Below are 57,671 nucleotides of genomic sequence, written 5' to 3'. Positions count from 1 at the left end.
GACTGCCTTTATCGGTATTGCCGCGGCATAGACCGCGCGGATGAGACCGCGCTGCGCAGTGCTTATTGGCCCGATGCGCATGACAATCACGGCGCCTATTGTGGCTCAGCCGAGGGATTCATTGAGTTTGCGCTTGGTGTCTTCAAGACCGGACCGCGCTTAATCCACCAGATCACGAACGTCTTGATCGAATTCATCGACCAGACGGAGGCCGTGGTCGAAAGCTATTTCACCGCGCTGCAACGCGGACCAGACAACGACGGAGAAGCACGCCAGGTGCTCCTCTGCGGCCGTTACTGCGATCTGTTTCAGAAGAGGGAAGGGGCGTGGCGCATTGCCGAACGGACCGTTGTTTACGATTGGTTCGAAGAGCAGACGCCACCAGCGGTCCCGGAGGCAGAACTGTTCGGCTTGCGGCAACCGATCGGAGCAGCGCATCCCAATGACCCGGTTTACACGCTCAAGAAGCGCCGCCGCTCGTCATAAAAAAGAAAATGCAATGCATGTCGCCAGAATGCTTTCCAAGGCTCCCAACTGGAGAGCCGCATCGCGAGAGCGGTCCCCGAACGCAACACGTCTACCCGGTGTGGAAACTCGCGCGTGATCGTCTTCATCGATGACGGAAACCTCGTCATCAGGGTCGAAACACTTTGGCGGTTGCCTGCGGCCGCCGACGATAAGCAGCTCTGCGCAAGGTGGTCGACTACGTCGCCGCGGATCGATACCGCGCCCACCCGCAATCGGCACAAGACGAAGGCTTGATTGGCCACTTTGTGTAAACAAGGAACCGCCATGGAATTCGCGACATTCATCTTGGCGGCCCAGCGAGGCTATCATCAATCGTGCGACAGCGTCATCGGTAACTCCATAGAACAGGCAATCGCTTCGGAGCAGGCCGGCTTCAACACCGCTTGGTTCGCCGAGCACCACTTCAACAATTACAGCCTGGTTCCCTCGCCCTTGATGATGGTGGCACACTGTGCTGGCCTTACAAGCACCATGCGCCTTGGCACCGGCGTCTGTGTGCTGCCGCTATATCAACCGCAGCGCCTGCTCTCCGAGATCGGCTTTGCCGATATCGTTTCGAACGGCCGCCTGGAACTCGGCGTCGGCTCGGGATACCAGCAGTTCGAGTTCGAGCGCTTCGGCGTCGATGTCGATGAGGCGCCGGCGGTGTTTGCGGAATACCTGGATATCCTTCTCAAGGGCCTCAACCAGAAGGTCTTCGAGCATAATGGCCAGTATGAGAAGATACCTCTAACGGCGATTTCGCTGCGCACCATCCAAAGGCCAGCCCCACCGATCTGGATCGCCTGCGGGTCCGCGCGGAGCATGTGCCGGGCCTATCGTGAGGGCCACAATCTTTTCGTCACGGCGTTCCACAACGGCTTGGAAAACGTGAGAACGCTGCGTGAGACCATCGAGAAGGCGGCGGCCTCGCGGGGTAAGGATGTCACGGCCGCCAAGATAGGGCTTCTGCGCTGCTGCTATGCCAGCGACGATCAGGCGGAGATCGACAGCTATCTCGACAACGCCCGCTTCCAGCGCCGGCTATCTGAAGCACTTCATCAGCGCCGCCAGCAGAGCCGGGACGGCTATCTGCTGCAGGAAACACCGACGCAGCAGGATCTGTCGTTCGAGACCATGCGCCAGAACCTGCCGATCGGCAGCGTAAGTCGCGTCATCGATCGCCTGCTGGAAGAGATAAGTATCCTGAAGCCGGACCAGATCGCAATTCAGACCCAATTGGGAGATTTCGACCAAAAGACGATGCTACGCCAGATTGATCTCTGGGGAGACAAGATCATTCCAGCGATCAACAAGTCGCTTGGTTAGGTCAAGGCTTGAAGTTCGGCGCGGCCACTGGGGGTGTTGAAATCTCGCGTGCCGATGTTCGACAATCGTCCAGGCGGCATGGATATATAATCAAGTCGCCTGGCGATTACCGGGATCGAAGACCAACGCCGTCCGTCACCTTGCCTGCACGGACCGCCGATCTTCCGCTCCCTGGGTCATCTCGCTTGAGATCGTTGATCGGCAGCCTGACGGGACGGCCGCCACGGCGTAGACGAATAGCCTCTCCCGCGACCCCTCTTGTGTCCGAAGTTGGACGAGGATGTCGGAAGCCCGACCAAGGGTCGAGAGGGGACCAGGCCCGCCGGTATGGAGAACTGGTGCGGCGCAGGTGGTACGCCAATTCGGCACGCGCCTTGCTTCATTAATTCTGTACGGTGCACGACAGTGGCAGATCGCCGATCGGCGGGCAGAGCGGTTCGTCACTGAAAGTACTTGGTGCGGCAGCGATGACAGGCTTGTCGGCTGGATAGCGTCGGTGGAGGTGAGACCGCATGGTGGAGAGGCAGTCTAGTGCGCAGACGCGCGAGAGCTTGCGCCGAATGATCGCATCCAGTGAACTCGCCTTCGCAATGGAGGCTCATGACGGCCTTTCGGCGGCGATTGCCGAGCGTGCTGGCTTCAAGGCGCTCTGGGCGTCCGGCCTCTCGATTTCGTCCAGCCTCGGATATCGAGATGCTAACGAAGCTTCCTGGTCCCAAGTCGTCGATGTCGTTGAGCGAATCACCGACACGGTGGACATTCCAGTCCTCGTCGATGGGGACAGCGGGTTCGGGAACTTCAACAATGCCCGTTTGGTCGCCCGCAAGCTGCGCCAACATGGTGCGAGCGGCATATGTCTCGAGGACACGGCGTTCCCGAAAATGAACTCGTTCGTCGGCAATCGGCACCCGTTGGCCGATATTCCCGAGTTCTGCGGCCGGCTTAAGGCAGTGAAGGACCAAGTGCCGGATGCGGAGTTCGTTCTGGTCGCCCGGATCGAGGCGCTCATCGCCGGCCATGGAGAGGATGAGGCGCTGGCGCGGGCACAAGCATACGCTGAGGCGGGCGCGGATGCCATTCTAATTCATTCCCGCAAGTCCAACGCTGAGCAGATTTTCGCCTTCACGCGCGCTTGGCAGAACCGCCTTCCGGTCGTGATCGTGCCCACGAAATATTACCGCACGCCGGTCTCCGCGTATCGGGCGGCCGGAATCTCCACGGTCATCTGGGCGAACCACAACATGCGCGCGGCGATATCGGCCATGCGCCAGGTCTGCGACCGCATCCTCCGCGAAGAAAGTACCGCCGGTATCGAGGACGAGGTGGCGACGCTCGACGAACTCTTCGATCTGCTCAATTACCAGGAACTCTCAGCGGCGGAAGAGAAATATCTGCCGCAGACGGCGACCGGCGTCCGGTAGCAGGCCCAGCCCGTCTTTTTGAAAGGCAAAACGAAAACGGGAGCGCACATGCTTGCGCATCGGACAAACCTGTTCAGTTCATCGGGTACCGCCGCGGCGCGCGCTGCCGCAAAAGCGGCGGCCGATGCTCGCAAGGAGATCATCGATCTGACCGCCGGCGAGATCTGGAGCGAGCTTGCTCCCACGATTCGCGACGGCGCGATCGACGCCATCAATAAGGGCGTCAATCGCTACACCGATACCGTTGGTATGGTGGAACTGCGCGAGGCACTGGCGTCGAAGATCTCCCTCGATACCGGACAGATCTGGAAGGCCGAGGAAGTTGCCGTGACGTCCGGAGCGAAGCAGGCCTTGTTCAATGCCGCAATGGTGCTGCTAAACCCGGGCGACGAGGTCATCATCCCGGCGCCTTACTGGACAACGTTTCCCGCCCAGGTGCTAATCGCCGGCGGCACACCGGTCTTCGTCGACACCAAATCCAACGGTTACGTTCCGCGCCCCGAGCACATGAAGAAGGCGGTCACCGAACGGACGCGGGCGATTGTCGTCAACACGCCCAGCAATCCGGCCGGTGCGGTCTACGATGTTGAGACCCTGATGGCCATCGCTCAATTGGCGGTCAGCCGCAACCTGTGGATCATTTTCGACGAGTGCTATGGCGACTTCATGTATGGGCATCATACCCATCACCCGATCGTCTCGGTCGCTCCCGACATTCGAGCACGCGCGTTGATCGTCAACTCCTTCAGCAAATCGCTGGCATTGACCGGTTGGCGCATCGGCTATCTGGCGGGTCCAAAAAAGGTGATCAATGCCGTCAAGGCCCTGCAATCGCACACCACTTCGAATCCAAACGTAATTGCCCAGCACGCGGTGCTCGCCCATTTGCAAAGGGGTGGGTCGGACTATGAAAGCAAGCTGCGTTCACGCCTGACAAGCGCCAGGCGGGTCGGTCTCGACGTGCTTTCTTCGTTGACGCGTGTACCGGTCGCCAAGGCGCAGGGGGGCTTTTATTTCTACCTTGACCTTTCCCATCTGCTGCGACCGGGATCGGAAAACGGCGCCTCAACGACAGCCGACGATATCGTGACGGCTCTGCTTGCCGAAACTGGCGTCGCAGCTGTATCGGGCACCGCGTTCGGCGACCCCGTCGGGTTGCGCCTCTCCTATGGAATCCCACCTGAAAAACTCGCGACCGGCCTGGCCCGCCTCGTCGCATTCCTCAACGACTGGAAATGACACCGCAACACAACGAAAGAGGTGACTGAGATGCCTCCCGCTGCTCCCAGGAAAGCCGTCATTCTCGCTGCTGGCTTCGGCTCCCGCCTGCGTCCGCTGACCGATCTGCGTCCCAAGCCCCTCGTCGAAGTCAACGGCACGCCGATACTTCAAAATGCTCTGTGGAACCTTCAGGCGGTGGGAGTTGAAGAGGTGACGATTGTCGTCGGCTATCGCAAGGATGCCATTCGCCATGCCTATGGCAAACGCTTCGGCAGACTTGAAATCAACTATGTCGAGTCCTCGGTCTTCGACAAGACAGGGAGCGCCTACTCGCTCTGGCTGGCACGCGACACGCTTCTTTCCGGCGACTGTTATCTCCTCGAAGGTGACGTCTTCTTCGAAGAAGATGCACTGCGCCACCTGATCATGGGGAAGGCGGCCAATGCCGCAGCGGTCGCGCCGTTCGAACCATCCATGGAAGGGTCCGCAGCCGTCCTTTCCAGCGACGGCTTCATATCCGAAGTCCGGTTGAAGCAGACGGCAGCAAATCTGGTATCAGGCACCCCAGCGCTCTTCAAGATGATGAACCTCATCCGGTTCTCTGGCGCCGACCTCCAAACGGTGATCGTCCCGGTCCTCCACGACCTGATCGGCTCGGGCGAAATCAAAGCCTATACGGAGGAGTTGCTCGCGCACCTCATCAAGCAGCGCGGACTGCAACTCGCCGCGGCGCGATGTGACGATTTGCGATGGTACGAGATCGACAGTGAACAGGACCTGCGGGTGGCGGAAAGGATTTTCGCCTTCGAGCGACCTCACAGACATTGTGCGGGCGCGCCGGCCGCCGTTGCGGGGGTAGGAGGATGATCCGCTATCTGTTCGACGCTGCAAATGCCATTACGGCCCTTGGGCTGATCTTGGCCACCACGGCGATCTACTTTGCTTTGATCGGGCGCTTCGAGATTGGCATCTGTTTCGGCTTGTGGGCTCTTTTGGCGGACGATGCCGACGGCATGGTCGCGAAGAGTTCCCCGAACCGGTCCGCTTTGATGGCACAGCTGGGTGGCGCGTTGGACGGGCTGCTTGATTTGGTATACGCAGCCGTCTTTCCAGCGGTTCTGATTTTGTCCTTCAACGCGTTCTCGGTTCCAGCATTGTTGGCTGCCAACTGCCTCATCCTGTCAGGGGCTCTGCGCCTCAGCTATTTTTCGACGTTCGGACTGGACGCTGACGGATTCGGCAGAGGATTGCCGTTGAACAATAACGTCTTCGTGTTGGCGTTGCTCTTCGTCGCCGACCATCACTTGCCGGTGCAAGGCTTGGGCAACCTATTGATCGGTGCAGGGTTTGTGCTGTCGCTCCTGCATCTTTCAAAGTTCAAATTTCCGGGTACCGGCAGTGCGTTGCGCTTGTGCAACCTTACACTCGCCGCAGCCGGATCTGTCGCCTTGCTCACCAAGTGAATCAGTTTGTAGCTATAAGGAAGAGAATACATGGAAAACTCTTTCGAGATCGAAACTCGCACCGTTTTTGATCGCTACCAGCGCCAGCAGGAGAATGACGACCACATATTCGACAGGTTGGTCTCTCTAATCGAGGAGGAATATTTCGGCCTGCCTGCCGGTAGCTTCCGCGGCCTTGATGTCCTGGATGCGGGCTGCGGCTCCAACGCGAATGCGTCCTATGCGTTTCTCGACAAGGGGGCACGAAACGTTGTTTCGCTTGAATTGAGCAATGATTGGATGGATTGCGCGCGCAAACGGCTCAGTCGATTTGGACCGCGCTCGGAACTGGTCGCTGGCAGTGTGCTCGATCTGCCATTTGACGACTTCAGTTTTGATTTTGTCCATTGCGCAGGGGTTTTGCCGCACACCAGCAATCCGAAAAAAGGCTTTGAAGAGCTTGCCCGTGTAACCCGCCCCGGCGGCCGCTTCTTTTTGACGATTATGGGTACCGCCAACGGCGTCATTTACCGATGCATCAATCATTTGCGAGAACTCTACCAAAGCGAGGAACAATTCCGCAGTTGCGTTGACAATCTAGATGCATCCACCGCACGCGAAGCTATCAACTGGCTGTTGAGAATAAAGGATGGCGAAGAGAAGGAATATATACCCGGCGAAAACGAATTCTTTCGAAGTCTTTTTGACGATGATTTGTTCGTGACGATCCGGGATCGTTTCCAAGCGCCGACCTATCACGAGTTCGCATTCACAGAGGTGCAAATCCGAGGCTGGTACGGCCAGTGCGGCTTCGAGAAGATCCGCAGGATCTCAAGATATACAAAAAATTTCCATAATCTTCGGCGCTTTCTCGCTCCGATGTACCGTCATTATGACCACCCGCTGGCCCGCTTCTGGTTCGGCGATGGCTGCATCCAGATGATCGGCGAAAAGCCGAGCACGTAGTCGGCGTTATTCGTGCCAAGAGAGCGACCCCAATGTGCGGAATCTTTGGGATAGTCCTCAAAAACGAGAGAACACCCGTTTGTGCTGAGGCCGTCGAGCGTTGCGCTGACGCTCTCGCTCATCGCGGACCTGATGCAAGTGGCCTATACATTGATCAATCGGTAGCATTCGCGCATCGACGGCTATCGATTGTCGACGCTCATGCTCGAGCCAATCAGCCCTATCGCGATGACAATACCGGAGTGGTGGTAACGTACAACGGCGAGATATTCAACTATCGGGAAATTAAAGCTGAATTGAGGGATATGGGATTTTCCTTTTCGACGATGTCCGACACCGAGGTGCTGATTCTTAGCTATATTGCTTGGGGAAAGTCATTCTTAAATCGCCTTGACGGGATATTTGCCTTCGCGATTTTCGATCCGCGGAACTCGCTTGTTCTCATCGCCCGAGATCGTTTGGGGGTAAAACCCCTCTACTACACGATCTGCGATGTTGGGCTTCTGTTTGCGTCACAGCCGAACGCTCTCATTCGCTGGCCGGGCGTAATGCGCGGACCCGACATGATCGGCGCGCTCAGTTTTCTATCCTATCGCGCGGTTGTCGGTGCCAGGACGCTGTTTGCCGGGATTTCCAAGTTAGAGCCCGGCCATCTCCTCGAAATAACAAACGGGCGACACACGTTGGAGCGTTGGTGGAATCTGTCAGAGCGCATTTCGCGATGTAAGCCGGACTACTCCGACATACGCAGACTACTCGGAAGTGCCGTTCAGCGTCAGCTGGTGGCTGATGTACCGGTCGCCGCATTGTTGTCCGGTGGACTTGACTCGAGCATCCTGGCCTATGAGGCATCCGCTCGCTCACACATCCGTCCGATTTGCTATACCGGCAAGGTCGAGGCCCCCGATTATGACGAGACGGCCTATGCGATGGAGGTCGCCGCTGAATTCGGGCTCATTCACCGGGTTGTCCCAATCGGAGAACCTTCCGATATCAACGCTGTGTCAGAGCTGGTTCGCCTGCGTGGACATCCGCTTGGAATGCATAACGAAACCGCCATGTTTACGCTCGCAAAGGCGATTTCAAGGGAGCACAAAGTCGTACTCACGGGCGAGGGCGCCGACGAGGTTTTTGCTGGTTACAGCCGATTGTTCCGTACACCGTATGATTACAATCGAAGCAAAATCATCACCGCATTGCCACCTGCTCTTGCTCAAATCGCACGCCGACGCCTTGGACTCGGCGTCCATTGCAGTCAGCTGCAGTTCTTCCTGGAGCGCTACAGCTACTTCCCGGCTGATGAGATCCGTTCCCTTGCTATCGATGGCCAGATGCGAACAGAGCACGAGATGGAGCTCTTCGATCATTTCTCGACTCAATTTGCGGAGGCGGGCGGAGATTTCTTTAGCAAGATCTCATATCTTCTCGTCTCTACACATTTGCCCGCGTTGCTGGAAATGGTTGACAACACCACAATGGCAGCCGGGCTTGAAGCTCGCGTCCCTTATGCCGATCATCAGCTCGTCACCGCCGCAATGGCAATGCCCGGCTCCCAACGGTTGAGGTGGAGGTCTCCAATCGCTTCGGCCCAGGCACTTTGGCATCCGATTGCTTCTTTCAGCGAACGTCTCGACGTCTCAAAATACCCCTTGCGAAGGGAATACCGGGGCGTCTTGCCCAAATCTGTTCTATCTCGCAAAAAGATGGGGTTTCCGCTTCCGCTGGGTCAGTGGGTCGTTGGCGAGGGAGCAACGGAATATCGAAGGCTGCTGTTTGATAAGGACTCTCCACTGGGAGATTTGTTCGATCCTGCTGCTTTGCGGCGTTGGTTTGAGGCCGGACGACGAAATCCTTCAGACTCGTTTGGCCGGAAGTTCTGGCTGTTGGCCAACCTTGGGATATTCTTCAAAGAGGTATTCTCATGACGAATATCCGAGCTCGCAGGCGGGCGCTTGCGGGCATTTTACAGAAGCCCTTTTGCCGAAAACGGAGCGTCGGACAATCCCAAGATCTGAGCAATGGTTGGCGTGAACTCTTCAGCGGAGCCCCTAGCAATATTGCAAGGTTGCATTCCTGGAATGCTCAACAGGCATATCCGATCGTCCTCCGCGCTGCCCGGTCGGAAACCGTGGGTGGACAAGTATCGAGGTCTGCCCGTCGCGCCGGCTTCTTGCGTATCTCCAACGGTCTCCTCGAAGGAGTGTCCAGGCGGTGCAACATAGGTCGCTATGCAATCGCGTTCATTTACCGGAACATGGTCGCTCGACCACGGCTCCACTTGGAAGCGCGCCAACAGTCCGTCTGCGATTCTGCGGTCATGAGCTCCGTCAACCAGGACATGGAGCGTCGCTCCTTCACTTTCCCAAAGCAAATCAGGGATGATCGCATCCGGATAAATGGTTGTGTGGACGGCGCTGTGTCCATGGTCACTTGCGACGACGATCGCGTAATCGTCTTTCCGCCCGACTCGCCTCAGTCCTTCGATGAGAGCGCCAATCATCATGTCGGCAGCGGCGATAGCCCAATGTGCCGCCTCGCTTTCATATCCGAACTGATGCTGGATCGAATCCGTCATGTCGATCTCGGTCAAAATGAGATCAGGCGGGTTCTCCGAGCAAGCCAGCGCTCCTGCAGCCCCGATCATGAGATGATCCGCGGCCAGGCCCGCAACGAGAGGAGTGCTCGCAACGGTGTCGCTACTGGACGGGAAGCCGAAGAGATCGAGCACGCCGGCGGCTCGCAACCGCCCATTTGGATCTTTGATCATCCGCGAGCGGGCGATGCGGTTTTCGGGCAGGCTCTTAAATGACCGGCTTCCCTGGAGAAACCCTCGTTCCCACCAGGCCGGCACGAAGACATCGCAATCGGCTGGGTCGACCAACCCAGCGCCGATGGACGCGACGTCAAGCCCGCTATTTTTCGCAAGCTTTGCAATGGTCGGAACCCGCAGATCATACGCGTCGGCGCAGACAAACGAGCCATCTCGCACAATGTGGTTTCCGTAGATCCCGTTCGCTTGAGGCGCCGCGCCGGTTAGCATGCTTGCGCGCCCCGGCATCGACGTTCCCGGCACCGCTGAACGCAGGCGACTGATGGACAGACCGTCTCCTGCCAAACGAAGAAGCGTCGGCAACCGATGTTTGTGCTTTTCGAAATAGTCGGCGCTTACGCCGTCCATGAGGATCAGAATCGCTTTCGTAGGAGAGCGCGGCTTTATCGAGGCAGGCGTCTGAAAACGAGCGGTAGGCCGGGATGGACTGGTGTGGGTCATACTGCACCTAGAAGAGACCGATCGAAACCAAAGCCCCCTATAGGCTTCGGATGACGCTGATATGAACGCATCACGGGATACTTCCAGCGCCCGTGGATCGTTTTGATTTTGGGAATGGGCGCTTGTACGCGCGCTTTTTGCTTCCTTGCAAAAAAGGAGTCCGAGATGGCCGATACGACCCGTGCTATTTTTATCCTCGATTTCGGAGGGCCAAAAATACATCTGTGGAGTGGCAGCTACGATGCACCGTTGGTTCCGATCAACGGTCAGCCGCTCTTGGACCGTCTCGTCAACGCCTGTGTCGAAAACGGCATTGAAGATGTCACTCTGGTTGAAAACTTGAGCAGCGGCACATTCGATGGGTTCCGCCTGCAGGACAGCACAAATACGCTTTCGTGGCGCGACGCGCATGACGGCGATCTCATTGAAAAGTTGCGCCAACATGATGGCGATACTCTCCTGATATGGGGAACGCCGCTTTTCGACAGTGAGGTTCTTGACGGTATCGATACCAACAAAGGTTTGCGCGGCTCCGCTTGGCGGCCCGACGCGCCAACCGGGATTTATCGATTGACCGCGGATGTTCTACGCAATCTTTTACCTGAAAGCCACGGCGCGGCGTCTGACGTCCCACGTCAGACCTTGAGCACGTTAGCCATGGGTCTGTCCCGGCTGGAGATGGCGCTCCCTGCAGATGAGCTGAATGCTCGCTCGGAGCTGCTCGATATTTGCGACGGTGTCGACGCATCCATCGCGGAATTTCGGTGTGACAAGGAGAACGTGCTGCGGCGTCTGGAAATGAGCGTCGGAGGTTATTGGCGCAAGCCAATCGCCGAGCACATGCTTCTTTGCAATACCCGTTTCCCCCCGAAGACTTTTTATGATCGGCTGGCGACAAGGCTCGAAGACGTGTTGACATGTTATCCTTCTCAGCAGATCGATATCGCTTCAGTTGTTGGCACGATGACCTCGCAGCAGCCGGACTTTATTGCAGTCGGAAACGGGGTGACCGACCTCATCCAGGCGCTCTATTCAACGCTGAACCCAACAATCGCGATTCCCGTGCCGACGTTCGCCGGCTTTCAAACACCTCTCGATGACGAACAAAAGAACAACTTCGTCCTCACCCCGCCCTATTTCGATCTCGACGTTCGAGCTTTCCTGGAATTCGTACTGGCGACAGGCGCGGATACGGCAATCGTTGTAAATCCAAACAATCCGACCGGTCGACTTGTTGATCATGCTGACGTGGCATGGCTGGCGGAGGCCCTAGGATCTCGAGGGCGACGGCTGATCGTGGATGAATCGTTCATTGATTTTCCCGCTGATGGCCGACCAAACAGCGTTGAGAATCTGGTGCCGTCCTGTGCCAATTTGATCGTGGTGAAGAGCCTTGGAAAGGTCTTCGGACTTGGCGGAATCCGGCTCGCCTACCTCATGGCTGGCGATCCCACCCTCGTTGCCGCCGTGCGCCGGAAACTGCCGCTGTGGAACATTAACGGCATTGCGGAATACACACTGTTCCTGCTTCCCGAATTTGCAGAGGAATTGGAACACAGTCTAGAGATGTTGCGAGAAGATAGAGAGCTGTTCATCGAGGAGCTGCGGACGGTACCGGGCCTCGACGTCGTACCTTCGCAAACGAATTTCATCTTGTGCCGGCTGCCTGAAAATTCGATATCCGCAGCCGAGCTCAAGCGCCGCCTCGTTCTGTTCGAATCCGTCCTCGTAAGAGAATGCGGCTATCAAGCCATGAACGACGCAGATCGATATCTGCGGCTGACGGTTCGAAGTCGGACGGAAAACGAAAGGCTGGCAAAAGCTCTGCGGCGCACCTTAAGCCGCTCAACTGCCTCTGAGACGACGCCCTGACGTGACATTTGCGCAGCGAACTGAATAGTCCTTTTATCGAATGCCGCGAGAGAGAAGCATGTCGCTTAGCTACAATCGTCATAAAAGGCTCGTTGAAATCATCCAGGCGAATGGCGAAGTGCGCATCCGAGATTTGATGCAGCGGTTCAATATTTCAGAAGAAACTGCGCGGCGGGATATCAAACGGCTCGAGCAGGATGGCTTGGTCGCACGTGTCCATGGTGGCGCGGTCGCAACGCAACAGCCAAAGCTGCTGGCGATCTCATCGCGAGCTGTTTCCGAGCGCGCGGAAAAAAGCACCATCGCTGAGATCGCCCTGGGTCTTCTGAAGCCCGGTCAGAATCTCTTTTTCGGGGGCGGCAGCACCATTCTGTCATTGGCCAGCCGTATATCGGCCCTCCCCGAAATGCGCGTCGTCACCAACATGGTCGATACTGCCATCGCCGCGGCCGAAGGCTATCGGCATCGCGTCGTCATGCTGGGGGGCGATTTCAATGTCGATTTCCGGACCGTAACCGGATTCACCGCTTTGCGTACACTCCGCGAACAGCAGATCGACATCGCATTTATCGGCGTCAACGCGGTGCATCCGAATGGCGTCTTCGACCATGAACAGGTCGGACAAGAGCTTGCTGCGACGCTCTGCGAGCAAGCGCGGAAAATTGTCATTCTCGCCGATCACAGCAAATTCGGCTTGTCGGCGCGCTACCGCATCCTGCCCCATTCGGCGATTACCGCGATTATCACCGACCGGAGGCCCGCTTCGGACATGCTGGACAAGATCGAAGCCGCCGGTGTTGAAGTTCTATACCCGCAAAACCGTCACAACCCCCCACTGGTCTCTACTTGATCATCTGCTTTCAGCCAGCAGGGCTGCCCCAACCGTGAAACATTTTTTTCCGTTTGATTTCAAGAACCAACACAATCCGTCTCAAACCTGCAAAAAACCGTCACATAACCGCGCTATGTCTCTGCCCGTCTCGGGAGCGGATTTCATTCGCTCCGATTGTCATCCCGACTGAAGAGAGGGGATTTTGATATGCAAACGACACGTCGCAGATTTCTCGGCATGACCGCCATGGCGGCCGGCGCGATAGCATTGCCGAACACGATCATGGCGGCACCCGGCCGGCGGCCGAAACTCAATATCGCCGTTCAGGACCTGCGCACAATTCTGGAACCGGTGGACGGCTCCTCGATCGCCAACGTATCTTGGCGGGTGCAATACAGCATTTTCGATCAGCTTTTACGGACCGACTACAACGACAATTTTCGCCTGAATTTCGCGCTCGCGACATCATTGAAGCAAATCGACGCCACGATCCATGAGATCACGTTGCGCGACAATGTGAAGTTTCATGACGGGTCCACAATGACGGCGGATGACGTTGTCTTCTCGCTCGGGCCGGATCGACTGCGCGGCGAAAATGCGCCGGGCGCGGCCGTGTTTGCCAACTTCCTCTCCTCGCTTGCCGATGTGCAGAAGATCAATGATCGCACTGTCCGTTTGATCACCAGGACAGAGGATCCGGTCTTTGCCCGGCGGCTCGGCGCGTGGGGCACGCAGATCATCAGCGCCAGAGCACGGGCTGGCGCCAGCAGCTATGACGCCTGGGCGGCGAAGCCGATCGGCACCGGCCCTTACAAGATCGGCGAGGTCCGCAATGGGGACGAGATCACACTGGTGGCGCACGACGAATATTGGGGAGGCCAGCCGCCATTTGCCTCGATCCGCTTCAAGCGGCTGCCGGAAATCGCCGCGCGCATCGCCGGACTGAAGTCGGGCGATTACGATATCGTCACAGACATCACTCCGGACCACATTGCCGAAATTGAGGGTGTCAACGGCCTCTCGATTGTTGGTGGCGAAGCCATGTGGTTCCGCTTTCTCACATTTGCTCCGCTCAGGACTCCCATCCTGAAAGATGTCGATCTGCGTCGCGCGCTCGCTCTCGCTGTCGATCGCGGTGCGCTGGCGGACGGCCTCTGGGACGGCCGGGCGAAAGCGCTGACCAGCTGGCAGCTACCGATCTTCGGCGAGATCAACGACCCCAACCGCAAGGGGGTGTCCTATGATCCGGCGCAGGTCAAGGAACTGCTCGCCAAGTCATCCTACAGAGGTGAGGAAATCCCATACCCTTCCGTCGGCACCTATTATCCGATGCAGCTCGCCGAGAACCAGGCGCTTGTCGAGATGTGGAAGGCTGCCGGAATCAACGTCAAGCTGATCATGTGTGAAAACTGGACGCAGGTCGGCGACATTGGCGGCATCAATGATACGTCCGGCGGCGCCTTCTACGCCGATCCCGTTTCCATGCTGTGGCAGATTATCGGTCCGACCAATGACCTCCAGTCGACAGGTGGCTGGACCAATGCCGAGTTCAACGCGCTCGGTCACGAGCTTGAAACGACGACCAATCTCGCCAAGCGCCAGGCGGCCTTCAAACGGATGCAGGACATTGTCGAGATCGAGGACCCTTGCATCACGCCGCTGCACTCCATGCCCTTCATCTATGGGCAGAAGGCGGATGTCAGCTGGCAGCCCAACCCGTTGCCGCAAATGTATCTCGGCCCGAAGATGCAGCCTGAGCCGGTGGCCTGAGTTCCATGCTGCATAAGTCTTTCCACAACAGCGCGGGCGCCGCGCTGTTGCCGGCTCATGACATCGGAGCTTCCGCCACCAAACCTGCCATCAGCATTGCTGGCTTGAGGGTAGCGTTCGGCGATGTGCCTGTGCTGCACGGTGTCGATCTCGCTGTGAACAAAGGCGAGGCCCTGGGTATCGTCGGCGAATCCGGCTGCGGCAAGTCCGTGACCTGGCGGGCGGTTCTTGGCCTGCTGCCGAAATCCGCCGAGATCGGGGGCGAGGCCAGGATTGGTGATCTCAATCTTGTGGGCGCACGACAATCCGTTTTGGATCGGGTGCGCGGCGGACGCATTGCCATGATCTTCCAGGATCCGGCCAGCGCGCTGAACCCGGTGCATCGCATCGGCGCGCAGATCACCGAAGCGCTTCGCCTGCACCGTGGCCTCGGCGGTGCCGCCGCCCGTGCCGAGGCCTGCCGCCTGCTCGACCAGGTCGGCATAGCCACTGCGGCAAGCAGGCTTAACACCTACCCCCACGAACTGTCGGGCGGCCAGAACCAGCGGGTGATGATTGCCATCGCACTCGCCGGCCGGCCCGAACTGCTGATCGCCGACGAGCCAACGACCGCGCTCGACGCCACCGTGCAGGCGCAAATCCTGCTGCTGCTGAAAGATATTCAACGTGACACTGGCATGGCGCTGGTCATGATCAGCCATGATCTCGCCGCGGTGACGGCCGTCTGTGACCGGGCATGCGTCATGTATGCGGGCAAGATCGTCGAAACGGCGCCGAAACACACGCTTCTGACTGCGCCGGAACACCCCTATACACGCGACCTGATCGGTGCCATTCCGCCCTCGCACGGTCCGCGCATGCGGTTGACCGCCATTGCCGGCGCGCCGCCACAACGCAATCTGCCGCCGGGATGCGCCTATGCGCCACGCTGCCGGCACGCGATCACGGCATGTGGCACGAGCCGACCGGAACCGCGGCAGGTTGCCGAGCGGCACTCGGTGCGTTGCCGTCGTTTGGAAGCCGGCACGTATCAATGACCCTGCTGCGTCTCAACAACATCACCCGTCGCTTTCCGCTCGGCTCGCCACTCTACGGACCGCGGAAATATCTTGTTGCAGTCGATGGCGTGTCGCTGGATGTCGAGATGGGCCGGACGACCGGCATTGTCGGCGAATCCGGATGCGGCAAGTCCACCACCGGCCGTATTGCGCTCGGTCTGGAGCCGCCGGACAGCGGAGGTGTGCTGTTTCAGGGTTTGCCGCTGCCGCGCATCGACAGCAAAAAGTGGCGCACGCAGCGGCGCCAAATGCAGCTGGTCTTTCAGGACACCTTGGCAGCGCTTGATCGCCGAATGACTGTCAGCGCTCTCATCGCCGAGCCGCTGGCGATTCACGGAATTGGCGATCCGGCAAGCCGCAAGCAACGCGTGGCCGAGCTTCTCCACGGTGTCGGCCTCGGCGAAGACCATGGCATGCTCTATCCGCATCAGCTTTCCGGCGGCCAGCGCCAACGCGTGGTGCTTGCGCGGGCGCTCGCGCCAAAACCCTCACTTCTGGTTTGCGATGAGCCGGTCTCGGCGCTCGACGTGTCCGTCCAGGCGCAAATCGTCAATCTGCTCATGGATGTTCAGCAGGAGCTCGGGCTCGGCCTCTTGTTCATCAGCCATGACTTGCGGGTCGTTCGCCATGTCAGCGACCGGATCGTCGTCATGTATCTTGGCCGCGTCGTCGAGCAAGGGCGCGCCGACGCCATTATCGATCAACCCGCCCATCCCTATACGCAGGCGCTCGTCTCGGCCATGCCGAGGCTTCCGGGCGGATTCGATCATTATGTGGCGTTGCCAGGCGAACCGCCGAGCCCTACCGATCGGCCGAGCGGATGCCCGTTTCATCCACGCTGTCCACTTGCGCGCGATGTCTGCCGCCAGAGCCTGCCCGAACTCCTGCCGCTAGGACCGGAACGGCAGGTCGCCTGCCATTTGGTGAGGCATTGATGAGTGCGGTGTTTCGTTTCGCCGGCCCCAAGATCCTGCGTGCCGGCCTGTCGATCCTGATCGTGGTGACCTTTACATTCGTGGTGCTGCGGGCCTCTGGAGACCCGGCGCTGCAGATACTCGGTCCCAGCGCCCGCGCCCCGGATCTTGAGGCGTTTCGCCGGCATTGGGGGCTCGATCAGCCTCTATATGTGCAATATGTCCGCTATGTCCTGGCGGCACTTCACTGCGATTTCGGGAATTCCATGCTGGCTGGAAAACCGGCCCTGCAGCTTGTGTTCGAGCGCGTGCCCCTGACATTGGCGCTGATGCTGCCCGCACTGGCGCTCACGATGCTGATCGGCATTCCGGTCGGCGCCTACGCCGCCATGCATCGCGACACCTGGGTCGACCGATCGGTGATGATGCTGACCGTGTTCGGCTTCACCGTGCCAAGCTTCGTGCTCGGGCTATTGCTGATCCTGATCTTTTCCGTGACGCTCGGCCTGTTCCCGTCCGGCGGCGCGGACCGGCCGGAAAGCTTCGTGCTGCCGGTGCTCACGCTTGGTTTGGGCGGGGCGGCCATTATCGCGCGCTTCACGCGTAGCGCCATGATCGAAGTTTTGTCGCAGCTCTACATCGTGGCGGCCAGCGCCAAGGGCGTGACGTGGCGGCAGGTGGTTCGCCACCATGCCTTTCCGAATGCGATCATTCCTGTGCTGACGCTGTTCGGCCTGATGCTCGGCGGCCAGGTCGCGGGCGCCGTACTGGTGGAAAGCGTCTTCGGCTGGCCCGGCATCGGCCAATTGCTGGTGGTTTCGGTTGCGAACCGTGATCTCGCCGTGGTGCAGGTCATCCTCCTTCTCGTGGCGCTGACTATGACGTCGGCCAACCTGCTGATGGACCTGCTTTATGGCGTGTTCGATCCGCGCCTGCGTGAAACAAACTCAGGATCGCAATGAAAACGGCAACCGTAGAAACCAACCGTCCGACGACTCGCACGGTGGACCTGCCGACACTCCTTGCGGTGGGCTGGGTTCTCCTCATGCTTTTCTCTGCGCTCGCCGCGCCGCTGATCGCTCCTTATGAGATCACTTCCATCGATCTGCGCCAGCGCCTGGCGCCGCCCGTCGGCTTTGGCGGAACGATGCTACATGTCCTGGGAACCGACGATCTGGGGCGTGACGTGGCCTCGCGTCTTTTCTACTCGATCCGCACCAGCTTGCTGGTCGCCTTCGGCGCCACTGCGATCAGCGTGTTGGTCGGTACCGGGATCGGCTTCATCGCCGCCTATTTCCGCGGACTCGTCGAGCATGCCCTGCTGCTAATGATCGACGTACAGGCTTCGCTACCATTTCTCATCGTGGCGCTGGCAATGCTCGCCTGTTTCGGCAATTCGCTGACGCTGTTCGTCGCCCTGATGGGACTTTATGGTTGGGAGCGGAATGCGCGGCTGGCGCGAGGACTGGCGATCACCGCCAGCGCACAGGGCTATGCAAGCGCAACGCGCCAGCTCGGCGCCCATCCGCTGCGTGTCTATCTGCGGCATATCCTTCCCAACAGTGCGGCGACGCTTCTCGTGGCGGCGACGGTGACCTTTCCGGAAATCGTCTTGGTGGAAAGCGGACTGTCCTTCCTCGGCCTCGGCGTCCAGCCGCCGATGACCAGTCTGGGTGTCATGGTCGCGGCCGGCCGCGAGTATATCACCCGCGCCTCCTGGATGCTGCTCGCTCCAAGCCTCGTCATTGTCATGACGGCCGTTGCCGTCAGCGTCCTCGGCGATTGGTTGCGCGATAAGCTCGACCCGACCCTCAAATAACGGTTTCCCAATGCAAAGGAAGCTGATCTCCATACTTGTCGACGGCTGCGCTCTCGCACGTAACGGGCACCGAACCTACCTCACGATTGGGTCCAAGACGGAACCCCCTGAAAGGCCACACAATCTCGCATGCAATGCTACCACTTCGTGCTCAGTTAGGCTCGCGATGCAGTCGGCTGAGAATCTTGCCCTTTTGCCTTCGCAAACGTCCCAGATGTACCTCAATCTAACGGGCAGGAACTTTGGGGGTCCTTTTTCAGAGTTATCCAACAATATTTCAAAAAGCTCAGAAATTACTCTCTTTTGACCTAGCTGCTGGGCGATTAAGGAAGGATTGGAAATAATATATTGCTTGGCAATCTGTTTGAGGAGTTTGACCTCCGCCAGAGTATCCAATGGTATGTGCAATCCGTTTCCTTCCTCGGTTAGCTTCGCGGCCGTCAAGAACCGCCCGATCAGGAACGAAGTCAGGCTCCGAAGCGCCACCCGCTGTTCTCGGGAGCCTTCGTAGGAGGTATTCAAAAGCACGCTAAACGCGGAATTGAGCACCGAAGCCAAGCGCTCAAATGCGGCATTCAGGTGAGCGTGTGCATCGCTCGGGGCGCCGAACCAGACCTCATGGGTCTTGCGGATGATTTCCTGCGAGCCTTCGTTGAGAATATGATTCCAGGGAATAGCGCCGACTCTATGGAAGTCCTCCAAATCGTGAACTGAATAGGCAATGTCATCTGCCCAGTCCATCAGCGCGGCTTCTGTAGTTTGGAACGCGTGATCCTGGAACCTCCTGGCAAAATCAAAGTCGGCGTGATCGACCTTGTAGGCTCCCCACTTACTGCTCCTTTCTGGCTTTGTTGGATCTCGCGTCCAAGGGTACTTTAAGCAAGCCGCAAGCGTAGCTCGGGTCAAATCCAGTCCGAGACAGTCCGGATATCGAACGCCCAACTTGGTCAGAATTCGGAAAGTTTGAGCATTGCCCTCGAATCCGTCAGGGTCTTCTCTCCCTTCCAACAACTCGTTGAGTTTGCTTTCTCCAGCATGCCCGAACGGGGGATGACCCAGGTCGTGGGCGAGGCAAGCCGCCTCCACTACCTCAACGTCAACCCCGAGTTTCTTCGCGAGCTTAGGATCGGCATCGATGCAATTCTGAGCGAGCCTTCGCCCAACTTGGGCCACCTTATACGTGTGTTGCTGCCGGGTATGGAATACATCGGCTTCGCCTACTCTAACGATCTGGGTGACGCCGGCGAGACGATGCAACGCGGAAGAATACTGAATCCTATCGCGGTCGACCTCAAAAGGTTTCCGCTGGTCTTTTTCAGGTGTGCTGTGGAGGCGCTTCCTCCGAGCCGCATCCGTCCATACACGCGATACCATTCGCGATTTAGGCAGCCTGCAAAGTTTTGCCCGGCCTAAAGAAACGCATCTCTCTGTCGATGCGGATCTGATTGCGGCTCATGGCTAGATGCAACGCAGCTTGGATCTCACGGCGTGAATACCCGTCCGCCGTCAGGAACTCCACGAGCCGCTCGGGATCTACGGCTCGGTTTTCTTTGCGGATATGCCGCAGCAATGCATCTCTTGCTTCAGCGATTCGCTGTTCCATGCGACGGTCTCCCTCAATCACACCGTTGTCTCATAACCATAAATTTTTGACAACAAGTTAGGTTGCAGGAGGGCTGCCATCAACAATACGGCGATCCGACAGAGCCTCGCTCACGATTAACCGGATCGCCCGCAACGGATGATCGCGCCGCACCCGCGCCTCAAGGTCAACATAGCTGAACAGTTCGCCAGTTCGATCGTCGCCGCCGCGCACTCGTCACCTCCGAATCCCTTCGGAAACAGTGAATCACCGCTGCGGTCCGGTGGCGAGTGCCTTTTTCAACAGCCTGCTAGTTGTCAAAATCTGATGCTTGGTAGCCGGCATCGAACAACCGGAAGTGACCGATAGTGCTGATGAAGTCGGCGATGAAGCCGTGGGTCCATTCGCAGCGACCTCTTGATTAGGCGCGGTGAAGGGGGCGGCGCAGGTCGATATGAGCATGGCCGCTACGCGTGCGAGATTACTGACCTTTTTGGCTTCTGGCTGAGGCGAGGAAGGATGTTCGGAACTGTCAGGAGTCTGAGCTGGAGCGGGACTTCGCGGCGCTGTATTCGCCGATCGGACGGCCATCGATCCCGCCGGAGAAGCTGCTCAGGGCGATGCTGTTGCAGGCGTTCTATTCGATCCGCTCGGAGCGGCTGTTGATGGAGCGGCTGGAATACGACCTTCTGTTCCGCTGGTTCGTCGGGATTGGCGTTGACGATGCGGCCTGGGATCATTCTGTGTTCTCCAAGAACCGCGAGCGGTTGCTGGAGGGCGACATCGCCGCAAAGTTCCTGAGCGCAGTGCTGGCGCAGCCCAAGGTCAAGAGGCTTCTGTCGACGGATCACTTCTCGGTCGACGGGACGCTGATCGAGGCCTGGGCGTCGATGAAGAGCGTCAAGCCGAAAGACGGCTCGGGCGAGCCGCCGACTCAAGGCGGCGGGCGCAACGCCGAAGCGGACTTCCATGGCCAGAAGCGGTCGAACGATACGCATGCCTCGACCACCGATCCTGATGCCAGGCTCTATCGCAAGGGTAAAGGCAAGGAGACGAAGCTGTGCTTCATCGGGCATGGGTTGATGGAGAATCGCCACGGCCTGCTGGTCGGTGCCTGCCTGACGCTGGCCGACGGTCATGCCGAGCGAGTGGCGGCCTTGCACATGATCGAGCCGCGCGCCGACCGGCCGCGGGCGATCACGCTTGGCGCCGACAAGGCCTATGACGCGGAGGACTTCATCAATGAGTTGCGTTCGATGAGGGTGACGCCGCATGTAGCGCAGAACACGAGCGGTCGCAGTTCCGCCATCGACGGGCGCACCACCCGGCATAGCGGCTATGCTGTCAGCCAGCGTATTCGCAAGCGCATCGAAGAGGCGTTCGGCTGGATCAAGACGGTTGCCGGTCAGCGCCAAACCAAGTTCCGCGGCCGGGACCGCGTCGGATGGGGCTTCACCTTCGCTGCCGCCGCCTACAATCTGGTGCGGCTGCCGAAGCTCGTCGCTGGGACCAGCTGACATGGCCAAGGTTCCAGCCATCGCCAAGGCCTTTGCCGGTCGCTGGCGCATCGTCGAAATGGATGTCTGGGACAACGATTTCCTCGATCTCGTCGAAGAGGCGCATCTGACGTTCAAAGGCGCGGCGGACGGCGAGATCGGCTTCGGCGCCCTCAAAGGTTTCCTTGATGTCCGCTACGGCGCGCGAGACGGCTCGGCCTGCGCGGAATTCTCGTGGGAGGGTCACGACGAAAGCGATCCCGCCTGCGGTCGCGGATGGGCGATGATCGGCACCGCGGGTCGCCTCGTCGGCCACTTCTACATCCACAATGCCGACGATTCAGGCTTCGTCTGCGAGCGCGCCTGACTTCTTCAACAGCCTGCTAGCTTCTTTCCGGGCTCCGCGGCCGACGTCTCACTCAACGCTATCCGACATCTCCTGTCGCCTTTGTCGGGCCCGCGACAAAAGTTTATTTAGCCAATTTAATATTTTTGCCAAATGTTAAACAGCTGAAAAGCAATCATAAAATTTCTTCTTCGACCCAACCAGCCAAATTGGCACGAGTTTTGAAACGATTGGTGCGAGGCGGCGGGATCTGCCGACCGGCATTCAAGTCGCGGGTAGCCGCTATGGATGGAAAGAAGGAAGGAAAGCAACATGTCAGGCCTGCGTCAGATCGCATTCTACGGAAAGGGAGGCATCGGCAAGTCCACCACCTCTCAAAATACGCTAGCCGCCCTGGTCGACCTCGGACAGAAAATCCTGATCGTCGGCTGCGATCCCAAAGCCGACTCCACCCGCCTGATCCTCAACGCAAAGGCGCAGGATACCGTTCTGCATCTCGCCGCCCAGGAAGGTTCTGTGGAAGACCTTGAACTCCAGGACGTGCTCAAGATCGGCTACAAAGACATCAAGTGCGTGGAGTCCGGCGGCCCCGAGCCGGGTGTCGGCTGCGCCGGCCGCGGCGTCATCACCTCTATCAACTTCCTCGAGGAGAACGGCGCCTATGACAATGTCGACTATGTCTCCTACGACGTGCTGGGAGACGTGGTGTGCGGCGGCTTCGCGATGCCGATCCGCGAAAACAAGGCCCAGGAAATCTACATCGTCATGTCCGGCGAGATGATGGCGCTCTATGCCGCCAACAACATCGCCAAGGGTATCCTGAAATACGCCCATTCGGGCGGCGTGCGGCTCGGCGGGCTGATCTGCAACGAGCGCCAGACCGACCGCGAGCTCGACCTCTCCGAGGCGCTGGCCGCCAGGCTCAATTCCAAGCTCATCCACTTCGTGCCGCGCGACAACATCGTCCAGCACGCCGAACTGAGGAAGATGACGGTAATCCAGTATGCGCCGGACTCCAAACAGGCAGGGGAGTACCGCGCGTTGGCCGAGAAGATCCATGGCAATTCGGGCCAGGGCACCATCCCGACCCCAATCACCATGGAGGAGCTCGAGGACATGCTGCTCGACTTCGGCATCATGAAGACGGACGAGCAAATGCTTGCCGAGCTTCAGGCCAAGGAAGCAAAATTGGCCGTCGCTCAGTAACCGCCGCTACCGACAGGGGGCGCCGACCGTGACCTGGCGCCCCTTTCTACGAAACAAGGCCTCGTTGGCGAGGCGTTACCCGAACCTTGAAAGGGGCAGGTCCCATGGGCCTCGACTATGAGAATGACGGCGCTTTGCATGCGAAGCTTATCGAAGACGTGCTGTCCCAATATCCAGACAAGGCGGCGAAGCGTCGCAAGAAGCACCTCAGTGTCGCAACGAGCAAGGACGAGGCCGGAGCGGAGGACAAGGGCCTTTCCGAATGCGACGTCAAATCGAACATCAAATCCATTCCGGGCGTGATGACAATCCGCGGCTGCGCCTATGCCGGCTCCAAGGGCGTGGTGTGGGGTCCGGTCAAGGATATGGTCCACATCTCGCACGGGCCGGTCGGCTGTGGGCAATATTCCTGGTCGCAACGCCGCAACTATTACGTCGGCACGACGGGCATCGACACGTTCGTGACAATGCAGTTCACCTCCGACTTCCAGGAGAAGGACATCGTTTTCGGCGGCGACAAGAAGCTGGAAAAGATCATCGACGAGATCGAGGACCTGTTTCCGCTCAGTGGGGGCATCTCGGTGCAGTCCGAATGCCCGATCGGCCTGATCGGGGACGATATCGAGGCAGTGTCGCGCAAGAAGGCCAAGGAGCACGAAAAGACGATTGTACCGGTGCGCTGCGAAGGTTTCCGCGGCGTTTCACAATCGCTCGGCCACCATATTGCCAATGATTCGATCCGCGATTGGGTCTTCGACAAGGACGATGTCGAGTTCGAGTCCGGTCCATACGACGTCAACGTCATCGGCGACTACAACATTGGCGGCGATGCCTGGGCCTCGCGAATCCTGCTCGAGGAGATTGGGCTTCGGGTGGTCGGCAACTGGTCGGGCGACGCCACGCTCGCCGAGATAGAGCGCGCGCCCAAGGCCAAGCTCAACCTGATCCACTGCTACCGGTCGATGAACTACATCTGCCGGCACATGGAGGAAAAGTACGGCATCGCCTGGATGGAATACAATTTCTTCGGCCCCTCCCAGATCGAGGCCTCCCTGCGCAACATCGCCAAGCATTTCGGCCCGGAAATCGAGGAGAAGACCGAAAAGGTCATCGCCAAATACCGGCCCTTGGTCGATGCCGTCATCGCCAAGTACCAACCGCGCCTCGAAGGCAGGACGGTGATGCTCTATGTCGGCGGCCTGCGCCCCCGTCACGTCATCACTGCCTACGAGGACCTCGGTATGGTGATCGTTGGCACCGGCTACGAGTTCGCCCACAACGACGACTATCAGCGCACCGGCCATTACGTGAAGAATGGCACGCTCGTCTATGACGACGTCACCGGTTATGAGCTGGAGAAGTTCATCGAAGGCATCCGCCCTGATCTCGTTGGCTCCGGTATCAAGGAGAAGTACCCGGTGCAGAAGATGGGCATCCCGTTCCGCCAGATGCACTCCTGGGACTATTCCGGCCCGTATCACGGCTATGACGGCTTCGCCATTTTCGCCCGCGACATGGATCTGGCCATCAACAACCCGGTCTGGGGTCTATACCGCGCGCCGTGGAAGAAGATGAAGGACACGCCGCTGACGGCGGTCGCCGCCGAATGAGGACTGGCCTCCCTGCCTGGCAGGGAGGCCGACAAATGCTTGGGGCACTCGATCCGCGGGAGGCCCTTTAACGTCTTGACGTCCCTGTGCTGCCGCTTGGCGCGGCCAGATGGAAAAGGTGACCACCATGCCGCAATCGGCCGAAAAAGTTCTCGACCATGCTCCCCTGTTCCGCGAGCCGGAATACCGACAAATGCTTGCCGAGAAGAAACTGAATTTCGAATGTCCGCACCCTGATCAGATCGTCACCGACCAACGCGAATTTACCAAAACTTGGGAATACCGCGAAAAGAACCTCGCTCGCGAGGCGCTTGTCATAAACCCCGCCAAGGCCTGCCAGCCACTCGGTGCGGTTTTCGCGGCCGCGGGCTTCGAGCGGACCATGTCTTTCGTCCACGGTAGCCAGGGCTGCGTTGCCTACTACCGCTCGCATCTGTCGCGACATTTCAAGGAGCCTTCGTCAGCGGTTTCCTCCTCGATGACCGAGGACGCGGCAGTGTTTGGCGGCCTGAAGAACATGGTCGACGGGCTCGCCAATACCTACAAGCTCTACGACCCCAAGATGATCGCCGTCTCGACCACCTGCATGGCTGAAGTCATTGGCGACGACCTGCGGAGCTTCATCGAGAACGCCAAGAACGAAGGCTCGGTCCCGAGCGACTTCGACGTGCCTTTCGCGCATACGCCTGCCTTCGTCGGCAGCCATGTCGATGGCTATGACGGCATGGTGAAGGGCGTGCTGGAGCATTTCTGGAAGGGCAGCGAGCGCTCGCAAGCCGCTGGAACCATCAACATCATTCCAGGCTTCGATGGATTCTGCGTCGGAAACAACCGGGAACTCAAGCGCCTCCTCGACCTGATGGGTGTCACCTATACCTTCATTCAGGACGCCTCAGACCAGTTCGACACGCCGTCGGACGGCGAATACCGCATGTATGACGGTGGCACGAAGATCGAAGACGTGAAAGGGGCACTCAACGCGGAGGCGACACTGTCGCTGCAGCTTTACAACACCCGCAAGACGCTGGACTATTGCGACGAGGTCGGGCAGGCGACGGCATCCTTCCACTATCCGCTAGGTGTCCAGGCGACGGACGAATTCCTGATGAAGGTCTCGGCGATTTCCGGCAAGGAGATCCCCGAGACAATCCGGATGGAGCGCGGTCGACTGGTTGACGCCATGGCGGACAGCCAGTCATGGCTGCACGGCAAGAAGTACGCAATCTATGGAGATCCGGACTTCGTCTACGCCATGGCCCGCTTCGTCATGGAGACCGGCGGCGAGCCGACACATTGCCTCGCGACCAACGGCACATCGGCCTGGGAGGCCGAGATGAAGGAATTGCTTGCATCCTCGTCCTTCGGCCAGGATGCCCAGGTCTGGGCGGGCAAGGATCTCTGGGCAATGCGCTCGCTGCTCTTTACAGAGCCGGTGGACCTGCTGATCGGCAATTCCTATGGCAAGTATCTGGAGCGCGACACCGGCACGCCGCTGATCCGGCTGATGTTTCCAATCTTCGACCGGCACCATCACCATCGCTTTGCGCTCATGGGCTACCAGGGCGGTTTACGCGTGCTGACGACGATCCTCGACAAGATATTCGACAAGCTCGATCGCGAGACGAGCGAGACGGGCGTGACGGACTATTCCTATGACCTCACCCGCTAAGAGCCGGTGCCGGCTTTTCGCCGAGGCCGCCCATCGCCCCATCGACTTCGGAGACTGACGCAATGACCTCGCTCAGTGCCAAGATCCAGGACGTTTTCGACGAGCCCGCCTGCGATAACAACCGCGGCAAGGATGCCAAGGCGCGCAAGGAGGGCTGCTCGAAGCCGCTGACCCCCGGGGCGGCAGCCGGCGGCTGCGCCTTTGACGGCGCCAAGATCGTCCTGCAGCCGATCACCGACGTTGCGCACCTGGTCCATGCGCCGCTCGCCTGCGAGGGCAATTCCTGGGACAACAGAGGCGCAGCTTCGTCGGGGCCAACCCTGTGGCGGACAAGCTTCACAACCGACCTCACCGAACTCGACGTCGTGATGGGGCAGGGCGAGCGGAAGCTGTTCAAGGCGATCCGCGAGATCAAGGAAACATATGCGCCGCCGGCAGTCTTCGTCTATTCGACCTGCGTGACGGCGCTGATCGGCGACGACATCGAGGCCGTGTGCAAACGCGCGGCCGAAAAATTCGGTCTGGCCGTGGTGCCGATCAATGCGCCGGGCTTGGCCGGCTCCAAGAACCTCGGCAACAAACTCGCCGCCGAAGCGTTGCTCGATCATGTCATCGGCACGGTGGAACCCGACGACGCCGGGCCCTACGACATCAACATCCTTGGCGAATTCAACCTCTCCGGCGAATTCTGGCTGGTGAAGCCGCTGCTTGATCGGCTCGGCATCCGGGTGCGCGCCTGCATTCCGGGCGATGCGCGTTACATCGACGTTGCATCCGCGCACCGCGCCCGGGCGGCTATGATGGTGTGCTCGAGCGCACTCATCAATCTGGCCCGCAAGATGGAGGAGCGCTGGGACATCCCGTTCTTCGAGGGCTCCTTCTACGGCATAACCGATACCTCGGAAGCACTTCGCAACATTGCTGAGCTGCTGGTGAGGAAGGGCGCCGATGCGGAGATCCTCGATCGCACAGAGACGCTGATTGCTGAGCAGGAGGCGATTGCGTGGAAGAAGCTCGAGGCCTACCGCCGGCGGCTTCAAGGCAAGCGCGTGCTGCTCAACACGGGCGGTGTGAAGTCCTGGTCAGTCGTCCACGCGCTGATGGAGATCGGCATGGAGATCGTCGCCACCTCGGTCAAGAAATCCACAGTCGAAGACAAGGAGCGGATCAAACGGATCCTCAAGGACGAAAACCACATGTTCGAGCAGATGGCAGCGCGCGACCTTTACGCCATGCTCTCACAACACAAGGCCGACATCATGCTGTCGGGCGGGCGCACGCAATTCGTCGCGCTCAAGGCCAAGACGCCCTGGCTCGACATCAACCAGGAGCGCCAACACCCTTACGCCGGTTATGACGGCATGGTGGAACTCGTACGTCAGATCGACCTCGCCATTCATAACCCGATCTGGGGCCAGGTGCGGGAGCCGGCGCCGTGGGATTGCCAGCCTGCTGTGGAGGACGATCTGGCGAGCACGAAGAACGGGACCGCGACTGTGAACGCTTTCAATGAATTCGCCGGCACGACGGCTCACCGCTTCGGCGACCGTTGAGGAAATCCGATGGTCCGTATCCTTCGCAATACCAAATCAGCGGCGGTCAACCCGCTGAAGTCCTCGCAGCCGCTGGGTGCCGCCTTCGCTTTTCTTGGGGTCGACGGTGCGATGCCCCTGTTCCACGGCAGCCAAGGCTGCACCAGCTTCGCGCTCGTGCTCTTCGTGCGGCATTTCAAGGAAGCGATCCCTTTGCAGACAACGGCGATGGACGAGGTGGCAACCATACTCGGCGGAGCGGACCATCTGGAAGAGGCGATCCTCAACCTCAAAACCCGCACAAAGCCAAAGCTGATAGGGGTGTGCACGACCGCGCTGGTGGAGACCCGTGGCGAAGATTGCGCGAGTGATATCGCCAACGTCAAGCTGAAGCACATGGAAGAGCTCGCGGGTACGGAGGTCGTGCTGGCCAACACGCCTGATTTTGACGGCGCGATCGAAGAAGGCTGGGCCAAGGCTGTCGCGGCGATGATCGAAGGGATTACACGGTCGGGCGCACGGACGCGGCAGCCGAAGAAGATCGCGATCCTGCCCGGATGCAACCTCACTGTCGCTGACGTCGAGCATTTGCGTGACATGGTTGAAAGTTTTGGGCTCAAGCCGGTTATTCTGCCGGACGTCTCCGGCTCGCTCGACGGTACGGTTCCTGACCGCTGGGTAACGACTACCTATGGCGGCACCAGCGTCGAGGAAATCCGCGAGCTTGGCACGGCCGCGCAATGCATCGGCATCGGCGATCACATGCGCCACCCGGCGAAAGTGCTGCACGGGTTGACCGGCGTGCCGTTCGTGGTGTTCCAGTCGCTGACCGGATTGAAGGCTGTCGACCGGTTCGTCTCGCTGCTGTCGGCGGTTTCGGGCGAGGCGGTGCCGGCCCGGGTGCGCCGTCGCCGGGCGCAATTGCAGGATGCGTTGCTCGACGGACATTTCCATTTCGGAGGCAAGAAAATTGCGATCGCTGCTGAACCAGACCAACTCTATCAACTCGCAACCTTCTTCACCGGCATGGGCTCCGAAATCGCGGCGGCGGTCACCACGACCGATATGTCGAAGATTCTGGAAAAAGTACCGGCGGAGTGGGTTCAGATCGGCGATCTCGGCGATTTGGAAGCTCTTGCAGTGGGCGCGGATCTTCTCGTTACTCATTCCCACGGTCGCCAGGCTTCGCAACGCCTTGGCATTCCGCTCATGCGCGTCGGCTTCCCGATCTTCGACCGGCTCGGTAGCCAGCACAAGCTCACAATCCTCTATCAGGGGACCCGCGACCTGATCTTCGAGGTTGCCAACATCTTCCAGGCCAATCAGCACGCGCCGACGCCTGAGGCGCTTGATCCATTTCGCAATCGAGAAATGCCAGATGAGCTCCGTTCGTCGCCTCTCACTCGTCACTGACGAGGTTCACGCACCGATGCCGGAACGACGGGCGGGCGCATTGCGCGTAGCCATCGCCACGCAAGACATGAAGGATCTCAATGCCCATTTCGGGTCGGCCAAGCGCTTTGCTGTCTACGACGTGACGCGCGAGGAGTGGCATCTCGTGGAAGCCGTGGCCTTCGATGAGGTTTCCGATGAGAGCGGGAAGCATCGGACCGAAGGCGATGACCGCATCACGCCGAAGGTGGAGGCGCTGAAGGGCTGCCATCTGCTGTTTTGTCTGGCCATCGGCGGGCCTTCGGCAGCCAAGGTTATCTCGGCAAAAATCCATCCAATCAAGGTGCCGCAGTCACAAACCATCCAAGAGGTGCTGTTGCGCACGCAGACGATGCTGAGGACATGTCCTCCGCCCTGGCTGCGCAAGGTGCTGGCCGAAGCTGGTGTCGCCAAAAAGAAACCCTCCTTCGAGGACGAGGACTGAAACGAGGAAAGAGCAAAATGTTTGAAGTCGCGATTAGCCCTGCTGTCAACGATGACGAGGCGGCCCTTGCCAGCCCGTTCGTCAAATGCCTCGTGCGGCTGATCCGTGCTCAAGATTCCCACGGGTCATGGGACGGCAAAGCGGACGACGAGTTGCTGGCCGACTTCATCGTCAGCAAGGAACAGCGCCGTACGATTCCAATAATCGGCGATCCCGATCCGGACGTGCTGTGGAGGCTCGACAAGTTTTACACTGCCGTCGCCCTTGCCATCGAGGAGCGCTCCGGCCTGATGGCATCGCCGATGATCGAAATGAGCCATGAGGGCTTCGGGCGCGTGCTTTTCACCGCCGGGCGGCTGGTCGTTCTGTCCAAGACCCTGCGCGACGTCCATCGGTTCGGCTTCGAGACGTTCTCGAAACTCGCCGCGGCCGGTACGAAACTGGTCGACGATGCCATCGCAGCCATCGACGCCTATCCCGAGGTGGCACGGGCATGAAACCGATTTTCGAGCAAGAGGATCATGTCAGGCCTTGAGGAGCCGCGATGGCCAGCCCACGCGTCCGACGCGGTCGAGGCCGATCTGGTTCCCGGGGTAGCGCTGATGAAGCCACTCGTTCTGATCTGTTCGCAAGACGCGGAGTTCTATCTGTTCCTCAGCCACATCCTTGAGGTGGACGGCTTCGCCAGTGAGCCGGCAGGCGGCGCCAAGGAAGCGCTTGCCATGTCCGACGATCGCGACTTCCAGGCGGTGGTGCTGGACTGCGGGCCAACCAGCATAACCGGGTCCGCAATCTGCGCCCGGCTCAAGCGGGAGCCCCGGACCGGCGGCGTGCCCATCATTGCCCTGATCGCGCCCGGCGCCGAGAACCAGCACCTCGATCTTTTGAAGGCCGGCATTGACGAGAGCTTTGTGCGGCCGATGGCGCCGGCCAAGCTGCTCGATTGTCTGCGGACGAGGCTGGCGCTGCCGAAGCGGGGTTCAAACGGGATTGAAAACGGCAGCTGGCTTTCCTGTGGCAGCCTTGAGATGAAGCTCGATGCCCACCGGGTTTGCGGCAATGGCCATGACATCCATCTCGGACCGATCGAGTTCAACGTGCTGCGGCATTTGCTCGAGGCTCCCGGCAAGGTCTTCAGCCGGGACGAGCTGATCGGCGCGGCCTGGCCGGCCAATATCCATGTCGGTGTACGCACAGTCGATGTCCATATCAGTCGGCTCAGAAAGGCGCTGGAGACGGCCTCGACCGGTATCGTCATCCGTACCGTCAGGTCGGCCGGCTACTCGCTCGAGAAGCCGGACGGCTGAATCAAGTGCCGGGTGTGGTGCCACTTCCCTTTTCCTCGCGCTGTGAGCCGGTCTTGCGGCCTGAAACGCCCTCAACGAATACTCAGGAAGAAGCAGGAAAATGGGTTTTAGAACCGTACTCTGTTTGACCGGCGCTGACCATTCCGATCAGGACGTCAGAACTGCTGCCGGCTTGTGTGCGGAAATCGGCGCGCACCTTTCCGTACTGATTATACCCCCTGCGACGCTCCTTATGTCGCATCGGCGGATCGGAGATGGTGTCCCCGAGTGGCCGGTAGGACGTGGACAGGCAATTGCCAGATTGAACGATCGGTTTCGGCAAATCGATCGATTTACACAGGACGTGGTCAGACTGGAAAAACGCTCCAGAGATATCCAGAAACTGCTGGAATCTATGTCGCTCGCCTATGACCTTGACACCGACTATTACGATCCGGCCAGCCTCGGTGAAGTGGCACGACAGCGGGCGCTCTGCGCCGACCTCACGATCATCGGACCGGGGCTCCTCAACGACGAGAATCTCGGACCTCCTGTTGTCAACGGCAGCTTGTTCGATACGGGAAGACCGGTGCTCGTTGTACCGGAGGGCGCTGAGGCGACCCTATGGCCAAGGCGCGTCCTGGTCGGTTGGGATTCGCGAGTCGAAGCGTCCCGTGCGGTTCGTGAAGCGCTGGGTCTCCTATGCGTTGCTGAGGAAGTTCGTGTTGCCCTGGTCGATCCGAAGACGAACTACAACGGGAACGGCGCGGAGCCTGGAGCCGACATCGCTGCCTATCTCACCCGGCACGGTGCTCGGGTGGCGGTTGACCTACTGCCAAGTGCCGGCAAACCGGCGGCTACGGTGCTTGCGCAGCACGCAATCGACATTTCTGCCGACATGATAGTCATGGGCGCCTATGGCAGCCGCCGGCTGCGTGAGCGGCTCTTTGGCGGTGTGACCAGATGGATCTTTGAAAAGCCGACATTGCCGCTGTTTTTGGCTCGATGACGGTTCCGGACCCGCACCGATGCTGTTCGAAGCTCTACTGTGACGCCTGCATTCATACCTTAGACGCGCTCAATCGAAACAATCGATTCTACGAAGAGTAACGAAGATTGACAAGCATTGCTCGGGAGGCGACGCCCGCCGGAAATCTCTCCAGTCATGCGCAAGGCGGAAGGTACAGCGGAGTCCTCCCAGTTCTGATGCCCCAGGGTACCATGCCGCCGCGAAGGGCCAGCCCGTGGATGCCTGACCTGACCCTGCCCGGCCTGCGGTGTGGAAGGGTCACTGCCGCGAGCATCCATCTGCCCGCATCGTCGGTTATCCGACAATGTCGGGTTCCGGACGATCTGGAATTCGAGAACTCATTGCTTGGGCAGACTTCCTTTCCGGCACGCTTCATGCATGGGAGTTTTCGAACGCATTTGTGAGATGTCATCCATGCTAGCCCCTTGAAGAACGAGCCGCGCCCGTCGAAGCCGTGAAAAAGCCAAATCCTGTGGTGGAGGCAGCCGCTAGAAGCCGCCGTAACATCCGGAAAAGCTGCGCGACAGTATCACACGCGTCCTTCTCGCCCTTAGGCGGGGGTTTGGCGCTCGCCGTCGATGTCGCTGACCTTGAGCCCAACGAGGATAGGCTTTTGCCTTCCTCGCAGTCGCGACCGCGGCTCGAGGATGCCTGTGACATTCGCAATCCCAATGCGGGTCGCTGCGAACATCCGCTGAGTTGGAAAACACTCCCAGAGGAGCAAGATAAGTGGAGCTCTTTTGCATTGGTACCGGTGCTGGCCCATCCAATTTGAGCCTTGCATGTCAGATACACGAAGAGTTTGCGCAAGGGGCACTGTTCATGGATCGGCAGGTCGATTTCCGCTGGCATCCACGCAGAGCAATGGATGAGGCCGAGCGGCGGCACTTTTCGGACAATATCGTCACCGACGCAGGGCGGCTCAATCTCCTGGTGCGCCGCCTGCTCGACCTGGCGCGCGCCGAAAATCTCGCGCCCAGCGGCGAAAAGCACATCGCTCAGTGCGGCCCTGGCGCTGTTGCCGAGCGAGGACTGGTTGGCGCTTCGTGTCGAGGCGGGCGGCGAGACCGGCCTGCGCATGTCGGCCGAGAACGCGGCGAGCCTGTTCGCCAATCTCATCGACAATTCGGCGAGGCATGGCGCGACGCTGGTTTCGATCACGGCGGCGAGCGCGGACGGCAAGGCGACGATCCTGGTGAGCGACGACGGCGCCGGCATTTCGCCCAGCAACCGGGCGCGCATTTTCGAGCCATTCTTCACCACACGCCGCGATTCCGGCGGCATGGGCCTCGGCATCGTGCTGGCCCTCCTGAAAGCGGATGATGGCACGATCCGCCTGGTCGACTCCGAGCGCGGCACGCGCTTCGAGATCATCTTGCCGGCTGTATGAATTGGTCCATGATAACCGGCCTCGGGATCATGCTCTAGAACGGGAGAAGCGAACAAGTGCGCTACGACGTCGCCATCATCGGCGGAGCCATCGTCGGCTCCTCGATCGCCTACTATCTCCGCGAGGAAGGGTTTTTCGGCTCGATCGCGCTGGTCGAGCGCGACCCGCAATTTGCCCAAGCGGCCACGACGCTGTCCTGCGCTTCAATCCGCCAGCAGTTTTCGATTCCCGAAAACATCCGCCTGTCGCAGTTCACGCTGAAACTGTTCCGGCGGCTCGGCGCAGAATTCGGGGCCGACGCCGATATCGGCTTTCGCGAAGGCGGCTATCTCATCCTTGCCGGCGAAAACGGATTGCCGATCCTCAAGGCCAGCCACGAGACGCAGATGGCCGAGGGCGCCGACATCGTCCTTGAGGATGCGGAGGCGCTCGTCCGCCGGTTTCCATGGCTGTCGGCTGACGGCATCACCGCCGGCGCCTATGGCCGCAGCGGCGAGGGCTGGTTCGACGCGCATGCTATGCTGATGCTGTTCCGCAAGGCGCTGCGGGAGAAGAAGATCGATTTCATCACCGCCGATGTGACCGGCATCGAACGGCAGGGGGATCGCGTCACCAGCGTCAAGCTCGACAATGGCGAACGGCTCGAGGCAGGCATCCTCGTCAACGCCGCCGGGCCGAATGCCGGCAACGTTTCTGCAATGGCCGGACTGGCGCTGCCGGTGGAACCGCGCAAGCGCAATGTCTTCATCTTCGAGGCGCGCGAGAAATATGACGACATGCCGCTGCTGGTCGATCCGACCGGCATCTACGTCAGACCGGAAGGCTCGGTCTACATCACCGGCGGCGCCGAGCCGGAAGAGGGCGACGGTCCCGCCGATCCCGCTGATTTCGAGCCGGACTGGCCGCTGTTCGAAGAGGTGATCTGGCCGGTGCTGGCGACCCGTATTCCCGCCTTCGAGGCAATCAAGCCGACGCGCGCCTGGGCCGGCCACTACGACTACAACACGCTCGACCAGAACGCGGTGATCGGCCCGCATCCAGAGGTCGGCAATTTCCTGTTCGCCAACGGATTCTCGGGCCACGGTCTGCAGCAGGCGCCGGCGGTGGGCAAGGCACTGGCCGAGCTGATCGTGCATGGCGGCTATCGCACGGTCGATTGCTCCGCGTTTGGGTACAGCCGTGTCGCCGAAGGGCGGGCGTTTAGGGAATTGAATGTGATCTAACGCTGGCGAGACAGCCCCTCTCTCTGGCCTGCCGGCCATCTCCCCCGCAAGGTCCCGCAAGGGGGAGATCGGCAGCTTCACTGGCGGCTCCAAACTTCTCGCCTTGGAGATTGGCGAAAGCAGCGATGACGGCCAATCCCCCCTTGCGGGCGCGGTCAGCGGGGTCCTTGCCTTTGGCGATGCATGTCGTGGCTGGACCGGGTGAGGTGAGTCCGGCCCAGTCTACCCAGCCTCTGCGCCCGCCCCGAAGCCGCTCGCCCGCTCAGCGCTATGAGGGCGCGCTCGCGAGCGGCTTCGCTACGCTGCGCTACAGCACGTGCAGGGACGCGACCCCAGTGAAGGCATACTCCAGCGTGGCTTCGCCAATTCCGTTTCGTTGGCCCGCCTCAAGCCGGTCTTCCAACCGAAGGCCGAACGCGCCAATTCGCCAGCCAACTCCATCAACGATTGTCTAAATCCGCAACCCGGGGCGGTTCGCTCGAGCTTGCTTGCTTGAGCACGGCACAGACGGGATCGCGAGTACGATGCCGCGGAATGGGAACGCACCCATGCTTGGGCACGAGGGCCCCGAGCCAACGCGCATCGCGCCAATCGGCGTCGTCACGTTCGAGATACATCACCGGCTGCTCGGCGCTTTTACGCTCGCATATGCGCCGGCACGCCGCTGGCGATCGATGACGCATCTGCCGACGAGGCTGCTCGTTCCACGAAAAAGCGATAAGCGCGAGATCAATGGGCAACCTCGTCGGGATCGAAAAGAGCGCTAAACCGGGTTGCTAGATCAATCCAGGGTGCCGCGTCGCCGCTCTCTGAAGCTATTCGAACGACCGCCGCCAGATAATCGGTAAAAGCCTTCAGTTTTATGGCGCCTTGCTCTGAGAGGCAGTCAATGGCGTCAAGCCGCTGGTAAACGGCAGCGAGCATATGTTGCACCAAAAGCAGGGAGGATGGGCAAGGGCAATCGCTCTTACTCGCGAGGCGCCTGCACTCGCTGCAAAGCGGCGGAATGTCCTCTAAGGCTAGGTCGCTGGAAAGACGTTGTATGAGATTGTCAGTGGCGTTCCTTGTCGAGAAGCCGGCCACCGGCTCCCCATCGCGTTGGTTCAATGAGCTATCACTGTAAAAGTTCATGGTTTCTTCCTTTCCGATTGCGAGGCTAGGCTTCCGCGAGATAGTCGTGGACGACCTTCCCGAGCGCGAGCGTGAGATCTGCGACGAGGTGTACGGCCGAGACGACTTCCAGCACCGGCAGTTCGGCGACGGGGGCAAGCGCATGCGACCAGAGGTTCAGGGCTGCCGGGCCGGTCCAGGCGCCCCTCAGATGGACGTCCTCTAGATGATATTCCACGAGCTCACAGATGCGCGCCGTGCCGTCGACATGCGGGATGATTTTGAGGAGGAAGTTCGGTTCAGCGAGCGAGGCCCTCACGCTGGCGAGGTCGGCGGCTCGGTGCTTGTAGCCCATGGTACCCGTCGCGACGCGAACCGGCCCGTAGTCCAGCGTGCCAACAAGGGTATCCGTCTCCGTTCGGAGCGTTGGGCTAGCGAGCTTCTTGGGAAAGCCCCACAACTCGCGTCCGCCCGCTATCGGCGGATGGTCGTCGAGAAACATGCACAGGGTGTAGCTCCCCCTGCGGCCACAGAAGGAGACAGGGATGACCTGTCCGCCTTCCGTGTAGTCGCCGAAGCCCGTCGAGTCCGGCATGCGAATGAACTCGAATTTGACCAGAGGCTCGCACACCTGAAGCGGCTCCGGCACAAGGTCGCGCAGTTTCTGCGGATCGGTGCGATATGTGATGATCAGATACTCCCGGTTGCGGAAGCGATATGGGCCGGCCGGGTAGGCCGGGCTGGTCAGGGGCATGGCGAAAGCTCTCCCACGGACGATATCTTGGTGCATGTTTGAAATTCCTTTGTGCTGGATCAAGTGGGCTTACATCGGTGTGCATGATGGCGGCGAGGCTCTCCGAGGTGCTGTCGTAGCCTCGTAAGGGATGCATGGCGTAATCGCGCGTAGCCATTTTGCGCTGGGCAGTTGCCTTGGGGCGCGATCATTGGCGATGGTCGCGGACGCGGTTCCATGACTGCGGTTGTGGTCGAGAGGCAAGATTCGAGGTCAAGTGATTTTGTTCCTCATTTGAAGGCGCTGCTTCCCGTCTGCCCTCGTGGCTGGAGGAGGTGGAGTTGCGGCCAGCTCCGATTTCTCCTGATGACGGGGTTTGCGGATCGAGGCGCATGCGCCATGCCAAATGAGAAATCGCCGAGGCCCGCAGGACAGACGGCCTCGGCGAGCCAGTCGAGAGAGAAGGTCTTCGCCTCACGCGGATCAGATACGAATTCCCGAGCACTGCGGTGATTTAGCAGGAAGGCCTGCGACGCCACCAAACCTCTGTCGCGAAGATATGGAGGTGACGCGGTATCCGCCGTCTAGCCAAACAGCATACGCAGCATCCGGCAGCACGCACTCGACGGCCTGTCCTCGTCGCCGGCTTTAGGAGAAAAGATCAGCTATGAGCCGGCAGGCAATCGCTGCACGCGGCGGTCAGGTCGTGTAGATCTTCCGCGCACACAGCCGGCGCCGAAATGATGCTAGATGATGAGCCGACGCCAACATTACCGCAGGGGCAGCCAAGTCTGTCCTCAAGCGTCTGACGATGAGTGATGCATGTCCAAAAGATGACAGCGACAAAAAACATGTCTGGTCCAAACAACCGGCTGCCTTGGGCGTGAAGTTTCTCGAAGCGTCAGCTGATGGTCAGTGAACGCGGGAGACTGCCTCGGTCCGAGCGGCAGCTAGCCGACATGAAGCGCGGCGAACTCCGCTGGAGCGAACGCGAAACGGGCTGGGAGGTGCTGATCCCTTCAGTCGCTTTCAAGAACGCAAACTCCTCCTATTTCGGGAGTAAGCCATTTCGGCTCGTCCTGCCGAACCTGGGCGGTCTCTACGAGCACATTGATGCCTATATCGATCGCCATCGGCGAGTGCTGCTTGGAAGCGCGGAAGACCCCGGCACCTTCTTCATCAAAACGGTGAAGGCGACCAGCAAGGAGGCCTCATACGGGTCGAAAGACGTTCTATGAGGCATGGCGCCTGACCGTCCAGCGATATGGCATCTACAATCCATATATCCAGCGCGGCGCGGTCGCCGACCTTCTCCCTCACGGCCCGGACAATGTTCGCGACGTGCTGGCGACGCACATTCTGAAACAGACCGGGTCGTATGAGCAGGCAAGTTGCGCCATCCAGGACACGCCCGATATGGTGGCGCATCATTACGGCCGCTTCTTACCGCAAGACAAAGCGGCACTCGCCGCGCGGATTTTGAACCAAGTATGGCAGGCCGCGTAACCCAGCGCGACGCGTGGATCACGGTCGGCGCGATGGTCACAGGCCGAGAAGGGAGTTGCAGGTCGGCGAATTACCGAACTCGGTCGCTGAGGGACGGTTCGCCAGAAACATCGCAGGCGGTTGCCGATCAAGACATAGACGCCAACTTCCGAAGCTCATTTCGGCTATTTCGTTGCCAGTTACGTGTCCGCTGGCTAGCCACGAACGACCTGATCATTGCCGCTGTAAAGCCGATTGAGGGCGGATTGTTGCTTGCCAAGGTTGGGGTCGAGCGTTCGAACCGCTTCACCCGCTCCAATTTCATCAAGGAAATTAAGAACTTAGATCAGGGCCGCCAGAGGTGGCCCTTTCTATTTTTGGCTTGGTCATCACCTGGTCAACACCGGCCCGGTCGATTTCCCCCGGACAGGCAAACATGTCCGCCCGGCGCCTACCAAGCACGTCGACGGCTTCAACCAATCTAGGGACCACGGGTTCGAATTGGCTTGGGTACGCAAATCCCCACTATGCTGGCACCAAACTGCACACCTGGCGCAATTTCCCGGCTATCGTGCAACGACTGTCGAACGACCAAGGCAGCAGACCATTGCCGGCACATCCGCGAGTGGGTGCATGACTTTCACGAGCCAACACGTTCAATGAGAATCGAAGTCGATATATTATTTCACCTCTTCGCGCACCGTCTGGCGTTCGGGCAGGCAAGCGAATGCTCCTGCTGGATACGTCAACGATCGCCGAAGCACCGATTTTAGGGCCATTCGCCTGAGATACGCTTCGACGCAACAGCGAGCCGACCGACATCAGGCCCAGAATCGAGTCTCGACTTAGCCCTTGCGTTCGCCTCTGGGCGCCACGAAGTCAGGATTCGGTTCAAAACCGCCGCGATCGCCACGTGGCGAGACGGTATCTGGTTCAGGCCTGACGGCTTCGTGGTTACGACCAAACAGCTCGGTTTCGAAACTAGCGCCGCCAGATGCGATCGCTCCACCCGCATTTTCGTCCAGTTCCGGCAAATGGGTACCCTGCAATCCTAGCCCGCGCTTCGCATGAGGGCTTCCCTCGCCAAGAACAGCTCATTGAACATCCGATACGCCCCCCATGCTTGCGCTGAAGTATAGGCCAGCTGACGAAGTTGGTCGGCCTCTAACGGTTGAGACCCGGGTTTATACCCCAGATCATGTTCTGCCTCTGACCAGGCGTGCTGGAAGAGGGTTTTGATCTGGAGCTCGAAAAATTCCGGTATAAGGTCCTTATCTATTGAAGAGTCGACCACATCGGCCGGCAACATCAAGATATAATGTTGTCCAAAATAGCCAAACTCCCACTCGCGTTCCGGCACGATTTTTTGGCTTTCGATGGCATGGAAATAGGGTAGGACAGCATCAGCGACCCGCGGCACGTCCTCGAGATAGAAGGTGATGATGCGGGCGCCAATCTGATCTTGGATCTGATGAAGCGGATCGTCATATTTTGGTCTGTCATCCTTCAGTTTAGTCGCCTTGGCCACAAAGCGGTCTATTGATTTAGGACGTGTCGAAACGCGGTCTATTCGTTCAATACCTTTCAAAAGGTCGTTCAGATAGGTCGCCAATGATCCTGCTATTGGCGTCAACGCCTTGTCATGGCGGAGGCGATATTCACCCTCGATATCGCTCATCGGGATTTTTCCAGCTTTTCACTCACAATCTTACCTTCGGTCGAAAACCGAATTTGGTCATGGTGGCCGGCCACTGGCACCTGAACGAAGACCTGGTCGAAATCGCTTGCGCCAGCGGTTAGAAATGCGCCTGAATCGAGCTCAACTGTCCGGTAAGGCAGCTGCTTTTCGAACTCGGCCGCACTGAACTGGAAATTGTCGCCGGCAAGGTCCTCCCGACCCAACGCAGTTGTCACAGCACTTCGGGCTTCCTCGGTAAAGTTATACTGGGCACAAAATTCGTTCACGCTCATGCCTGTCCGTCCAGGTTGCCGGCTAGGGTCACGGCGGCGCTTATCTGCTTCTTGATGTCGATGTTTGAAGCGCTTTTGATGGCGTTCTTCAGCGCTATCGCCAACCTGCGGGTCCCCGATGCAGCGCTGGTTTTGAACGAAGAGCTGAGGAACTCCTTCACCCAATAATCGGACGACTCCAAATCTTGGCTGTTAATCTGCTTGTCGACTGCCATGCCGTCCCAGAACCCGCCTGCGAGGGACTGATGGCGATACACCACCGCTTTGTACGAGTGAGCGTTTTTCATAAAAACACGGTCGACGAATTCGACTGTCAGCATATCGGCGGCTTCGTTGACTACAACGCCGTTGTTGGCGCGGAAACGCGAGACAACTACCTTGTGATGCACCCCCTCCATGCCGCGTATCAAGAACATCAATCCCAGGCCCGACCTTTTCGTAGTTACACCCGATAGCCTTTCGGCTAGCCCTCGCCCGGTAGCGATTGTCGGCGCATTGGCATAAGCCAAAAGCAGATTTCGGCATGGATTTGACTGAATGCCGTTGGCGGCTGGATTGAACGCAATGCCGATGTTACATTCAGCGTCCGCCTTCTCGTAAACAGAGCTCAACAGCGCGTACATATCGCCCACATGAGGTACTTCATTGCCAACTACGGCAGCTGCGTTTTCAACCCCCTTGTTGGGGTGAACCAAGTAAGTATGGATATTTTGAATAGGCAATGTCCCCTCCCGGCTTGAAAGCTCTTTTCTAGCACAGGTATTTCCAAAGCAAACCCGTCCCCGCAAGGTCGCCTGGCTAGGCCGCTAGGTTTAGAACTTTGCCCATTTGGTCGTATAAGATGGCGGTTTTCGCTCAGATTTCCTTGACCATTCTTGGCGAGGCTCAGACACCGAGTAGACGCTCGTTGTCGTTTGTCCGCGTAGTCGCCGAGGATGCTGTGTTCGGGGAGCGGCAAAGACGTCCTAAATGACCGAGATCAGGCGCAAACCGGCGTAACCTGGGCTATTCGCCTTCGGTACGCGCTTCGTAATCCAATCCGTCCAGCTGAAGTCCTGTGGATGCTGCATCCCAAGCGTATCGGCGCGTCACACTCGACAGGTCAGGAGCACTAACCACAAACCGCTCGTCATAGCGTGCGTATAAAGTATCGAAGAATCCGCTGAGGTTGAGCAGGCTGTCTCCAGTCGGAAAACTTTCGAACAGCGAACTACGCTGCTCACCGTGCATCTCGACCAGGCCAAACCCGATTGCCTCGTATCGGCTTACGTCATCTCGGATGCCACGACGACCCACAAGCTCTCGAAGCGCATTGTGGAAACGCACAATCGACTTCACCGGATCCCCGCCTTCTTCGATCGCTATGTCATTCGCAGTGAGCGTCTTGGTTCCTTCGGCGACCGAGCCGAGCTCTTCTATCGCTTCCTTCGCATCATCAAGCGCGGCCTCAACTTGCCGGTTAGCGCGAAGCAGCACGAGATATCCAAGGACCAGGGCGGGGTAGGTGATATGAAGGTTGGTGCACTCGCCAATCGTCTCTTCCATGCGATTGGTGAGATTCCGAAACGCCCCGGTCACGCCCTTGCACGAGACCGCAAGCACTGGTCCAATACCCTCGCGAGTGACAACCACATCGACGTTCTTCGTTTTGAGCCCGCCCAACACCGTGCGCTCGCCTCCCTCGCCCAATTTGGGTTCGAAATGGAGCAGCGGCGCCTTGCCTGAACGCCTCTGCACCCTGAAGGGTGGACGTGGCACTATATCATCCGGATCGAAGCCACCCTCGACCACCAGTCGGCATGCGACGTACCAATGTAGTGGCTTTATGTGGCTGGCGCTCTGCGTCTTACCGGTAAACTCAGCGAAGGCGCCAAGCGCCTCGGCTTGATTGGTCCACTGGCAGGTCTTCGCCTCCAGGTCAGTCGGCATAATGTCGCCAACTCTGCATTGACCGGATCGCGTCCTCCAGCTCTTCGTTATTGGCCCTGCCCACGGACGCGGCAGAGGCGAACACAATTCGTCCCGCTTCCCGCGGCTCCAGCTTCAGCATGCCCCCGCCGAGCGCATGACCTTCAAGCTCGCAGCTGAGACGCACAAAGGGGCTCGACCATTGAGGCAACAGCTTGCTGGCTAGCGCGTAATCGCGCACGCGAACAGAGTGAACGCTATTAGTACAGGAGACGCCGGCCGCGTTCTTTACAAGGTTGACGGTGCGGCCCGACATATAGCTCATCACGAAGTCGGGGATCTGGACATCGGGCACCGCATACCAAGGCGCGCGGTTACGGCACTTATAGCCAAGCCGCGCCTGGCGGCCGGCACTGCTGTCTAGATAGCGACGAACGGCGGGAGTAAGTTCCTGATCACGGTTCAGGCGAAGAAGGAGCACCTGATGGTCGCTTTTCGTCCAGGCAGCTACCGTCGCCTTTGTGATCTGGCGGTAAGGCATGGCGCGCCCATTACGCAGTGACGGCTGAAGAAATGCCGACGGGATGCCGAGGCGCTTCGCGTCCGACGGCCGAAGATGGAAAAAGTCATTGTCTCCGCTGACGTATCCGATTCCAACGTTCGCGAACTCGGATAAGCGACGGGTCTCCGGATCCGCGAGTGCCGAACCATAAAAGTTGCGCACGCTTGCCGGTAATAGATAAGGGCGCAAGCGAGAGTTCCAAACTGTCCGCCACTCTTCCAGGTCAACCCGCATTGTCGCCTTTGGGGGTGCCTTGGTAGGCTTAAAATTGTCCATGATAGTTAGGTCGATGGCACCGGCCTTCCCGCCGAAGCCATCGGCATAGAGCAGCCAGCAATCCTCCGACAGTGTCGGAAATAGCTTTCTGCGGACCGCGATAATCTGAACGGTTGAGAACGACCCCACCAGAAAATTCAGCAACGGCGCCGCATAGGGCGCGTGTCCGATTTCTGCCGGCACAACGAAGGCCATTCGTCCGCCTGGCTTCAAAAGCCCAGCAGTCGCGACTATGAATGGGGGCCAAGACGAACTCAGTCCGCTGAACCGCGCGCCTAAATTGAGGCACAGGTCGAACGCCCTCCTGCGCATTTCGCCATTGAAGGTCTGGTATCGAATGAAAGGTGGATTGCCTGCAGCGCACTCGAAGCGCTCACTTGTTGCATTAGCCCAAGTGAAGAAATCGCCTTCGTGTACCAAAGCGCTTGGCGCGCGTTCGATCGCTCGCTGCGCCGAGTTCGGATTCTGCTCAACACCAACGCTGTTCCCGTGGAGCGCTAAAAATCGGCCGTCGCCGCATGATGGGTCGATCATACGGTCATTGGGCTTCCGACAAGCCCAGGCGACTAGCGTTGCACTGACGCTGTCGGGCGTGAAATACGCGCCCGACCGCTTCTGCGAATATTCCGTAGAGCCCCTCACCATTGTGTGCACCTTACTCAGATCGCCTCGCTCTGCAACTTGTAAGATGAGAACATAACAGGAACTTGCATCGCCCGCAAAGTCGGAACTTTGCGGCGCCTCGCAATGGAATGGCAGCGAGGCTATGGCGAGAGCTGGCCACTATATTTCTGCCGATGAGAGATTGCGATCATTGACTTTCAAAGTGTCAACTCCGTGATGCCTCCTGAACAGAGTCAGCCTGTGGGCACCCTGTCACGGCATCCTTGAGTCTGGCCAGGCTTGTCGCGACCGCCGAAGTACCATTAGGCCGATAAAGCTTTTTGCACCCGCTGCTCCAGGGACACTCTCGGCGAACGAGCCTGCGGTCGGCCGCCATCCTACGGCCGACGCTGGCGATGTCGGCTGTCGCCGAGCCGCAACGAAGACCGCGCAGGCAGCCTGGGCCGACCGCCGATCGCGAGTCACCGCAAGCCAAGTCGACGAGATCCTGACGTCTGGGATCCACCAGCCCACTGCCTGCCGAGCGGAGATCACCTCAGCGACCGAGTCCCCCTCCGAGACGTAGGTTTTCTGTCGAGCGTCTCGCCGGCGTCTCTGACTACGCCCTCATCCCGGCCCACGCTCACTCAATTGCCCGCCGAGCCGCCGCACACTGCGTTAAGTTGCGGAAATCGCTGAGAAAGCATGAATCTCGCAATGTGCAGTAAACATCCACACATTGCAAAATCACCCTCTAAGTTATTGAAAAACAACCGCCAGACATTAGCGCAAGGTGCCATCTTAATCGGTTGTGTTTGGCGATACTTTGTAACTACCATCGTTCCTCCTTCAGTATGCGATAAGATACGAATCTATGCTCTGCGCTACGATTCCGCGTTCTGGCGTTGAGTTCCGATGCGCCGTGCAATCTTCCGCGCTCTGCGACGGGGTGTCTTGGCTGCACGAATGCAGCGCTCGAACCGTCGTGGCGCACTTTTCCATCGGACTGACGGAGCATCGTCACAGGCAATCGAGCGCGGTCCGGCCGTCTGTCGATCGGCGCGGCCGCAGGCAGGATAATTTGCGTTCCGTCGTTCCTGGTCTGCATCGGTCCTCATCCGCCGGGGCGGATCTCCTTGACTCAGATGGCTGACGCCATGCGTTTCAACTGCCGCCACACCGCTCATCGATGTGCACCGAGAAGCTTGCGGGCCTTGCCATGCGCGCGCGCTGCGCGGCGGCGCCCTCACCCGCGGCCGGATCGCCGAGGTAGAACGTGCCGTCGCTCCACATAATGGTATGGACCGGCCGCGCTCTGCCGGCGCGACGGCAACGCTGTAGAAGCGCAATCGCGAAAGGAGCACACCATGACTGACATCACTCGGTATGACGAAAGCGTCGCTTCGATCGGTATGGATCTCGGCAAGAACAGCTTCCATCTCATCGGAATGGATGCGCGTGGGAAAGTGATCATGCGAGAGAAACTGACGCGTGGACGACTGGATCGGTATATGGCCAACCTCCCGCCGTGCCTGGTTGACGTCGAAGCCTGTGCAGGCGCACACCACATTGGCCGTCGACTGGGAGCCTTCGGACATGACGTTCGGCTGATCCCGGGACAGTACGTCAAACCCTTCCAGGAAGGGCAGAAAAACGACTACCGCGACGCCGAGGCCATTGCCGAGGCAGTGCAGCGGCCCACCATGCGCTTCGTTCCAATCAAGAGCGCCGAGCAGCTCGACCTTCAGGCCCTGCATCGGGTTCGCAGCAGGCTCGTCGGCCACCGCATGGCGGTCATCAACCAGCTTCGCGGTTTCCTTCTCGAGTGCGGGGTTATCGTCCCGCAAGGGCCTGCGAGACAGATGCTGCCATCTCTGTTGGCTGAGCGACTTGATGTGGGCGATGTCGAGCGCATCGGCCTTGCCGGCCTTGTTGCGCTACGCCAATCTCAGAACGCGAACATGCTGAGTCCACAGGCGCCATGACGAGCTTGCTCTCATTGGCGAGCGATCGCCACCGAAATGGTGATCGGGTTGGCGGAGGTGTGGCGGCGAGAGGATAGACTGGACTTCATTTTTGTTACCTGCTAGAAGGTTAAAAAAATGAAGTGCGAGCGATGTGTCATGACGATGTCAGCGACTATTGTCCATCAGCATCCATTCGAGGCGAGGCGCCGGCTTGCTGAGTTGAATGTCTCGATCGAGGCTGTGACGAGAGCGGTATTGGCGGGCCATACGGCTAGGCTTAACTGTACCGATAACGATCCACCGTTCATTCCAGGCACCGAAGCTTGGCGGTTTGTGGTGCGTACCCTCCGGGACGAGTTGTTGCCACTGGGCTGGCGCAAGGATGACCCAAGCAACTACTCATTAGTGGTCAATGATTCTACGCAGATTAACATTGTCGTTGCGAGTGCCGATGGCCTGACTTGCTCGCCATTTGGGTCACCGAGAACCAAGTCTCTAAAGGGGCTTTTCACAGAAGCAGCCGTTCTAAAAAACAACCTCGAGACAGATATGTTTCCGGAGACGATCGAGGCGGAACTTCGAAGGGCAGCCACGATATTGAGCTACCACACCTGGATGTTGTTAATCCATATCGACGATGAGGACTGCCGTGCCGAGCTCTCGCTGCCATCAGCCTATGATGAGCGCAACATAACTGACTGGGGGGAGCGCATATTCATTCCGTTGCCGGGTGTGGACGGCGGGGTGCCGGTCCAAGACCCGATTGAGGACTTTGAGATTGATGTGCCGGTGAAGCGCAAGGCGGCATAATGTTTAATAGATCGCGGCTTACAGTGGCTCGTCAGCGGGCCGGCCTGACGATGAAAGAGCTCGCTGCAAAGACTGGTATCGAGCCCCGTACGGTCACGGGTTATGAAGCCGGCGAATATCTTCCGAGCGAGGATGTTGCCAAGAAACTTGCCCGCTCCTTGGGGTTTCCGCTTTCATTTTTTTTGTCGGATGATCTGGACATTCCGCGCGCCGAAGGGGTCAGCTTCCGATCGATGAGCAAGATGACGGCACGCCAGCGAGACGGGGCGATTGCCGCAGGGGCAATAGCGTTCTTGATGTCTGATTGGTTGGATAGAGAGTTTGATCTGCCCGTCTCTGCTGTTCCCGATATGCGAGAAGATACACCGCAGAGTGCTGCAGCCGGCCTCCGTGATTTTTGGGGCCTTGGTAACCGGCCAATCAAGAACATGGTGCACCTTCTGGAATTAAGGGGGGTTCGCGTCTTTTCCCTAGGCGAGGATGGAAAGGAGGTTGACGCCTTTTCAGTCTGGCGCGGGGAGAAACCTTACGTATTTCTCAATTCTCAGAAGTCTGCCGAGCGAAGCCGTTTCGACGCTGCCCATGAGTTAGGGCATCTTGTCTTGCACAAGCACGCGGCGCCAAATGGTCTTGAGGCAGAAAAACAAGCGAACGAGTTCGCTGCGGCTTTCCTTATGCCGGAAGGTCCCCTCCGGGCGGTTGGTCGCATCACAGGGCTACCAAAAGTTATCGAACTTAAGCGAGCGTGGTCTGTTTCAGTGGCTGCGATGACATATCGGCTTCATGAACTCGGCTTGGTATCGAAGTGGACCTATCAGCAGTTGTTTATGGAGATTTCTCGGCGGGGTTGGCGAACGGATGAACCAATGCAGATGCGCCGTGAACAGTCGCAGGTATGGAAGAAGGTCCTTGATGATCTCCGTCAAGATGGGACCAGCGTGGATCGACTTTCGAGTATCCTGTTCGTTCCTGAATCGGAGGTCGTCAAACTTCTTTTTGGCCTCGTGACTATGGGCGTGCCATCTACACCCAATGCATTGACAACGCCCAGAAGGGGAAATTTACGGCTTGTGAAGTGAGGCAGGTCGGTCTCTTTGTTGGGCAGCCGTCCTGTTGGCAGCTGTTCAGTGATGCGGCAAGCTTGCTGGCTGCCCTATCCTGTCTATTCCGCAGTATTTTACCAAGCTTGACTGGTCGTGCACCGCGCCTGAATAGGCGATCAGATTTCATTTCGCTTCGGCTCCACCTTTGGCTAAAAGCAGCAAAGCAACACGCGAGGCGAAATGCGCGCCTTGCCGATGGAAAACTTACTTGGCAGGACTTTCCAATACCGGATAAGTGAGCAGAAGAGGGCGCCAACTAGACTGCGGTCGCATTACCTGCTTTTGCGACGGTTGTGTGGTTGAACAAAATCTCTCAATAAAAGTCTGAGCCCCAGTCACAATGCTAGCAGCGCTCTCTTGCTGCTTATGGAAGTAAATATTTGATGGCAACCGCAGTGATGGATCATGCCGGCCTGATCAACGCCTCTCGAACGCCGTCCGCAAAAACCGTCTATTTCGTTGGTCCCTTCCACCCTCGAATCACGTTCTATTCGCAACAGGTTCGCGCCCTGCGGCTCGCCCAAGCGATGCACGAGCTCGATCTTGTCAAAGCTAGCCATCAGATCGCGGTCGTGGGCGCTGGCGCTGCTGGCTCGACCATTGCGGCGGCACTCGCCCTGCTCGACAAGCAGGTGACGCTATACGATCCCGCTGCGCAGATTTTGCAGTTACAGAGTGCGTCGTCGCGCCTACTTCATCCGCATATATATGAATGGCCAGCTCGAGGGTCGCTCGACGATCGAGCTGGCCTGCCGGTAATGGATTGGTCGGCAGGGACCGGCGGAGTCGTGTGCAACGCACTGCGCGGCGAGTTTTCGAAGATTGACGTTTCGCTGCCCAACCTGACGTTTCGGCCAAGCCACAAGCTGATCGAGATTGCGCCATCAGGTGCGGCCTGGCAGCTTAGTTTTGACACTTCCAACGGGCTTCAGAACCGCGTCTTTCAGCACGTCGTTCTCGCCATGGGATTCGGAGACGAGCGCTCGTCTGGCAATGTGGTACCCGAAGACTATTGGCGGCCAGGCGCGATCGGCACGCCGGCAACTGAACCAGTCTCAGGCGCCAGCTATGTCGTCAGCGGCAATGGCGACGGCGCGCTGACGGAAACGCTGGGACTTCTAGTCGATGGGTTCGAACATGTCAGCTTTACGCGCGGCTTTCTTGGGTTCTTTCCAGGCGACGAACTTCGAATCGCGGCGAACGCAATCTTCGCCGGAGTGGCGTTTGAACAAGATATCGAGGCGAACCTGCGTACCTCTCTTCTACCCATTTTGGAGATGCATGGCGTGCTGGATCGACTGCGCCCCATGCTCCGCAAGGACCGGGTTGTCACTATCAATTCGAGTGGGCCGCTGTTTGCTGCCGGAAGGGCTTCGCAGCTCAACCAGTGCATGGTGTTTGCACTGCTCGAGGCAACCAAGGTTGAAGGCCTCACTATCCAGCGTACAAGAGGGTTTGTTAAAACGACGAAGAAGACAACGACTGGTACTGCGCTGGAGGGCATCAGTTTGGGCACCACTCCGTATGTGGACTCATTCAAGCACGTCGTTCTGCGCCATGGACCGGACATAGACAACAGGTACACCCCCGCCGCTTCGCTTCTGGCTGACTATAAGGCGCACCTGACTCCACTGCTGGCCGCTACACCTGGTCTAGCGGCCCCGCCAGTGCTCGATGAAGCAACCTTCGAACTGTTCGAAGAGCTGCGGATTCAAAAGATCGCGGATTACGCATCCAAGCAGCAGCAGCTTGTTCAGGCCGATGAAGCAAAGCGAATTTTGGAAATCCTGGTTGACCCCGCTGCGAATGTTCTGATCGAGCGCGGTAGTCAGAAATTGGCCGAAATTGCGCTCGCTTGCGAGCAGCTACCTAAACGCGTGACGATTGATATTTACGTGCTGCCAAGTCAGTTGCCAGAGGCGAGAGATCTCGTCCGGCTAACCAAAGGTAGTGCCGGCAAGATTGACCTCCGGGCGCACTCGACCGTCTCAGCCGAGTGGACGAAGCTACTCCCCGGAATGGGAACAGCACCCGCTCCAACATCCGTGCGGGCCGCCCGGGACTATGACGGCGCTCAGATAGTGCCCGGTGTCGATGCCTGCCTTATGCGCGTGCTGGACGGACGTGTTCAACAGGTAATCGCGCAGGGGCAGACCCCTCCATTGGGGAAATTGTCGGCTTCTTTAGTTGCTGAAGTCGGCAACGCCTGGAGCGCGTGGAAGCCAATATTGGATGCGAACAACACGCTGCGCTTTGATTTTCTTCGCTGGCTCGCACAAGTCGATCAGCGGGAAATCAGCCCGTGGGACGGTGACTACGGCAGTCTTCAGCGCATGGCGAACGCGCTCATCATGATCCTAGCGGCGCACTGCCAGCAGCCGTTTGCGCCAATATCAGTCGAGCGAGGCAATCTTAGCTTTGCAACCGATGCCGTTGCACTGGGTACGGGATGCGAGGTGATAGGTTCTGATCCAATCTCAATCCGAACGGAACCTGACGATTGGGGTGTCGACGCGCTGATTCTTTCGGCCAGCGGCGAGGTTGACGTCCGAAACCCCGCGGGCCGTGTTCTCGATGGGGGCACAATTGGAACAACTATGAGGTCAGCGCGACGTGTTAGCCCGGCAATTATTCAAAATACCGGCTACTGGCGAACGCGTTTGGCTGGTGACATCGCCAAATGGAAAGAGGCTGTGGCTGAAGAATTCGCCGCATTGCGCCAGCGTCAGGACGACCAGCTGAACGGAGTGTCAAAATGACGGCAGAGGAACTCAAGGACAGGCTGATTGCATCCGCAAAGGTTTTAGATTGGACGACGGCGATCGTGCCCGAATTCACGCATGCCAAGTTCCGTGGCCGGTCGGACGAATCCACGGTTCCGCTTCCTGGTGGGGCCTTTGGTCTAAGACTTGGCGACTACCCGACCATCGTTGCGCCGGTGATGCTTGGCAGCGTGGAGGAGATGCAAGCGTCGCTCCGCAGGCTGCACAGCCAAATGGTCATTGCGCGATCATACATGCGCGCCGAGGAAGTCATCAACGCCCACTTGATACTTTGCGCCACCAATCCTTCGCCGGAAGCGGATTGGCGTAACGTTGTAGATCTTGCGGAGCGGGACGAGACGGTCTGCCGCAAGCTCATATGGATCCCGGACAAGGGGGCTATAGACGCCTCGTATAAGGAGTTCCTCACCAGGACATTTCTTGCGGCACCGTGGCGCGAGGCCGACGAAAGTCTCAACGCGCCACTGGACAACAACCAAGGATTGGCTCAGCGGACACTGGTCGCCCGCGGGCTAACAAACGAAGTCGCCCAGCAATGGGTCAGCGCTGTGAGGCGAGTGAAGGATGATCCCGACGCTCTGGTTGTAGAGTTGGTCTCGGCAAGAGAGGCAACACAATGAGCCAAGTCTATCTCACCGGTGTCGAGCTTGTTGAATTCCGCAGCTTCGCAAATCTGAAGATAGAACTGGCGGCACAGCCGAGCGTGCTAATCGTCCACGGAAGCAATGGGTTGGGCAAGTCGTCGCTTTTCGATGCACTAGAGTGGACGCTCACAGACAACATCGACCACTTCCGTCCAGCCAACGGGTACGACAAGGTGGGCAAGTACCTCTGCCGCTGGCGTGATGAACCCGGCTCGACATCGGTTGCGATGAGTTTTTCGGACGGCAAGGTGATTGAACGTCAGCTTGCCTCGCCCCAAGCGGTCAGTTCCACACTGGCAGGGGTGGATGACATCTCGCAGTATCTGAGGTCCGATGCGTGGAAACCGCAGATCAGCGCCCTCAATCGCTATCTACTCCTCACGCACTTCCTTGGGCAGTCGACGCTTTCGCGGCTCACGCATCGATCGTCTGACGAGCGCTTCGAGATCCTCAAGGAGGCGGCGCAGAGTGCCGAACTTGAAGCGATCGGCATCGCAATGCACGGGAAAGGCAGCAATGCCGCCGCACGCGCATTCGCGAAGCGAATCAGCGATCTTGAGCGAGACATCAATGACCTGCGAAACCTCCTCTCCCAGGAGGCCGAGCTTTGGCAGGGTGCTCAGGCTTCGGGAGCAATCGACGATGGCGGCGCGCGCGACCTTGTTCAACAGATCGCGAGTGCCCTGAGCCGCGTGCCGTCGGTAGTTGGAAGCAACGTGCCGGGGGCCATAAGCATTGACCGCATTAACGATGATGCATTGCAGACATCGATAGCTACCGCAGCTGCAGCGGTCAGAAGCCGTCGTCTAGCGATCGCACAATCGCGCCTTGTGTTGGAAGAGAAGGGTCGGAACTCGCTCGAAGTAGCGCAGAAGAGAGCGGCGTTGTTGGAGGCGGAGCGCGAACTTGGGGCAGCAGCCGCAGCGGCCACGCAAGCCACCGCTGATGCTGCTTCGAAGCGCGGCGAGGCCGCGACGAAGCTCCAAGCCCTTGCGACCACGCGAAACGCGCATGTGCAGCTTGTCCAACTGCGCGAGGCAACGGTGCGCCTAGCGCAGCTGCGTGATGAGCATCGGAGGGTTGCAATTTCGCTAACCGAGGCGGAGCAGCCGCTCGAAGTCGCAGAAAACGAAGTCGAACGAGTTGAACGCAGGCGCCAGATCATTGCGCGTCTCGAAAGCGAAATCACTTCAACCGACAACCAAATCGCCTCATTGCGAGAAGAGGTCGGCCGGTGTGCGCAATGGATCGCGCGATCAAGCAGTATAGACGTTCAGCGGCGGACGCTGGCGTCGATGGAGTTGGGGAACCCGTCCATCGATCAGGCAGTCGACTCTGCCGCGGCCGCTTTAGACGAAGCACACCGAATAGCAGGTGTACAGGAATCGTTGCTTGCGGAAATGCGGAAGTCCGTTGGTACAATGACCGCTGCCGTTTCCACGATTGCCACACACCTGCCGGTTGATGCATGTGACTGTCCGGTTTGCGCGACCCGTTTTGACAATGCGGACCTGCTGCAAGAACGAGTCGCGCTTGCGGCCGCGCGCCTTGCGCCACTGCTCGTCGAGCAAGAGGAAGCCTCACGACGCGCACAGACCGAATTGAGCGCCGTTGCGGATCGGCTCAAGACAGTGCGAGGACTTCAATCGGAAATCCAGTTGGCTCGCCAGCAAGTGACTTCCGAACAGTCCCACAATGACCAGTTGCTCGAAAGGATCGCTTGGGCGGGTCCTGCGGACATCGGCAGCCTTGAAGGCTATCATCGCGAACTCGCATCGAAAATCCAGTCACTCCAGGCAAGACGTGACCGTCGCGGACGTTGGATCTCTCGCTTGGCACCAGAGGATATTTCCTCCTTACTGGGTGATGCCGTCAGAAGACGGGACGACGCGTTACGCCAACGGGAAGCGCTTGCTCGTGGTCTGTCCGATCTCGCTGCCGCCGAGCAAGTCGCTGCTGCGGAGGTTTTTACTCGTACGACGGTGGCTTTTCCGAGCGAGCCAACACAGCTCGGGGCGGACCGGCTAGAATCAGCCATCGATACTATTGCCCACGCACTACAGCAGTCCCAGGAAGCTTGCGACGCAGCACGCGATGTCGCCACAGAGTTCGATGCGCGTGCAGCGTCGTTGCAGCAGGCGGTCGCGAGCGTGGTAGCGCGGGTTGAGGAGCTGACAAAGCAGCATTCACAAGCCGTTTCCGAGGCGCAGCGCATTCAATCGCAATGGGGTCAGCTCGGATGGTTGGAGAATGGTCCGACGGTGTCGGATCTGGAAGGTGCCGATCGAGATGTGACCGCTTTCGAGAGTGCCGTCGAGGAAGCGATGCTGACCCATCGCCGACTTCGTGAGGGTCGTGAGGCATGGGCACGTCAACAGGCCCATCGAGGAACCTTCGAACGCCTGCGTCTGGCGGTCGACTTGGCGCCCAACAGCGAGCGCGATCAGATACGCGACGTGGCGGAGAAGAATCTGGCCGGGAAGCAGCGGCAGTTAGAGGCAACGAAGCAAGCCAAGGAAATCGCCAGTCTCGCAAGCGCCGACATCGCACGCGAGGTCGAAGAGTTCAACGCAGAATATATTCAGCCGCTCGACGCCCTGATGAAACAGATCAACAGGGCAATTCTGTGTGACCCTCGCGTCGGCATCGACCTTCATGTCAGGCGCAAGAAAATTGAGCAGAGTGTATCGAGCAACGGCGAGCTCCCGGCCGCCATCGGCCAGATTGACCCGCTGCTTGTGCACAGCGAAGGGCAGATGGCCGCATTGGCGGTAAGTATGCTTTGCGCAGCAAGTCTCACTTATCCATGGGCACGCTGGCGTGCATTGGTCCTCGACGATCCGCTTCAACACAATGACGCCATTCACGCGGCCGCGTTTGCTGATTTCATTGCAAACTTAGTGCAGCAGAAGAACTATCAGGTCCTGCTTTCAACTCACGATTTGGGCCAGGCAGAATTCCTGCAGCGCAAGTTTGATGCACGTCGTATTCCTTGTGCCACATTGAGCTTGTTGGGGCGGGGCAAGGAAGGCGTCGAGTGGGTGTTCAAGCATTCGCGGCTGGGACATGCCGCGCTCGCTTCTGCTCCACCTCCGGCCGCCAATGCGTGATCGCTGTCTCCGAGATGGCAAGCACACGGACCACCAGACGCCGAAGGGGCCAGACAAAGGTGTCCAGACCCGATAGCGTTAGAAGTCTTCCGTGTGCTGGCAGTTGTGCGGATAGCCTGAACAGCCCCAAAACTTTACGTGCGTCGTGTGATTCTCGCGAATCTTCATCGATCGCCCGCAGGCGGAACAGGTCTTTCGCGAGAAGACGCGCTGATCCTTGGCGATCGCCATCACTCGGACCTCGCCGGCCCCGTTGGCGTTAAGAATGCGCATACACTCTCTCGTCGTCTCTCCGGTTGTGTAGACATCGTCGAGCAGCAGAATCTTGGCGCCCCCCCAAGTATAGTCCGTGTCAAAGGCATCCTTTATGGCCTCCGCACGCTCCAGGGCGTTCATCTGCTTGTAACCTTCGACCTCCTTGACAGTTTTCAGGCCGCTGAGTTCAACCTCGATATCCTCGTCGAAATGGGCGGAAGCGCTTTCGAGCAGTTCCTTGAAGCGGTTGCGCTCCTGCGAGGGCTTCATGGGTACGGGGATGATGCAATCGGGATTCCAGTCGAAAAGGGCGACGGCGCGGCCAACGCATTCGCCGAGGATTTGCGCTTGGCTGTCATTATTTTTCAAAGACAACACGGCCGCGCTCAAGGCGCTCGTCGCATGCCGCGGATCGGAAGCCGTGAAATAGCGGCCGAGTGCATAAACGACGGGCTCATCGTCGCAATGGAGAATAGAGCCCCAATGGCTGTGGAAGGGCCATTTGCTGGTCAGCGCTTCGCCGATGTAGCCGCGCCCACCGATGCGGTCTCGGCGTAGCAGCGTCGAGGCCTTCGACATGAAAATGTCGGGCGCACTGGACGAGAGCTCGAAGATCGACGTAGGACCCCAGCGGACTGCAACGGAAGCCAATCCGGCGTGATAGGCGGCCTCTACATCTCCGACATCATCGCCGATGTAGAGCGACTCCCGGCTTGCTGCGATGCCAAGGCGCCGGAGGGCTTCTTGGATTGGCGCAGGATCTGGCTTGTGGTTCTCGGTGTCGCCGTAGCTGACCAGCACGTCATAAGGGATACGGAACTGTTGAAGAACAGCGGTCGCGTACCATTCAGGCGACGACGTCACGATGCCGACTGCTTGTCCGTCGGCCCGCAGCAGCGCAGGAAGTTCATGCGGCGCGGCCCGGCCTTGTGCCGGAAAAGATCGGATCAGATTCATATTCTGACGAACGGCTTCCCACATTTGCGAGCGTCGCAGATGCGCGAGCGCCGAGCTGTCGACGAGCGTCATGTCGAGGTCGAAAAGAAAGACGTTCGGCATGGTCAAAGCATCGACATCTGCGTAGGCAACGATGGCCGAACTGGCGTGTCTTGGGCTGCTGCATCACCAGCCACGCGATTTTCTAGCAGCTCAAGCATAGAAGTGTAATCCTCCTTGCTGGCGAGCGGCACTGCCACGGGGCCATTGCGATATCGTTCGATTAGGATGCGCCGATAGTCGCCTTCGGCACGGGCGGCGTCCGCGAAGCGCGTCGCCGAAAACTGCGTCATCGCGAGGATGCCCTGACTCTTGGGTTCTTCGGCATGGCGGCCCTGCGGCACTGGCGCAAACAGCAGGCGGTTCTGCTGGATCGTGAAGCGGACAGTGTGCATCGATCCGCCCTTGATGTCCGTTTGCATGACGAAGGTCGCGATCGAAAGCCCGCTCTGCAGTCGATCGCGCTGAACGAGATTGCGCGGCGAGGGCGGCACGCCGAAAGGCTGCTCACTGACCAGTGCGCCGCTCTTCTCCAGAATCTCGTCGGCAAGCTTGGTATTTTGTTTCGGGTATATTCCGTCAAGACCGCCTGCCATTACGGCAACGGTCTGCCCACCATGGCGTAGCGCCGCTTGGTGGCTCAGCGTGTCGACGCCGGTCGCCAGACCGCTCACAATCGTCCAATTTGCGGCAACTAGTGTTTCAACGATCCTGTCGCTGACGATTTCGCCGAACTCGGACGGCTCGCGTGTACCTATGCAGGCGACACTCCGACGGGGCGGCAAAGTGCCCTTGACGAATAGGATGGGCGGACGATCGGTGAGCGATCGAAGGGCGTCCGGATAGTCGACGTCGAAGATGGAGAGCACACGCACGTCACGACGGTGAGCCTCATCGAGCACCCGCTGCGCCTTCTCGCCGGCGTTGACGATTGCAGTAGGCTCATGAAGACTTTCGGCAACGGCAGCCGAGACGACGGATCGAAGCTTCGCGGGCTCGGCACCTATGATTGCGTCAAGCAGCGAAAATCGTTCCGCAAGGCGTTCAGCCGTGGCGGGTCCGATGCCGCGCAAAGCGGTGAGCGTTAAAATGCCTGCTGCGGTTCGTGTCTCGATGCCAATCATGGAATTCAACGCCTTTCAAAATTGTGGCCGGCCTTCAGCATTCTGATAGTTTCGCAGAAAGTTGCGTACTTGTTGGTCATCCGCGGCGTCCGACCTTAGCGAGAGAGGTTTTTGGGAGGGACGAGATTTTCGGAGATCGTGGCAGCGATCTCACCGAGAGCATGGATGCGCACGGCCGGCTGCTTCGGTAGCCTGACCGTCAACTCAAGCTTTCCGCCGACGGCTTCGACATAGCTGCGAAGCGTCGAGACGTGCATATCAACTTGGTTTTCGATCTTCGAAACAGACGGTTGTTTGATCTTCAGAGCGGCCGCAACATCTGCTTGTGCCTTGCCTGCGATCCGGCGGAGTGCCCGAAGACCCTCTACGTCCTGGGTCCTCTCCACATACCGCACATCGATGCGATCCCGCTGCGGCATGGATGCGATGACGTCATCGAGACCGCGTCCCATGGAATTGACTCCGTAATGTTGGCGACCGACTTCCCATCATACGGACACGCTAGATTTGCGAGAGGGGTCGCGCGATCGCTATGAAGTAAGTCAGGAGCTCGATTTGCTATCCAGAACGTTCTATCGAACTGCCGGAACGCCCACTCTCTTCACCGAATATAGCTCTCAGGCTATGTTGGGTCAACGAAAAGTAGCATCGGAGTGGATGCCGGGCCGTGCCTTGTATCTGAGGGCAACTTTTCAGCCGCTATAGCAGTGAACCGGCATTGTAGCCGGTTTTGTGACGGAAGCTGGTTCGAGGTCTCCGGCACCTTTTCGACCCGTTGGGCCGAGCGCGAGCTAGCCTGTCGTCTGCTTACGGCCACATAAGGCAAGCAGCGGACCAAGCCTAGTCGAACCATCGTAGGAATGACTAGACAGCCTTGGCGTGAATGACTTCGCGCACAGCGATCATGTCCGTCACAATATCTTTAACTCGTGCTGCATCGATTCCCTCGTCCATAAGGCGGGCGGACAATGATTGGATCAGCCCGTCGAGATCAGCCAAATCCTCCGCCCCTGCGGATTGTCTCGGGGCCCTTCGCGATGCGTTGTTGTCTCCGGCGAGCGCGGCAGCAATTTTCTTCGTCACCCGATTGGCGGCCCGCCGAGACGGGTCGTTTTGTACGTGAGCGTAGATAGATGTCGAACGCGGATTTGAATGTCCCAAGATCGCGCCTGTCAGTGCCATCGCTTCACCCGTTGAAATCGCGGTCGAACCGATAGTATGCCGAAGGGTGTGAGGCGTAACTCCAGGAAGCTTTGCCTTTTTTATCGCCTTCGCCCAAATGCGTTTCGTGCCCTGGAAATAGCTGTCGCCACGTATTGAGCCAGAGAGTGATGCCGCTCGCGCCCGCGTCGCTTCAGGCGGCGTTGCCCTTCGCGCCCCAGATGGTGAAGGCGGGCCGATGACTAACGCGACGCTTCGTCAAATCCTGTCAGCGACTGGCTACATGGCCGACGGCGAAGCTGCGCCGGGCGTTCTGCTGGGCGAGGAAGCTCGCTTGGGCCGGCGAGGCCGATCCTTCACGCCGGACGAAAAGATGGGGCGACCGACTTTGGGGTGCGGGGG

General features: G+C 59.0%; 45 protein-coding genes and 6 pseudogenes (1 of these 51 running past the window's edge). 36 read left to right on the top strand and 15 right to left on the bottom strand.

The window, feature by feature from the left end; genetic code table 11:
- The 8 genes from AC0L14_RS26700 to asnB all read left to right on the top strand — a co-directional run.
- Positions 1-486: the 3' portion of a nuclear transport factor 2 family protein gene (locus AC0L14_RS26700; RefSeq protein ID WP_473751285.1), read on the top strand. It extends 48 nt beyond the left edge of the window; 486 of the gene's 534 nt are visible here — the last part of the coding sequence; its start codon lies off the left edge, out of view; it ends in the stop codon at positions 484-486.
- Positions 487-792: 306 nt separating this feature from the next.
- Positions 793-1,836 (top strand): LLM class flavin-dependent oxidoreductase, encoded by a 1,044-nt coding sequence (locus tag AC0L14_RS26695; protein WP_473751284.1) that lies wholly within the window; start codon positions 793-795, stop codon positions 1,834-1,836.
- A gap of 560 nt (positions 1,837-2,396) precedes the next feature.
- Positions 2,397-3,257 carry a phosphoenolpyruvate mutase gene (aepX, locus tag AC0L14_RS26690; protein WP_473751283.1) on the top strand — a complete coding sequence of 287 codons (861 nt, stop codon included), beginning with the start codon at positions 2,397-2,399 and terminating at the stop codon, positions 3,255-3,257.
- Positions 3,258-3,305: 48 nt separating this feature from the next.
- Complete coding sequence (locus tag AC0L14_RS26685; protein WP_473751282.1) at positions 3,306-4,496, top strand: aminotransferase class I/II-fold pyridoxal phosphate-dependent enzyme; 1,191 nt, start codon at positions 3,306-3,308, stop codon at positions 4,494-4,496.
- Between the two features lie 30 nt (positions 4,497-4,526).
- On the top strand, positions 4,527-5,345 hold the full coding sequence (locus AC0L14_RS26680; protein ID WP_473751281.1) for a phosphocholine cytidylyltransferase family protein: 819 nt from the start codon (positions 4,527-4,529) through the stop codon (positions 5,343-5,345).
- Positions 5,342-5,941, top strand: coding sequence for a CDP-alcohol phosphatidyltransferase family protein (locus AC0L14_RS26675; protein WP_473751280.1), 600 nt, complete (start codon positions 5,342-5,344; stop codon positions 5,939-5,941). The genes AC0L14_RS26680 and AC0L14_RS26675 overlap by 4 nt, the downstream gene beginning before the upstream one ends.
- 30 nt (positions 5,942-5,971) lie before the next feature.
- Entirely contained in the window at positions 5,972-6,886 is a 915-nt protein-coding gene (locus AC0L14_RS26670; RefSeq protein ID WP_473751279.1) for a class I SAM-dependent methyltransferase, read from the top strand.
- 32 nt (positions 6,887-6,918) lie between these two features.
- Positions 6,919-8,811 carry an asparagine synthase (glutamine-hydrolyzing) gene (asnB, locus tag AC0L14_RS26665; RefSeq protein ID WP_473751278.1) on the top strand — a complete coding sequence of 631 codons (1,893 nt, stop codon included), beginning with the start codon at positions 6,919-6,921 and terminating at the stop codon, positions 8,809-8,811.
- Between the two features lie 38 nt (positions 8,812-8,849).
- Here the strand turns inward: asnB and AC0L14_RS26660 are convergent, their stop codons facing one another.
- Positions 8,850-10,064: an alkaline phosphatase family protein gene (locus AC0L14_RS26660; protein WP_473751277.1), complete on the bottom strand. Its 1,215-nt coding sequence runs from the start codon at positions 10,062-10,064 to the stop codon at positions 8,850-8,852.
- Between the two features lie 258 nt (positions 10,065-10,322).
- Here AC0L14_RS26660 and AC0L14_RS26655 point away from each other — a divergent pair, with 258 nt between their 5' ends.
- From AC0L14_RS26655 to AC0L14_RS26625, 7 genes are all read left to right on the top strand, one after another.
- Positions 10,323-12,029 carry an aminotransferase class I/II-fold pyridoxal phosphate-dependent enzyme gene (locus AC0L14_RS26655; protein WP_473751276.1) on the top strand — a complete coding sequence of 569 codons (1,707 nt, stop codon included), beginning with the start codon at positions 10,323-10,325 and terminating at the stop codon, positions 12,027-12,029.
- A 58-nt stretch (positions 12,030-12,087) separates the two neighbouring features.
- Positions 12,088-12,879 carry a DeoR/GlpR family DNA-binding transcription regulator gene (locus AC0L14_RS26650; RefSeq protein ID WP_473751275.1) on the top strand — a complete coding sequence of 264 codons (792 nt, stop codon included), beginning with the start codon at positions 12,088-12,090 and terminating at the stop codon, positions 12,877-12,879.
- Between the two features lie 189 nt (positions 12,880-13,068).
- The gene (locus tag AC0L14_RS26645; protein WP_473751274.1) at positions 13,069-14,631 is read left to right on the top strand and encodes an ABC transporter substrate-binding protein; all 1,563 of its coding nucleotides are present in this window, start codon (positions 13,069-13,071) and stop codon (positions 14,629-14,631) included.
- 5 nt (positions 14,632-14,636) lie between these two features.
- Positions 14,637-15,668: an ABC transporter ATP-binding protein gene (locus AC0L14_RS26640; protein WP_473751273.1), complete on the top strand. Its 1,032-nt coding sequence runs from the start codon at positions 14,637-14,639 to the stop codon at positions 15,666-15,668.
- Complete coding sequence (locus AC0L14_RS26635) at positions 15,665-16,624, top strand: ABC transporter ATP-binding protein (RefSeq protein WP_473751272.1); 960 nt, start codon at positions 15,665-15,667, stop codon at positions 16,622-16,624. Before AC0L14_RS26640 ends, AC0L14_RS26635 begins: the two co-directional genes overlap by 4 nt.
- On the top strand, positions 16,624-17,565 hold the full coding sequence (locus AC0L14_RS26630; protein ID WP_473751271.1) for an ABC transporter permease: 942 nt from the start codon (positions 16,624-16,626) through the stop codon (positions 17,563-17,565). The genes AC0L14_RS26635 and AC0L14_RS26630 overlap by 1 nt, the downstream gene beginning before the upstream one ends.
- On the top strand, positions 17,562-18,422 hold the full coding sequence (locus AC0L14_RS26625; RefSeq protein ID WP_473751270.1) for an ABC transporter permease: 861 nt from the start codon (positions 17,562-17,564) through the stop codon (positions 18,420-18,422). Before AC0L14_RS26630 ends, AC0L14_RS26625 begins: the two co-directional genes overlap by 4 nt.
- 75 nt (positions 18,423-18,497) lie before the next feature.
- On the opposite strand, the gene dgt is transcribed toward AC0L14_RS26625, so the two are convergent.
- The 3 genes and pseudogenes from dgt to AC0L14_RS26610 all read right to left on the bottom strand — a co-directional run.
- Positions 18,498-19,796, bottom strand: a complete 1,299-nt coding sequence (gene dgt / locus AC0L14_RS26620; RefSeq protein ID WP_473751269.1) for a dGTP triphosphohydrolase — start codon at positions 19,794-19,796, stop codon at positions 18,498-18,500.
- 7 nt (positions 19,797-19,803) lie between these two features.
- Entirely contained in the window at positions 19,804-20,025 is a 222-nt protein-coding gene (locus AC0L14_RS26615; protein WP_473751268.1) for a hypothetical protein, read from the bottom strand.
- Between the two features lie 99 nt (positions 20,026-20,124).
- A pseudogene (locus tag AC0L14_RS26610) lies at positions 20,125-20,238 on the bottom strand (IS5/IS1182 family transposase); the annotation flags it as partial.
- 311 nt (positions 20,239-20,549) lie between these two features.
- Here AC0L14_RS26610 and AC0L14_RS26605 point away from each other — a divergent pair.
- The 14 genes and pseudogenes from AC0L14_RS26605 to AC0L14_RS26540 form a co-directional block, all read left to right on the top strand.
- A pseudogene (locus AC0L14_RS26605) lies at positions 20,550-21,521 on the top strand (IS5 family transposase); the annotation flags it as partial.
- A 1-nt stretch (position 21,522) separates the two neighbouring features.
- A complete protein-coding gene (locus AC0L14_RS26600; RefSeq protein WP_473751267.1) occupies positions 21,523-21,867 on the top strand; it encodes a hypothetical protein in 345 nt (114 codons plus the stop codon).
- A gap of 291 nt (positions 21,868-22,158) precedes the next feature.
- Positions 22,159-23,052, top strand: coding sequence for a nitrogenase iron protein (gene nifH / locus AC0L14_RS26595; RefSeq protein ID WP_010913608.1), 894 nt, complete (start codon positions 22,159-22,161; stop codon positions 23,050-23,052).
- A gap of 104 nt (positions 23,053-23,156) precedes the next feature.
- Complete coding sequence (nifD, locus tag AC0L14_RS26590) at positions 23,157-24,662, top strand: nitrogenase molybdenum-iron protein alpha chain (RefSeq protein ID WP_473751266.1); 1,506 nt, start codon at positions 23,157-23,159, stop codon at positions 24,660-24,662.
- Positions 24,663-24,789: 127 nt separating this feature from the next.
- Positions 24,790-26,331, top strand: coding sequence for a nitrogenase molybdenum-iron protein subunit beta (nifK, locus tag AC0L14_RS26585; protein WP_473751305.1), 1,542 nt, complete (start codon positions 24,790-24,792; stop codon positions 26,329-26,331).
- A gap of 62 nt (positions 26,332-26,393) precedes the next feature.
- A complete protein-coding gene (gene nifE / locus AC0L14_RS26580; RefSeq protein WP_473751265.1) occupies positions 26,394-27,884 on the top strand; it encodes a nitrogenase iron-molybdenum cofactor biosynthesis protein NifE in 1,491 nt (496 codons plus the stop codon).
- A gap of 9 nt (positions 27,885-27,893) precedes the next feature.
- A complete protein-coding gene (nifN, locus tag AC0L14_RS26575; protein WP_473751264.1) occupies positions 27,894-29,276 on the top strand; it encodes a nitrogenase iron-molybdenum cofactor biosynthesis protein NifN in 1,383 nt (460 codons plus the stop codon).
- The gene (nifX, locus tag AC0L14_RS26570; RefSeq protein ID WP_473751263.1) at positions 29,242-29,739 is read left to right on the top strand and encodes a nitrogen fixation protein NifX; all 498 of its coding nucleotides are present in this window, start codon (positions 29,242-29,244) and stop codon (positions 29,737-29,739) included. Before nifN ends, nifX begins: the two co-directional genes overlap by 35 nt.
- A 17-nt stretch (positions 29,740-29,756) precedes the next feature.
- Entirely contained in the window at positions 29,757-30,236 is a 480-nt protein-coding gene (locus tag AC0L14_RS26565; protein WP_473751262.1) for a NifX-associated nitrogen fixation protein, read from the top strand.
- 24 nt (positions 30,237-30,260) lie between these two features.
- Positions 30,261-31,046 (top strand): response regulator transcription factor, encoded by a 786-nt coding sequence (locus AC0L14_RS26560; protein ID WP_473751261.1) that lies wholly within the window; start codon positions 30,261-30,263, stop codon positions 31,044-31,046.
- 100 nt (positions 31,047-31,146) lie between these two features.
- On the top strand, positions 31,147-32,034 hold the full coding sequence (locus AC0L14_RS26555) for a universal stress protein (protein WP_473751260.1): 888 nt from the start codon (positions 31,147-31,149) through the stop codon (positions 32,032-32,034).
- Between the two features lie 750 nt (positions 32,035-32,784).
- Positions 32,785-32,874, top strand: a pseudogene (locus tag AC0L14_RS26550) (hypothetical protein); the annotation flags it as partial.
- A 42-nt stretch (positions 32,875-32,916) separates the two neighbouring features.
- Positions 32,917-33,445: pseudogene (locus tag AC0L14_RS26545) on the top strand (ATP-binding protein); the annotation flags it as partial.
- Between the two features lie 56 nt (positions 33,446-33,501).
- Positions 33,502-34,668 carry an NAD(P)/FAD-dependent oxidoreductase gene (locus tag AC0L14_RS26540; RefSeq protein ID WP_473751259.1) on the top strand — a complete coding sequence of 389 codons (1,167 nt, stop codon included), beginning with the start codon at positions 33,502-33,504 and terminating at the stop codon, positions 34,666-34,668.
- A 729-nt stretch (positions 34,669-35,397) separates the two neighbouring features.
- Here the strand turns inward: AC0L14_RS26540 and AC0L14_RS26535 are convergent.
- Together AC0L14_RS26535 and AC0L14_RS26530 are read right to left on the bottom strand one after the other, a co-directional pair.
- Positions 35,398-35,799, bottom strand: a complete 402-nt coding sequence (locus tag AC0L14_RS26535) for a hypothetical protein (protein ID WP_473751258.1) — start codon at positions 35,797-35,799, stop codon at positions 35,398-35,400.
- Between the two features lie 25 nt (positions 35,800-35,824).
- Positions 35,825-36,568: an acetoacetate decarboxylase gene (locus AC0L14_RS26530; RefSeq protein ID WP_473751257.1), complete on the bottom strand. Its 744-nt coding sequence runs from the start codon at positions 36,566-36,568 to the stop codon at positions 35,825-35,827.
- Between the two features lie 842 nt (positions 36,569-37,410).
- Between AC0L14_RS26530 and AC0L14_RS26525 the strand changes: the two are divergent.
- Positions 37,411-38,017 (top strand): annotated as a pseudogene (locus tag AC0L14_RS26525) (hypothetical protein); the annotation flags it as partial.
- A gap of 1,030 nt (positions 38,018-39,047) precedes the next feature.
- Here the strand turns inward: AC0L14_RS26525 and AC0L14_RS26520 are convergent.
- The 5 genes from AC0L14_RS26520 to AC0L14_RS26500 form a co-directional block, all read right to left on the bottom strand.
- Positions 39,048-39,674: a GTP pyrophosphokinase gene (locus AC0L14_RS26520; RefSeq protein ID WP_473751256.1), complete on the bottom strand. Its 627-nt coding sequence runs from the start codon at positions 39,672-39,674 to the stop codon at positions 39,048-39,050.
- Positions 39,671-39,967 (bottom strand): hypothetical protein, encoded by a 297-nt coding sequence (locus tag AC0L14_RS26515; protein WP_473751255.1) that lies wholly within the window; start codon positions 39,965-39,967, stop codon positions 39,671-39,673. The genes AC0L14_RS26520 and AC0L14_RS26515 overlap by 4 nt, the downstream gene beginning before the upstream one ends.
- Positions 39,964-40,689, bottom strand: a complete 726-nt coding sequence (locus AC0L14_RS26510) for a hypothetical protein (protein WP_473751254.1) — start codon at positions 40,687-40,689, stop codon at positions 39,964-39,966. Before AC0L14_RS26510 ends, AC0L14_RS26515 begins: the two co-directional genes overlap by 4 nt.
- A 283-nt stretch (positions 40,690-40,972) precedes the next feature.
- A complete protein-coding gene (locus AC0L14_RS26505) occupies positions 40,973-41,896 on the bottom strand; it encodes a hypothetical protein (protein WP_473751253.1) in 924 nt (307 codons plus the stop codon).
- On the bottom strand, positions 41,886-43,358 hold the full coding sequence (locus tag AC0L14_RS26500; protein ID WP_473751252.1) for an N-6 DNA methylase: 1,473 nt from the start codon (positions 43,356-43,358) through the stop codon (positions 41,886-41,888). The genes AC0L14_RS26505 and AC0L14_RS26500 overlap by 11 nt, the downstream gene beginning before the upstream one ends.
- Positions 43,359-44,683: 1,325 nt before the next feature.
- Here AC0L14_RS26500 and AC0L14_RS26495 point away from each other — a divergent pair.
- The 6 genes and pseudogenes from AC0L14_RS26495 to AC0L14_RS26470 form a co-directional block, all read left to right on the top strand.
- A pseudogene (locus tag AC0L14_RS26495) lies at positions 44,684-45,214 on the top strand (IS110 family RNA-guided transposase); the annotation flags it as partial.
- Between the two features lie 225 nt (positions 45,215-45,439).
- Positions 45,440-46,093 carry a hypothetical protein gene (locus tag AC0L14_RS26490; RefSeq protein ID WP_473751251.1) on the top strand — a complete coding sequence of 218 codons (654 nt, stop codon included), beginning with the start codon at positions 45,440-45,442 and terminating at the stop codon, positions 46,091-46,093.
- Positions 46,093-47,172, top strand: coding sequence for an ImmA/IrrE family metallo-endopeptidase (locus AC0L14_RS26485; protein WP_473751250.1), 1,080 nt, complete (start codon positions 46,093-46,095; stop codon positions 47,170-47,172). Before AC0L14_RS26490 ends, AC0L14_RS26485 begins: the two co-directional genes overlap by 1 nt.
- Positions 47,173-47,579: 407 nt before the next feature.
- Positions 47,580-49,955 carry an ABC-three component system protein gene (locus tag AC0L14_RS26480; protein ID WP_473751249.1) on the top strand — a complete coding sequence of 792 codons (2,376 nt, stop codon included), beginning with the start codon at positions 47,580-47,582 and terminating at the stop codon, positions 49,953-49,955.
- Positions 49,952-50,599, top strand: coding sequence for an ABC-three component system middle component 1 (locus tag AC0L14_RS26475; RefSeq protein WP_473751248.1), 648 nt, complete (start codon positions 49,952-49,954; stop codon positions 50,597-50,599). Before AC0L14_RS26480 ends, AC0L14_RS26475 begins: the two co-directional genes overlap by 4 nt.
- Positions 50,596-53,733 carry an AAA family ATPase gene (locus tag AC0L14_RS26470; protein ID WP_473751247.1) on the top strand — a complete coding sequence of 1,046 codons (3,138 nt, stop codon included), beginning with the start codon at positions 50,596-50,598 and terminating at the stop codon, positions 53,731-53,733. Before AC0L14_RS26475 ends, AC0L14_RS26470 begins: the two co-directional genes overlap by 4 nt.
- A gap of 78 nt (positions 53,734-53,811) precedes the next feature.
- Here the strand turns inward: AC0L14_RS26470 and AC0L14_RS26465 are convergent, their stop codons facing one another.
- From AC0L14_RS26465 to AC0L14_RS26450, 4 genes are all read right to left on the bottom strand, one after another.
- On the bottom strand, positions 53,812-55,047 hold the full coding sequence (locus AC0L14_RS26465; RefSeq protein ID WP_473751246.1) for an HAD-IA family hydrolase: 1,236 nt from the start codon (positions 55,045-55,047) through the stop codon (positions 53,812-53,814).
- Between the two features lie 2 nt (positions 55,048-55,049).
- Positions 55,050-56,108 (bottom strand): DNA-processing protein DprA, encoded by a 1,059-nt coding sequence (locus AC0L14_RS26460; RefSeq protein WP_473751245.1) that lies wholly within the window; start codon positions 56,106-56,108, stop codon positions 55,050-55,052.
- Positions 56,109-56,203: 95 nt separating this feature from the next.
- Positions 56,204-56,560, bottom strand: coding sequence for a helix-turn-helix domain-containing protein (locus AC0L14_RS26455; RefSeq protein WP_473751244.1), 357 nt, complete (start codon positions 56,558-56,560; stop codon positions 56,204-56,206).
- 412 nt (positions 56,561-56,972) lie between these two features.
- Positions 56,973-57,389, bottom strand: coding sequence for a tyrosine-type recombinase/integrase (locus AC0L14_RS26450; protein WP_473751304.1), 417 nt, complete (start codon positions 57,387-57,389; stop codon positions 56,973-56,975).
- Between the last annotated feature and the right edge of the window lie 282 nt (positions 57,390-57,671).

This window comes from Mesorhizobium sp. WSM4841, from assembly GCF_055811515.1.
The sequence above is the reverse complement of the archived record's forward strand: the minus strand, read 5'-3'. Positions and strand labels throughout refer to the sequence as shown.

What these genes read in the sequence shown, in the direction of transcription:
- AC0L14_RS26695 (WP_473751284.1), top strand. Translation starts at nt 793, where the DNA reads ATGGAATTCGCGACATTCATCTTGGCGGCCCAGCGAGGCTATCATCAA.
- aepX (WP_473751283.1), top strand. Translation starts at nt 2,397, where the DNA reads ATGATCGCATCCAGTGAACTCGCCTTCGCAATGGAGGCTCATGACGGC.
- AC0L14_RS26685 (WP_473751282.1), top strand. Translation starts at nt 3,306, where the DNA reads ATGCTTGCGCATCGGACAAACCTGTTCAGTTCATCGGGTACCGCCGCG.
- AC0L14_RS26680 (WP_473751281.1), top strand. Translation starts at nt 4,527, where the DNA reads ATGCCTCCCGCTGCTCCCAGGAAAGCCGTCATTCTCGCTGCTGGCTTC.
- AC0L14_RS26675 (WP_473751280.1), top strand. Translation starts at nt 5,342, where the DNA reads ATGATCCGCTATCTGTTCGACGCTGCAAATGCCATTACGGCCCTTGGG.
- AC0L14_RS26670 (WP_473751279.1), top strand. Translation starts at nt 5,972, where the DNA reads ATGGAAAACTCTTTCGAGATCGAAACTCGCACCGTTTTTGATCGCTAC.
- asnB (WP_473751278.1), top strand. Translation starts at nt 6,919, where the DNA reads ATGTGCGGAATCTTTGGGATAGTCCTCAAAAACGAGAGAACACCCGTT.
- AC0L14_RS26660 (WP_473751277.1), bottom strand. Translation starts at nt 10,064, where the DNA reads ATGGACGGCGTAAGCGCCGACTATTTCGAAAAGCACAAACATCGGTTG.
- AC0L14_RS26655 (WP_473751276.1), top strand. Translation starts at nt 10,323, where the DNA reads ATGGCCGATACGACCCGTGCTATTTTTATCCTCGATTTCGGAGGGCCA.
- AC0L14_RS26650 (WP_473751275.1), top strand. Translation starts at nt 12,088, where the DNA reads ATGTCGCTTAGCTACAATCGTCATAAAAGGCTCGTTGAAATCATCCAG.
- AC0L14_RS26645 (WP_473751274.1), top strand. Translation starts at nt 13,069, where the DNA reads ATGCAAACGACACGTCGCAGATTTCTCGGCATGACCGCCATGGCGGCC.
- AC0L14_RS26640 (WP_473751273.1), top strand. Translation starts at nt 14,637, where the DNA reads ATGCTGCATAAGTCTTTCCACAACAGCGCGGGCGCCGCGCTGTTGCCG.
- AC0L14_RS26635 (WP_473751272.1), top strand. Translation starts at nt 15,665, where the DNA reads ATGACCCTGCTGCGTCTCAACAACATCACCCGTCGCTTTCCGCTCGGC.
- AC0L14_RS26630 (WP_473751271.1), top strand. Translation starts at nt 16,624, where the DNA reads ATGAGTGCGGTGTTTCGTTTCGCCGGCCCCAAGATCCTGCGTGCCGGC.
- AC0L14_RS26625 (WP_473751270.1), top strand. Translation starts at nt 17,562, where the DNA reads ATGAAAACGGCAACCGTAGAAACCAACCGTCCGACGACTCGCACGGTG.
- dgt (WP_473751269.1), bottom strand. Translation starts at nt 19,796, where the DNA reads ATGGTATCGCGTGTATGGACGGATGCGGCTCGGAGGAAGCGCCTCCAC.
- AC0L14_RS26615 (WP_473751268.1), bottom strand. Translation starts at nt 20,025, where the DNA reads ATGGAACAGCGAATCGCTGAAGCAAGAGATGCATTGCTGCGGCATATC.
- AC0L14_RS26600 (WP_473751267.1), top strand. Translation starts at nt 21,523, where the DNA reads ATGGCCAAGGTTCCAGCCATCGCCAAGGCCTTTGCCGGTCGCTGGCGC.
- nifH (WP_010913608.1), top strand. Translation starts at nt 22,159, where the DNA reads ATGTCAGGCCTGCGTCAGATCGCATTCTACGGAAAGGGAGGCATCGGC.
- nifD (WP_473751266.1), top strand. Translation starts at nt 23,157, where the DNA reads ATGGGCCTCGACTATGAGAATGACGGCGCTTTGCATGCGAAGCTTATC.
- nifK (WP_473751305.1), top strand. Translation starts at nt 24,790, where the DNA reads ATGCCGCAATCGGCCGAAAAAGTTCTCGACCATGCTCCCCTGTTCCGC.
- nifE (WP_473751265.1), top strand. Translation starts at nt 26,394, where the DNA reads ATGACCTCGCTCAGTGCCAAGATCCAGGACGTTTTCGACGAGCCCGCC.
- nifN (WP_473751264.1), top strand. Translation starts at nt 27,894, where the DNA reads ATGGTCCGTATCCTTCGCAATACCAAATCAGCGGCGGTCAACCCGCTG.
- nifX (WP_473751263.1), top strand. Translation starts at nt 29,242, where the DNA reads ATGAGCTCCGTTCGTCGCCTCTCACTCGTCACTGACGAGGTTCACGCA.
- AC0L14_RS26565 (WP_473751262.1), top strand. Translation starts at nt 29,757, where the DNA reads ATGTTTGAAGTCGCGATTAGCCCTGCTGTCAACGATGACGAGGCGGCC.
- AC0L14_RS26560 (WP_473751261.1), top strand. Translation starts at nt 30,261, where the DNA reads ATGTCAGGCCTTGAGGAGCCGCGATGGCCAGCCCACGCGTCCGACGCG.
- AC0L14_RS26555 (WP_473751260.1), top strand. Translation starts at nt 31,147, where the DNA reads ATGGGTTTTAGAACCGTACTCTGTTTGACCGGCGCTGACCATTCCGAT.
- AC0L14_RS26535 (WP_473751258.1), bottom strand. Translation starts at nt 35,799, where the DNA reads ATGAACTTTTACAGTGATAGCTCATTGAACCAACGCGATGGGGAGCCG.
- AC0L14_RS26530 (WP_473751257.1), bottom strand. Translation starts at nt 36,568, where the DNA reads ATGCACCAAGATATCGTCCGTGGGAGAGCTTTCGCCATGCCCCTGACC.
- AC0L14_RS26520 (WP_473751256.1), bottom strand. Translation starts at nt 39,674, where the DNA reads ATGAGCGATATCGAGGGTGAATATCGCCTCCGCCATGACAAGGCGTTG.
- AC0L14_RS26515 (WP_473751255.1), bottom strand. Translation starts at nt 39,967, where the DNA reads ATGAGCGTGAACGAATTTTGTGCCCAGTATAACTTTACCGAGGAAGCC.
- AC0L14_RS26505 (WP_473751253.1), bottom strand. Translation starts at nt 41,896, where the DNA reads ATGCCGACTGACCTGGAGGCGAAGACCTGCCAGTGGACCAATCAAGCC.
- AC0L14_RS26500 (WP_473751252.1), bottom strand. Translation starts at nt 43,358, where the DNA reads ATGGTGAGGGGCTCTACGGAATATTCGCAGAAGCGGTCGGGCGCGTAT.
- AC0L14_RS26490 (WP_473751251.1), top strand. Translation starts at nt 45,440, where the DNA reads ATGACGATGTCAGCGACTATTGTCCATCAGCATCCATTCGAGGCGAGG.
- AC0L14_RS26485 (WP_473751250.1), top strand. Translation starts at nt 46,093, where the DNA reads ATGTTTAATAGATCGCGGCTTACAGTGGCTCGTCAGCGGGCCGGCCTG.
- AC0L14_RS26480 (WP_473751249.1), top strand. Translation starts at nt 47,580, where the DNA reads ATGGCAACCGCAGTGATGGATCATGCCGGCCTGATCAACGCCTCTCGA.
- AC0L14_RS26475 (WP_473751248.1), top strand. Translation starts at nt 49,952, where the DNA reads ATGACGGCAGAGGAACTCAAGGACAGGCTGATTGCATCCGCAAAGGTT.
- AC0L14_RS26470 (WP_473751247.1), top strand. Translation starts at nt 50,596, where the DNA reads ATGAGCCAAGTCTATCTCACCGGTGTCGAGCTTGTTGAATTCCGCAGC.
- AC0L14_RS26465 (WP_473751246.1), bottom strand. Translation starts at nt 55,047, where the DNA reads ATGCCGAACGTCTTTCTTTTCGACCTCGACATGACGCTCGTCGACAGC.
- AC0L14_RS26460 (WP_473751245.1), bottom strand. Translation starts at nt 56,108, where the DNA reads ATGATTGGCATCGAGACACGAACCGCAGCAGGCATTTTAACGCTCACC.
- AC0L14_RS26455 (WP_473751244.1), bottom strand. Translation starts at nt 56,560, where the DNA reads ATGGGACGCGGTCTCGATGACGTCATCGCATCCATGCCGCAGCGGGAT.